The 56,067-nt window shown below is 70.1% G+C and carries 49 protein-coding genes and 1 pseudogene (2 of these 50 cut by a window edge); 23 read left to right on the forward strand and 27 right to left on the reverse strand.

Annotation, left to right across the window (positions count from 1 at the left end):
- The 5 genes from KYX17_RS24645 to KYX17_RS24665 form a co-directional block, all read right to left on the reverse strand.
- Nucleotides 1-648 carry the 5' portion of a DUF6882 domain-containing protein gene (locus KYX17_RS24645; RefSeq protein ID WP_243230738.1) on the reverse strand. 81 nt of this gene lie to the left of the window's left edge, so the window shows 648 of its 729 coding nt (coding positions 1-648); its start codon is at nt 646-648; its stop codon lies beyond the left edge, outside the window.
- Between the two features lie 22 nt (nt 649-670).
- A complete protein-coding gene (locus KYX17_RS24650; protein ID WP_243230739.1) occupies nt 671-1,909 on the reverse strand; it encodes an MFS transporter in 1,239 nt (412 codons plus the stop codon).
- A 58-nt stretch (nt 1,910-1,967) separates the two neighbouring features.
- Nucleotides 1,968-3,296: a xylulokinase gene (gene xylB, locus KYX17_RS24655; RefSeq protein ID WP_243230743.1), complete on the reverse strand. Its 1,329-nt coding sequence runs from the start codon at nt 3,294-3,296 to the stop codon at nt 1,968-1,970.
- A gap of 1 nt (nt 3,297) precedes the next feature.
- Complete coding sequence (gene xylA / locus KYX17_RS24660) at nt 3,298-4,488, reverse strand: xylose isomerase (RefSeq protein ID WP_243230745.1); 1,191 nt, start codon at nt 4,486-4,488, stop codon at nt 3,298-3,300.
- 107 nt (nt 4,489-4,595) lie between these two features.
- Nucleotides 4,596-5,594 (reverse strand): LacI family DNA-binding transcriptional regulator, encoded by a 999-nt coding sequence (locus KYX17_RS24665; RefSeq protein WP_243230747.1) that lies wholly within the window; start codon nt 5,592-5,594, stop codon nt 4,596-4,598.
- 148 nt (nt 5,595-5,742) lie between these two features.
- Between KYX17_RS24665 and KYX17_RS24670 the strand changes: the two genes are divergently transcribed.
- The 5 genes from KYX17_RS24670 to KYX17_RS24690 are packed head-to-tail and all read left to right on the forward strand — an operon-like array spanning nt 5,743 to nt 12,560.
- Nucleotides 5,743-7,035 carry an extracellular solute-binding protein gene (locus KYX17_RS24670; protein WP_243230748.1) on the forward strand — a complete coding sequence of 431 codons (1,293 nt, stop codon included), beginning with the start codon at nt 5,743-5,745 and terminating at the stop codon, nt 7,033-7,035.
- 7 nt (nt 7,036-7,042) lie between these two features.
- Nucleotides 7,043-8,053, forward strand: coding sequence for a carbohydrate ABC transporter permease (locus KYX17_RS24675; RefSeq protein WP_374208990.1), 1,011 nt, complete (start codon nt 7,043-7,045; stop codon nt 8,051-8,053).
- Nucleotides 8,050-8,937 (forward strand): carbohydrate ABC transporter permease, encoded by an 888-nt coding sequence (locus KYX17_RS24680; protein WP_243230750.1) that lies wholly within the window; start codon nt 8,050-8,052, stop codon nt 8,935-8,937. Before KYX17_RS24675 ends, KYX17_RS24680 begins: the two co-directional genes overlap by 4 nt.
- Nucleotides 8,938-8,954: 17 nt before the next feature.
- Nucleotides 8,955-11,384 (forward strand): glycoside hydrolase family 3 N-terminal domain-containing protein, encoded by a 2,430-nt coding sequence (locus KYX17_RS24685; RefSeq protein ID WP_243230753.1) that lies wholly within the window; start codon nt 8,955-8,957, stop codon nt 11,382-11,384.
- A gap of 9 nt (nt 11,385-11,393) precedes the next feature.
- Complete coding sequence (locus KYX17_RS24690; RefSeq protein ID WP_243230755.1) at nt 11,394-12,560, forward strand: ROK family transcriptional regulator; 1,167 nt, start codon at nt 11,394-11,396, stop codon at nt 12,558-12,560.
- A 162-nt stretch (nt 12,561-12,722) separates the two neighbouring features.
- Here the strand turns inward: KYX17_RS24690 and KYX17_RS24695 are convergent, their stop codons facing one another.
- The 6 genes from KYX17_RS24695 to KYX17_RS24720 are packed head-to-tail and all read right to left on the reverse strand — an operon-like array spanning nt 12,723 to nt 19,120.
- Nucleotides 12,723-13,505, reverse strand: a complete 783-nt coding sequence (locus tag KYX17_RS24695; protein ID WP_243230757.1) for an HpcH/HpaI aldolase/citrate lyase family protein — start codon at nt 13,503-13,505, stop codon at nt 12,723-12,725.
- Nucleotides 13,490-14,275 (reverse strand): 2-keto-4-pentenoate hydratase, encoded by a 786-nt coding sequence (locus tag KYX17_RS24700; protein WP_243230759.1) that lies wholly within the window; start codon nt 14,273-14,275, stop codon nt 13,490-13,492. Before KYX17_RS24700 ends, KYX17_RS24695 begins: the two co-directional genes overlap by 16 nt.
- 10 nt (nt 14,276-14,285) lie before the next feature.
- Nucleotides 14,286-15,452, reverse strand: a complete 1,167-nt coding sequence (gene hpaD, locus KYX17_RS24705; RefSeq protein WP_243230761.1) for a 3,4-dihydroxyphenylacetate 2,3-dioxygenase — start codon at nt 15,450-15,452, stop codon at nt 14,286-14,288.
- A 25-nt stretch (nt 15,453-15,477) separates the two neighbouring features.
- Entirely contained in the window at nt 15,478-16,974 is a 1,497-nt protein-coding gene (hpaE, locus tag KYX17_RS24710; RefSeq protein WP_243230763.1) for a 5-carboxymethyl-2-hydroxymuconate semialdehyde dehydrogenase, read from the reverse strand.
- Nucleotides 16,975-16,991: 17 nt separating this feature from the next.
- A complete protein-coding gene (locus tag KYX17_RS24715; RefSeq protein WP_243230764.1) occupies nt 16,992-17,669 on the reverse strand; it encodes a GntR family transcriptional regulator in 678 nt (225 codons plus the stop codon).
- The gene (locus tag KYX17_RS24720; protein ID WP_243230765.1) at nt 17,666-19,120 is read right to left on the reverse strand and encodes a fumarylacetoacetate hydrolase family protein; all 1,455 of its coding nucleotides are present in this window, start codon (nt 19,118-19,120) and stop codon (nt 17,666-17,668) included. Before KYX17_RS24720 ends, KYX17_RS24715 begins: the two co-directional genes overlap by 4 nt.
- A gap of 124 nt (nt 19,121-19,244) precedes the next feature.
- Here KYX17_RS24720 and KYX17_RS24725 point away from each other — a divergent pair, with 124 nt between their 5' ends.
- The 4 genes from KYX17_RS24725 (at nt 19,245) to KYX17_RS24740 (ending at nt 23,421) form a co-directional block, all read left to right on the forward strand.
- Complete coding sequence (locus KYX17_RS24725) at nt 19,245-20,618, forward strand: MFS transporter (protein ID WP_243230767.1); 1,374 nt, start codon at nt 19,245-19,247, stop codon at nt 20,616-20,618.
- A 51-nt stretch (nt 20,619-20,669) separates the two neighbouring features.
- The gene (locus KYX17_RS24730; protein WP_243230769.1) at nt 20,670-22,526 is read left to right on the forward strand and encodes an FAD-dependent monooxygenase; all 1,857 of its coding nucleotides are present in this window, start codon (nt 20,670-20,672) and stop codon (nt 22,524-22,526) included.
- A gap of 128 nt (nt 22,527-22,654) precedes the next feature.
- Entirely contained in the window at nt 22,655-23,041 is a 387-nt protein-coding gene (locus tag KYX17_RS24735) for a VOC family protein (RefSeq protein WP_243230770.1), read from the forward strand.
- A gap of 32 nt (nt 23,042-23,073) precedes the next feature.
- Nucleotides 23,074-23,421, forward strand: a complete 348-nt coding sequence (locus tag KYX17_RS24740) for a TfoX/Sxy family protein (RefSeq protein WP_243230904.1) — start codon at nt 23,074-23,076, stop codon at nt 23,419-23,421.
- Nucleotides 23,422-23,435: 14 nt separating this feature from the next.
- Here the strand turns inward: KYX17_RS24740 and KYX17_RS24745 are convergent, their stop codons facing one another.
- Nucleotides 23,436-24,665, reverse strand: a complete 1,230-nt coding sequence (locus KYX17_RS24745) for an HNH endonuclease signature motif containing protein (protein ID WP_243230771.1) — start codon at nt 24,663-24,665, stop codon at nt 23,436-23,438.
- Nucleotides 24,662-24,907, reverse strand: coding sequence for a hypothetical protein (locus KYX17_RS24750; RefSeq protein WP_243230773.1), 246 nt, complete (start codon nt 24,905-24,907; stop codon nt 24,662-24,664). Before KYX17_RS24750 ends, KYX17_RS24745 begins: the two co-directional genes overlap by 4 nt.
- 271 nt (nt 24,908-25,178) lie before the next feature.
- On the opposite strand from KYX17_RS24750, the gene KYX17_RS24755 reads away from it, so the two are divergent.
- The gene (locus KYX17_RS24755) at nt 25,179-26,357 is read left to right on the forward strand and encodes a Cmx/CmrA family chloramphenicol efflux MFS transporter (protein ID WP_243230774.1); all 1,179 of its coding nucleotides are present in this window, start codon (nt 25,179-25,181) and stop codon (nt 26,355-26,357) included.
- A gap of 39 nt (nt 26,358-26,396) precedes the next feature.
- On the opposite strand, the gene KYX17_RS24760 is transcribed toward KYX17_RS24755, so the two are convergent.
- Both KYX17_RS24760 and KYX17_RS24765 read right to left on the reverse strand, forming a co-directional pair.
- A complete protein-coding gene (locus tag KYX17_RS24760; RefSeq protein ID WP_243230775.1) occupies nt 26,397-27,197 on the reverse strand; it encodes an alpha/beta fold hydrolase in 801 nt (266 codons plus the stop codon).
- On the reverse strand, nt 27,194-27,646 hold the full coding sequence (locus KYX17_RS24765; protein WP_243230776.1) for an NUDIX hydrolase: 453 nt from the start codon (nt 27,644-27,646) through the stop codon (nt 27,194-27,196). The genes KYX17_RS24760 and KYX17_RS24765 overlap by 4 nt, the downstream gene beginning before the upstream one ends.
- Before the next feature lie 125 nt (nt 27,647-27,771).
- Here KYX17_RS24765 and KYX17_RS24770 point away from each other — a divergent pair, with 125 nt between their 5' ends.
- The 4 genes and pseudogenes from KYX17_RS24770 (at nt 27,772) to KYX17_RS24785 (ending at nt 31,224) form a co-directional block, all read left to right on the forward strand.
- Nucleotides 27,772-28,731 carry an ABC transporter ATP-binding protein gene (locus KYX17_RS24770; protein WP_243230778.1) on the forward strand — a complete coding sequence of 320 codons (960 nt, stop codon included), beginning with the start codon at nt 27,772-27,774 and terminating at the stop codon, nt 28,729-28,731.
- A gap of 3 nt (nt 28,732-28,734) precedes the next feature.
- Nucleotides 28,735-29,487: an ABC transporter permease gene (locus KYX17_RS24775; RefSeq protein ID WP_243230779.1), complete on the forward strand. Its 753-nt coding sequence runs from the start codon at nt 28,735-28,737 to the stop codon at nt 29,485-29,487.
- Between the two features lie 33 nt (nt 29,488-29,520).
- Complete coding sequence (locus KYX17_RS24780) at nt 29,521-30,615, forward strand: sensor histidine kinase (RefSeq protein ID WP_243230781.1); 1,095 nt, start codon at nt 29,521-29,523, stop codon at nt 30,613-30,615.
- A pseudogene (locus KYX17_RS24785) lies at nt 30,612-31,224 on the forward strand (response regulator). The gene KYX17_RS24780 and the pseudogene KYX17_RS24785 overlap by 4 nt, the downstream one beginning before the upstream one ends.
- A 15-nt stretch (nt 31,225-31,239) precedes the next feature.
- Here the strand turns inward: KYX17_RS24785 and KYX17_RS24790 are convergent.
- Nucleotides 31,240-32,994 (reverse strand): thiamine pyrophosphate-binding protein, encoded by a 1,755-nt coding sequence (locus KYX17_RS24790; RefSeq protein ID WP_243230785.1) that lies wholly within the window; start codon nt 32,992-32,994, stop codon nt 31,240-31,242.
- 103 nt (nt 32,995-33,097) lie between these two features.
- Between KYX17_RS24790 and KYX17_RS24795 the strand changes: the two genes are divergently transcribed.
- Together KYX17_RS24795 and KYX17_RS24800 are read left to right on the forward strand one after the other, a co-directional pair.
- Complete coding sequence (locus KYX17_RS24795; RefSeq protein ID WP_243230786.1) at nt 33,098-33,640, forward strand: phosphoribosyltransferase; 543 nt, start codon at nt 33,098-33,100, stop codon at nt 33,638-33,640.
- A 35-nt stretch (nt 33,641-33,675) separates the two neighbouring features.
- Nucleotides 33,676-34,782, forward strand: coding sequence for a DUF998 domain-containing protein (locus KYX17_RS24800; RefSeq protein ID WP_243230788.1), 1,107 nt, complete (start codon nt 33,676-33,678; stop codon nt 34,780-34,782).
- A gap of 4 nt (nt 34,783-34,786) precedes the next feature.
- On the opposite strand, the gene KYX17_RS24805 is transcribed toward KYX17_RS24800, so the two are convergent.
- Entirely contained in the window at nt 34,787-35,641 is an 855-nt protein-coding gene (locus KYX17_RS24805) for a MurR/RpiR family transcriptional regulator (RefSeq protein ID WP_243230789.1), read from the reverse strand.
- A 63-nt stretch (nt 35,642-35,704) separates the two neighbouring features.
- Between KYX17_RS24805 and KYX17_RS24810 the strand changes: the two genes are divergently transcribed.
- Both KYX17_RS24810 and murQ read left to right on the forward strand, forming a co-directional pair.
- Nucleotides 35,705-36,595: a BadF/BadG/BcrA/BcrD ATPase family protein gene (locus KYX17_RS24810; RefSeq protein ID WP_243230791.1), complete on the forward strand. Its 891-nt coding sequence runs from the start codon at nt 35,705-35,707 to the stop codon at nt 36,593-36,595.
- Complete coding sequence (gene murQ, locus KYX17_RS24815) at nt 36,576-37,520, forward strand: N-acetylmuramic acid 6-phosphate etherase (RefSeq protein ID WP_243230798.1); 945 nt, start codon at nt 36,576-36,578, stop codon at nt 37,518-37,520. The genes KYX17_RS24810 and murQ overlap by 20 nt, the downstream gene beginning before the upstream one ends.
- A gap of 12 nt (nt 37,521-37,532) precedes the next feature.
- On the opposite strand, the gene KYX17_RS24820 is transcribed toward murQ, so the two are convergent.
- The 3 genes from KYX17_RS24820 to KYX17_RS24830 are packed head-to-tail and all read right to left on the reverse strand — an operon-like array spanning nt 37,533 to nt 40,751.
- Nucleotides 37,533-38,888 carry a Gfo/Idh/MocA family protein gene (locus tag KYX17_RS24820; RefSeq protein ID WP_243230800.1) on the reverse strand — a complete coding sequence of 452 codons (1,356 nt, stop codon included), beginning with the start codon at nt 38,886-38,888 and terminating at the stop codon, nt 37,533-37,535.
- Between the two features lie 32 nt (nt 38,889-38,920).
- Nucleotides 38,921-39,823 (reverse strand): carbohydrate ABC transporter permease, encoded by a 903-nt coding sequence (locus KYX17_RS24825; protein ID WP_243230801.1) that lies wholly within the window; start codon nt 39,821-39,823, stop codon nt 38,921-38,923.
- Nucleotides 39,813-40,751: a carbohydrate ABC transporter permease gene (locus tag KYX17_RS24830; protein WP_243230803.1), complete on the reverse strand. Its 939-nt coding sequence runs from the start codon at nt 40,749-40,751 to the stop codon at nt 39,813-39,815. Before KYX17_RS24830 ends, KYX17_RS24825 begins: the two co-directional genes overlap by 11 nt.
- Before the next feature lie 279 nt (nt 40,752-41,030).
- On the opposite strand from KYX17_RS24830, the gene KYX17_RS24835 reads away from it, so the two are divergent.
- Both KYX17_RS24835 and KYX17_RS24840 read left to right on the forward strand, forming a co-directional pair.
- Nucleotides 41,031-42,347, forward strand: coding sequence for an ABC transporter substrate-binding protein (locus tag KYX17_RS24835; RefSeq protein ID WP_243230804.1), 1,317 nt, complete (start codon nt 41,031-41,033; stop codon nt 42,345-42,347).
- 5 nt (nt 42,348-42,352) lie between these two features.
- Nucleotides 42,353-44,002: a hypothetical protein gene (locus KYX17_RS24840; RefSeq protein ID WP_243230807.1), complete on the forward strand. Its 1,650-nt coding sequence runs from the start codon at nt 42,353-42,355 to the stop codon at nt 44,000-44,002.
- 6 nt (nt 44,003-44,008) lie between these two features.
- Here KYX17_RS24840 and KYX17_RS24845 read toward each other — a convergent pair whose 3' ends face one another.
- Nucleotides 44,009-44,878, reverse strand: coding sequence for a glycoside hydrolase family 43 protein (locus KYX17_RS24845; protein ID WP_243230809.1), 870 nt, complete (start codon nt 44,876-44,878; stop codon nt 44,009-44,011).
- Nucleotides 44,879-44,891: 13 nt separating this feature from the next.
- Nucleotides 44,892-45,893 carry a LacI family DNA-binding transcriptional regulator gene (locus tag KYX17_RS24850; RefSeq protein ID WP_243230811.1) on the reverse strand — a complete coding sequence of 334 codons (1,002 nt, stop codon included), beginning with the start codon at nt 45,891-45,893 and terminating at the stop codon, nt 44,892-44,894.
- A 149-nt stretch (nt 45,894-46,042) separates the two neighbouring features.
- Here KYX17_RS24850 and KYX17_RS24855 point away from each other — a divergent pair, with 149 nt between their 5' ends.
- Nucleotides 46,043-47,101, forward strand: a complete 1,059-nt coding sequence (locus tag KYX17_RS24855; RefSeq protein WP_243230812.1) for a winged helix DNA-binding domain-containing protein — start codon at nt 46,043-46,045, stop codon at nt 47,099-47,101.
- Nucleotides 47,102-47,113: 12 nt separating this feature from the next.
- On the opposite strand, the gene KYX17_RS24860 is transcribed toward KYX17_RS24855, so the two are convergent.
- Together KYX17_RS24860 and KYX17_RS24865 are read right to left on the reverse strand one after the other, a co-directional pair.
- Nucleotides 47,114-47,764 (reverse strand): HAD-IA family hydrolase, encoded by a 651-nt coding sequence (locus KYX17_RS24860; protein ID WP_243230813.1) that lies wholly within the window; start codon nt 47,762-47,764, stop codon nt 47,114-47,116.
- A 26-nt stretch (nt 47,765-47,790) separates the two neighbouring features.
- Nucleotides 47,791-49,233 carry an XRE family transcriptional regulator gene (locus KYX17_RS24865; RefSeq protein WP_243230814.1) on the reverse strand — a complete coding sequence of 481 codons (1,443 nt, stop codon included), beginning with the start codon at nt 49,231-49,233 and terminating at the stop codon, nt 47,791-47,793.
- A gap of 110 nt (nt 49,234-49,343) precedes the next feature.
- On the opposite strand from KYX17_RS24865, the gene KYX17_RS24870 reads away from it, so the two are divergent.
- On the forward strand, nt 49,344-51,209 hold the full coding sequence (locus KYX17_RS24870; protein ID WP_243230815.1) for a phosphoenolpyruvate carboxykinase (GTP): 1,866 nt from the start codon (nt 49,344-49,346) through the stop codon (nt 51,207-51,209).
- 269 nt (nt 51,210-51,478) lie between these two features.
- Here KYX17_RS24870 and KYX17_RS24875 read toward each other — a convergent pair whose 3' ends face one another.
- Nucleotides 51,479-53,371 carry an ABC transporter ATP-binding protein gene (locus KYX17_RS24875; protein ID WP_243230818.1) on the reverse strand — a complete coding sequence of 631 codons (1,893 nt, stop codon included), beginning with the start codon at nt 53,369-53,371 and terminating at the stop codon, nt 51,479-51,481.
- A gap of 27 nt (nt 53,372-53,398) precedes the next feature.
- Entirely contained in the window at nt 53,399-53,605 is a 207-nt protein-coding gene (locus tag KYX17_RS24880) for an AsnC family protein (RefSeq protein ID WP_243230820.1), read from the reverse strand.
- An 85-nt stretch (nt 53,606-53,690) separates the two neighbouring features.
- Here KYX17_RS24880 and KYX17_RS24885 point away from each other — a divergent pair, with 85 nt between their 5' ends.
- Nucleotides 53,691-54,722, forward strand: coding sequence for an LD-carboxypeptidase (locus KYX17_RS24885; protein WP_243230822.1), 1,032 nt, complete (start codon nt 53,691-53,693; stop codon nt 54,720-54,722).
- Nucleotides 54,723-54,724: 2 nt separating this feature from the next.
- On the opposite strand, the gene KYX17_RS24890 is transcribed toward KYX17_RS24885, so the two are convergent.
- Nucleotides 54,725-56,067: the 3' portion of an MFS transporter gene (locus tag KYX17_RS24890; protein ID WP_243230824.1), read on the reverse strand. 112 nt of this gene lie beyond the right edge of the window; 1,343 of the gene's 1,455 nt are visible here — the last part of the coding sequence; the start codon falls outside the window, past its right edge; its stop codon occupies nt 54,725-54,727.

Below are 56,067 nucleotides of genomic sequence, written 5' to 3' on the forward strand. Positions count from 1 at the left end.
CGCATCGCTGACGACCGCCCCGGAGAACGCCTCATCGGTCCATTCCAGGTTCCAGCCGGCCAGTCGCGCCGCGTCCCACACCGAGGAACGCGCGTCGGGCAGCGAGAGGGTCGAGAGCAGACGAGGAGCGGCGACGACGGCATCCGCGACGGTGAGCGCGTTCAGGGGTGCGTCGAGCAGGAAGACGGCTCGCGTCCCGCCGCCCACCGGTGCCGAATAGTAGGGAGAGCGGCCCGTGATCTCGACCGCGACCGAGCCGATCACGTGCGTCGCCTGGGCGATCCAGGCGTCGAGGTCGTCCCCGGCATCCTCCGGGAAGGGCAGCTCCACCTCGGTGAGCTCGGCGATGCCGTACTGCTGGCCGTACTCGCGCAGCTGGGCGGCGACGCCCTGAGCGTCGCCCTGGGGGTGCGCCCAGGCCCACAGCAGGGAACGCGGGCCGGGGGCGAGGGTCGCGATCAGGTGCGGGCGGGTCACGAGCTGTCGGGCCGGATCGTCGTTCGCCGTGAACGTCAGGGTGCCCGCGTTGAGATCGGCATCCCAGCGGTGCTCGCCGAGAGCGTCGGTAGCGCTGACGAGCGCGTCCTGGCGGAGGGCGGTGAACAGGGCGGCGCGGTCGGCGAGAGGCTGGAGTGCGGCGAAGCTCATGGCACCAGTCTGGCCTGGATGTCTATGAATCCGCCAGTTCCTCGGCCGTCGTCCGGGTCCGGCCCATCCGCCACACGCTCGGCACGACCAGGGTGGCCAGAGCGACGACCGCGTACACGACGGCGGATGCCACCAGCACGGTCGTCACGTCCGCATGCGTGATCAGCCAGCCGTAGACGAGCGTGCCGATGGGGATCGCCACGAAGCTGCCGAGCATGTCGTAGCTTGAGACGCGGGACAGCCGATCGACGGGGACGTTCTCCATCATGGCGACATTCCAGCCCGTGCTGAACACCTCCATGCCCGCCCCGGCGAGGAAGGCGGCGATCGCGAGCAGAACGGCTGCCGGATGCACACCGAGCATCGTGAGCGGGATGGCGAACGTCGCCATGCCGAGCATGCCGAAGCGCAGGGGGCGCTTCAGCGGCACCCACAGGAGCACGAGCGTCATGAGCAGCACGCCGACGCCCTCGGCGCTCACGACCCAGCCCCAGCCCGTGATGCCCAGGCGCTCGTCGTTCTTGGCGATGTAGGGGCCGGCGACGCTCCACGCGCCCACGTGGATCGCGTTCATGACCATGAAGGCGAGAACGATCGCCCAGAGCCAGGTCCGGCTCCAGAACTCGCTCCACCCGACGCGGAGGTCGCGGAACAGCGTCGCGCCGCCGGACGCGGCGGGCGGCGGCAGTCTGACCAGCGCGAGCACCGGGATCGCGACGATCCAGCCGAGCGCCTGGACGACCATGGCCCAGGCGGGCCCCGCCGTCGCCACGAGGACGCCGGCGACGACGGGCCCTCCGATCGTGACCGCCGAGCGGACGAAGGACAGCATCGCGTTGGCCTGCTGGAGATTCTCGGGCGTCGTGAGCTGCGGGATGATGCCCTGCATGGCGGGCATCACGAACGCCGTCGATGCCCCGTTGACCACGGACAGGATCGCCAGCAGGGGGACGGTCGCGGTTCCGGAGAACAGCAGGGCCGCCATCGTGCCGACCGAGAGGATGTCGATCACGTAGCAGCCCTGGATGATGAGCGCCCGGGGCAGCCGGTCCGCGACGACGCCGCCGAACAGGATGAACACGATGTTGCTGACCGTGAAGGCCGTCAGCACGAATGACAGCGATCGGGCGTCGTTGTCGATCTCGAGCACCGCGAAAGCGAGGGCGATCGACGACATCGACCCGGTGGTCAGCGTGATCGCCCTCGCGATGAAGAACCAGCGGAAACCGCGGTCCTGCATGGCCGCGAGGCCGCGGATCACGACGTGCTCTTCAGAGACGGCATCCGCCCATCCTGTCACGCCGCGCGGCGGCGTGGACTCACCAGGTGGGACGCTCGCCCGTCAGGGCCCACGCCGCCTGGACGGCGGCGCCGAGAGCGACGTACTCACCGGGGGCGGGGACGACGACCGGTGCGTCGAAGACCTCCGCGGCGATGGAGGCGACAGCGGGACTCTGCGCCGCACCGCCGATCAGAAGCACGCGCTCGGCACGGACCCCCTGCGCCCGGATGGCGTCCAGACCGTAGGCCAGCCCGCCGAGGACGCCCTCGATCGCCGCGCGGGCGAGGTTCTCGCGCGTCGTCGACGCCAGCGTCATCCCGGACAGCGTCGCGGTGGCGTCCGGACGATTCGGCGTCCGCTCGCCCTCGAACCACGGCTGCAGGCGGAGCCCGTCCGCCCCGGGCTCGGCCGCCAGGGCGAGACGCGAGAACTCGTCGAGGTCCACGCCCAGCAGCGCCGCCGTCGCGTCGAAGACCCGGGCGGCGTTCAGCGTCGTCACGATCGGCAGCCGTCCGCCGGCCGCGTCCGCGAACCCGGCGACGGTCCCGGACGGATCCACGATCGGCGCATCCGTCACGGCGAACACGGTTCCGCTCGTGCCGATGGAAACGCCCACATCGCCTGAGCGCGCTCCCATGCCCAGTGCGGCCGCCGCGTTGTCGCCGGCGCCGGCGGAGACGAGGATGCCTCCCCGGCCGGCCACGTGCTCGCTCGGACCCAGCACCCGCGGGAGGACGATGTCCGTGACATCCCGGCGCAGCGCGAGCGCGAGCAGGTCGCGGTCGTACGCGTCGCGCACGGGGTCGAAGTATCCCGTCCCGCTGGCATCCGACCGGTCGGTGACGAGCTCGGACAGCACCGGCCCGAGCTCGGATTCGCCGGCGGGACCGTATCCGCGCAGACGCCAGGTCAGCCAGTCGTGAGGCAGCGCGACGGCCGCGACGCGCGCGGCGTTGTCCGGTTCGACGTCGGCGAGCCAGCGCAGCTTCGTCACCGTGAACGACGCGACGGGCACGAGACCGGTCCGGCGGGCGTACTCCTCGGCGCCGACCTCGGAGGTCAGAGCCGCCGCGGCATCCGCCGAGCGCGTGTCGTTCCAGAGCAGGGCGTCCCGGATGACCCGGCCGTCGGCATCGAGGGCGACGAGCCCGTGCTGCTGGCCGCCGACGCCGATCGCTGCGACGTCGGCGAGGCCGCCGGCCCCCGCCAGCGCGGTCTGCAGAGCCTCCCACCAGGCGGAGGGGGCGACCGACGTGCCGTCGGGATGCGACGCACGGCCGGTGCGCACGACGGCGCCCGTGCCGGTGTCGCGGACGACGACCTTGCAGCTCTGCGTCGACGAGTCGACGCCGGCGACCAGCGGCATGTCAGCGTGCCCCGAGCAGGTGCTCGGTGGCGAGCTGCTGCAGGCGCACGAATCCGAAGCCCTTGCCGCCGAGGTAGGCATCGGCGTCGAAGTCCTCGTAGGCCGAGCGGTCGGCGAGGAAGTCGTCGTAGCTCTCGCCCGGGTTCAGCGTCGGGGTCGACAGCTCGTCGACCTTCGCGGCGGCCAGGGCCTCCTGCACCTCGGGGTCGGCGCGGAACGCCGCGGCGCGCTCCTTGAGCAGCAGGTAGGTGCGCATGTTGGCCGCGGCCGAGTCCCATACGCCGTTCTCGTCCTCGGTGCGGCTCGGCTTGTAGTCGAAGTGCCGGGGACCCTCGTAGGCCGGGACGCCGCCGGGGCCGCCGTTCTCGAGAAGGTCCACGAGGGCGAACGCGTTGTGCAGGTCGCCGTGGCCGAACACCAGGTCCTGGTCGTACTTGATGCCCCGCTGGCCGTTCAGGTCGATGTGGAAGAGCTTGCCGTGGTACAGCGCCTGCGCGATGCCGGCGGCGAAGTTCAGCCCCGCCATCTGCTCGTGGCCGACCTCGGGGTTGAGTCCGACGAGCTCCGGGCGCTCGAGCGAGTCGATGAACGCGATCGCGTGGCCGAGGGTCGGAAGCAGGATGTCGCCGCGCGGCTCGTTGGGCTTGGGCTCGATCGCGAAGCGGATGTCGTAGCCCTTGTCGGTGACGTAGTCGCCCAGCAGGTTCACGGCCTCGCGGTAGCGCTCGAGCGCGGCCCGGATGTCCTTGGCGGAGTCGTACTCGGCGCCCTCGCGGCCGCCCCACATGACGAACGTCTTCGCGCCCAGCTCGGCGCCGAGGTCGAGCTGGCGGAACACCTTGCGCAGGGCGTAGCGGCGTACGTCGCGGTCGTTCGAGGTGAAGCCGCCGTCCTTGAACACGGGGGCGCTGAAGAGGTTCGTGGTGACCATCGGGACGACGAGACCGGTGTCGGCCAGGGCGCCCTTCAGGCGGTCGATCTGCGTCTGACGCTCGGCATCCGAGGAGCCGAAGGCGAACAGGTCGTCGTCGTGGAACGTCAGGCCGTACGCGCCGAGTTCGGCGAGCTTCTCGACGGCGTGCACCACGTCGAGCGCGGGGCGGGTCGGACCGCCGAACGGGTCGGTGCCGTTGTACCCGATCGTCCAGAGACCGAAGGAGAACTTGTCATCGCGGGTGGGGGTGAGGGACATGACGCATCGCTTTCAACATCGGTGGTGAATTGTTGTGAGCTAGAACATATCAACCCCGAGCCCGGAAGGCAACGCCTGGGGCGGCCCGTCCGCCGCCCTTCCGCGGATCAGGCGGCGAACGTCGCCGTGGAGCCGCGGACGATCAGCTCGGCGGGCATGCGGACGTGCTCCGGTTCGCCGCCGTCGAGCATCCCCAGCAGGATCCTGACGGCGGCAGCCCCCATGGCGGGGAGCGGCTGACGCACGGTGGTCAGCTGCGGCGCGTGTGACGAGGCCTCCGGGATGTCGTCGAACCCCACGACGGACAGGTCCTCGGGCACTCGCAGTCCCCGCTCGGACGCCACACGGATCATCTCGATCGCCGACAGGTCGTTGGCGGCGAAGACCGCCGTCGGCCGGTCGGCGACGTCGAGCAGTGCGTGGGCTCCCGCAGTCGCTCCCGCTGTGCGGTACCCGCCGTCGGCGACGAGAGCGGGGTCGAACGGGATTCCCGCGCCGGCCAGCGCTTCCCGGTATCCGCGCTCGCGCTGCTGCGCCGACTCGAGATCCGTGCGTCCGCGCAGATGCCCGATGCGACGGTGGCCGAGCGACAGGAGGTACTCGGTCGCCGCGCGAGCTCCGTCGAGATTGACGACGGACACGGTCGCGGGGCCGTCCGGACCCGTGTGCGGGTCGATCGCGACGATGGGCACGGATGCCCGCGTGGGAGCCGTGGTGGGGGTGACGAGGATCGCACCGTCGATCAGCGTGCCGCCCAGACGCGACAGCGAACGATGCTCCCAGCCGAGGTGGTCGCCCGCGGACACCGTCCCTGCGTAGGCGAGCACGTCGTACGGGGTGTCCTGCAGGGCGGTGGACACGCCGCGCAGCAGTTCCAGGGCGAACGGCTCGAACTCGGCGACGAGGACGCCGATGACGTTCGTGCGCCCGCGCCGCATGGAGGTCGCGACCAGCGAGCTCTCGTACCCGAGCTCGGCCACGACGCCGAGGACGTGTTCGAGCGTCGCGGCGGACACGCCGTCGCGGCCGTTGATCGCCTTCGAGACGGTCGCCACGGAGACTCCCGCCGTGCGTGCGACGTCGGTGATGGTCGGCCGTCGGTTCATATCGCCAGCATAACGAAGAGAAAACGATATCGATAACGATTGACATCGCCGTGTCCCGAGTGTCAGAGTGGGCGCACAACCCATTGGTGTGGCTGGCAACAAATAGACGTCGCCCGGCTGCACGAACTCGATGAAGAGGAGACACAGCATGAAGATGCGCAGGACATGGGCCGCCGGTGCGGCCGTCGCGGCGCTGGGAATGCTCGGGCTGACGGCGTGCACGGGCGGCGGTGGTGAACAGGCCGACGGCGGCGAGACCACCCTCACGATGTGGCACAACTCGACCACCGGTGACGGCAAGCAGTACTGGGCGGACGCGGCGGCGGCCTTCCACGAGGAGAACCCCGACGTCACGATCGAGGTCACCTCGATCCAGAACGAGGACATGGACGGCAAGCTCCAGACCGCCGTCAACTCCGGGGACATGCCGGACATCTTCATGGCCCGAGGCGGAGGCAAGCTCGCCGACATCGTCAGCGCCGGCAAGGTCAAGGACCTCACCGACCTCGTCGACGAGGACGTCAAGACGGCCTTCGGCGACGCCCCGTTCGCGGCCTTCACCGTGGACGGCAAGATCTACGGCGTGCCGAGCGCCGTGCTGCCCGGCGGCGTCTTCTACAGCAAGGACCTGTTCGAGGCGGCGGGGATCACCGAGGAGCCGACCACGATCGACGAGCTGGCCGACGCCGTCGACAAGCTCAAGGCGTCCGGCGTCGCGCCGATCGCCCTCGGCGCGAAGGACGCCTGGCCCGCGGCGCACTGGTACTACTTCTTCGCGCTGCGCGCGTGCGGCCAGGAGGTCGTGCAGAACCTCGTCACCGACCCCGACTTCACCGACCAGTGCTGGCTGGATGCCGCCGAGAACCTCGACGAGTTCGCCTCGATCGAGCCGTTCAACGAGGGCTTCCTCACCACGTCCGCCCAGCAGGGCGCGAACTCGTCGGCCGGGCTCGTGGCCAACCACAAGGCGGCCATGGAGCTGATGGGCGCCTGGGACGTGGGCGTCATCGCGAGCCTGACCCCGGACCAGGAGCCGCTGGCGGACCTCGGCTGGTTCCCGTTCCCCGAAGTGGACGGCGGCGACGGCGCACCCGGCGCGATGATGGGCGGCGTCGACGGATACTCCTGCTCGGCGGACTCTCCCGCGGCCTGCGAGGAGTTCCTCAACTTCGTCTCCTCGACCGAGTGGCAGGAGAAGTACGCCGAGGCGTTCCAGACCATCCCGGCGTCCCAGGACGCCAAGGGGGCCGTCACCGACCCGTCGCTGATCCCGCTGCTCGAGGCGTACGGCAACGCGCCCTACGTGTCGCTGTGGCTGGACACCGCGCTCGGACAGAACGTCGGCAACGCTCTGAACACCGGGGTCGTCGAGATGCTGGCGGGTCAGGGCGACCCGCAGAAGCTCGTCGACGGCATCGCGAACGCGGCGGCGAGGGGCTGATCCGCCGATGACCGATTCTCAGGCGCTGATGGACACGCCGGCGCCTGCGAAGAGCACCCGTGCCGGGACCGACGAGGTCCCGGCACGGCGATCCCCGCGGCCTGACTGGCGCAAGCGCGGCGAGATCGCGCTCCTCGCGGGCCCCGCCCTGGTGGTCTTCCTCGGCTTCGTCATCGTCCCTGTGCTGATGGCCGGCTTCTACGGCTTCTTCCGGTGGAACGGCTTCGGCTGGCCGACCGAGTTCGTCGGGCTCGACAACTACGTGCTCATGCTGCAGGACGACACGTTCCGCCAGGCAGTGCTGCACAACTTCATCATCGTGGTCCTTTCGCTCGTGATGCAGGGACCGATCGCGATCCTGTTCGCGCTGCTGCTGAACCAGAGGATCCGCGGGCGATCGGTGATCCGCGTGCTGATCTTTGCTCCCTACGTGATCGCCGAGGTCGTGGTCGGCACGGGGTGGAGCCTGATGCTCCAGGATGCCGGGGCGCTGAACTCGCTCCTCGAGAAGGTCGGCCTCGGTGCGTTCCAGCAGTCCTGGATCGCGGACCCGTCCATCGCGATGTGGTCGCTGATGGTCATCATCACCTGGAAGTACATCGGCTTCGCCGTGATCCTCATGCTCGCCGGCATGCAGTCGATCCCCGAGGAACTGTACGAGGCCGCGGCGATCGACGGCGCCGGATTCTGGCGCGCGCAGTGGAGCATCACGCTGCCGCTGCTCGGTCCGACGATCCGGATCTGGGCGTTCCTGTCGATCATCGGCTCGCTCCAGCTGTTCGATCTCGTGAACATCATCTGGGGGCAGTACATCGCCGCCACCGCCGGAACGTCGACCATGGCCACGTACATGTACCAGAACGGCCACCTGGCCGGGAACTACGGCTTCGGCAACGCGGTCGCCGTGATGCTGTTCCTCATCTCGCTCGTGGTCGCGCTCATCTATCAGCGGTTCGTGCTGCGGCGCGACACCGAGGGCGCGCTGACCGGAGACAGCCGAAAGGGGCGCAGGCGATGACCGACGCACTCAAGACCTCCGTGGCGATCCAGGCGGTCGGCTCCCGCCGCAGGCGGGCCGAATCGGGAGTGCGCTGGGGGAGCCCCGGCGTGTACCTGCTCGCCCTCGTGCTCATCACGATCTGCGTGACGCCCCTGTTGTACATCATCGTCGGCGGGTTCCGGACGAACTCCCAGATCACGAACGACCCGTCCGCCTGGCCAGACCCGTGGGAGATCGCGAACTACACGGACGTGCTCGCCAGCAGCGAGTTCTGGACTGCGATGCTGAACTCCACGCTCTCGGCCGTCGGCACGACGCTGGGAGCGGTCGTCCTGGGCGTCATGGCGAGCTATGTGATCGCGCGCTACGACTTCTCGGGCAAGGCGGTGATGTACTCGCTGTTCGCCGCCGGGCTGATGTTCCCGGTGACGGTCGCGATCACACCGCTGTACCTGATGATCCGCAACCTCGGTCTCGTCAACAGCCTGGGCGGCATCATCCTGCCGCAGATCGCCTTCGCGCTGCCGACCACGATCATCATCCTGGTCCCGTTCCTGCGCGCGATCCCGCGCGAGCTGGAGGAGGCCGCCTCGATCGACGGCGCGTCGCGACTCGGCTTCTTCTGGCGGATGGTGATCCCGCTGAGCCTGCCGGGTGTCATCACGGTCGGCATCCTCGCGTTCATCGGCGCCTGGAACGGCTACATGCTGCCGCTGTTCATCCTGAACGATCCGGCTCTGTTCACCCTGCCGCTCGGCGTGCAGAACTTCGCCTCGCAGTACTCCGTCGACACGGCCAGAGTGCTGGCGTACACATCGCTGTCGATGCTGCCGGCGCTGATCTTCTTCAGCATGTTCGAACGGCGCATCGTGGGCGGGCTGACCGGCGCGGTCAAGGGCTGAGACAGGACGAGGGACAGATGGAGAACGAGATGACGGCGGACGTGCCCGCATTCCCGACGGCGTCCGACCGCGTGGCGGACCTGCTCGCGCGCATGACGCTCGAGGAGAAGGCCGCACAGCTGGTCGGCTACTGGCTCGACCAGGGCGGCGAGGTCGTCGCCCCGATGCAGGACGAGATGGCACGCGGCGCGATCTCCGGCGCACTCGCCGAGATCACACGCGACGGCATCGGCCACTACACGAGGGTGTACGGCACCCGGCCGGTGGATGCCGCGCAGCGCGCGCAGTGGCTCTGGGCGGAGCAGCGTCGGCTGAAGCGCGAGACGCGACTCGGCATCCCCGCCCTCGTCCACGAGGAGTGCCTGACAGGACTGGCGGCCTGGAAGGCGGCGACGTTCCCGACGCCGCTCGCGTGGGGCGCCGCCTTCGATCCGGACCTCGTGGCGGAGATGGCGGGACTGATCGGGGAGTCCATGCGGGGTCTCGGCATCCACCAGGGGCTCGCGCCCGTGCTGGACGTCGTGCGGGATCCGCGATGGGGACGCGTCGACGAGTGCATCGGCGAGGATCCCTACCTCGTGGGGACGGTGGGAACCGCGTTCGTGCGCGGGCTGCAGTCCTCCGGAGTCCACGCCACGCTGAAGCATTTCCTCGGGTACTCCGGGTCCGCCGCGGGCCGCAATCACGCTCCGGTGTCGGCAGGACCCCGGGAGGTGGCCGACGTGTTCCTCCCGCCGTTCGAGATGGCGATCCGGGACGGCGGCGTGCGCGGCGTCATGAACAGCTACGCCGAGATCGACGGGGCGCCGGTGGCGGCGGACCCGGATCTGCTCACGGGGCTGCTCCGCGAACGTCTGGGCTTCGACGGAGTCGTGGTCGCGGACTACTTCGCCGTGGCCTTCCTCGAGGTCATGCACGCCGTCGCCGCGGACCGGGGCGAGGCGGCGGCGCTCGCGCTGACGGCGGGCATCGACGTCGAACTGCCCTCCGGCGACGCCTTCCTCGCGCCGCTCGTCGACAAGGTGCGGTCGGGGGCGCTCGACGAGCGCTACCTCGACCGCGCGGTGATCCGCGTGCTCACCCAGAAGGAGCAGCTCGGGCTGCTCGATCCGGCGGCCTTCGAGGACGAGGCGCCCGCGATCGTCGACCTCGACACTCCGCGTCACCGCGCCGTCGCGCGCCGGCTCGCGGCGGAGTCGCTCGTGCTGCTGTCGAACGACGGCGTGCTCCCGCTGGCTCGCAGCGCCCGCCGGATCGCGCTGATCGGTCCCAATGCCGACCGCGCGGATGCGCTGCAGGGCTGCTATTCGTTCGCCAATCACGTGCTGGCTCATCATCCCGGCACGGAGATCGGGTTCGAGATCCCCACGGTGCACGACGCTCTCCGGCGCGCGCTGCCCGACGCGGACATCGTCCCCGTGCGCGGGGCCGAGGTCGAGGGCGATGACCGTTCCGGCTTCGAGGACGCGGCGCGGGCCGCGGCGTCCGCCGACGTGGCCGTCGTGGTGGTCGGCGACCAGGCGGGGCTCTTCGGGCGGGGCACCGTGGGGGAGGGAAACGACGTGGACTCCCTCGAACTCCCCGGCGTCCAGCGCGAGCTCGTGGAGCGCGTCGCCGCCACGGGCACGCCGGTCGTCCTCGTCCTCGTCACCGGGCGGCCCTACGCGATCTCCTGGGCGCTCGACGGCGACGGGGCGCGTCCTGCGGCCGTGCTGCAGGCGTTCTTCCCCGGCGAGGAGGGCGGCACGGCGATAGCCGACGTGCTGACCGGGGCGGTCACTCCGTCGGGGCGGATGCCGCTGAGCCTGCCGCGCTCCGCCGGGGCCCAGCCGTACGGCTATCGGCATCCCCTCCTGGGCGGGCCGAGCGCGGTGACGGCCGCGGACCCGACGCCGCTTCGCCCCTTCGGATTCGGGCTGAGCTACACGACGTTCGCCTACGAGGACCTGGTGGTCTCCGAGGATGCGGCGACCGACGGTGCGTTCACGGCAACCGTCACCGTGGTGAACACGGGGGAGCGGGACGGGGCGGAGGTCGTCCAGCTCTACGGACGGGATGTCGTGGCATCCGTGACGCGCCCCGTCGCGCAGCTGCTCGCCTACGCGCGGGTGGAGCTGGCGGCCGGGGAACGCCGCAGGGTGCGCTTCGACGTTCCGGCCGCGCGCTTCGCCTTCACGGACCGGCGGATGCGACGCGTCGTCGAGCCGGGAGACGTCCTGGTCTGGGTCGCCTCCCATGCCGAGGCGTCCGCAGACGAGGATCACGAGGATGCGACCGGCGGAGCGATCTCGAACGAGCGGACGCAGGCCCGGCGGCGGCTTCCGGGCACGGCGACGCCGCCGCACACCGTGCGGCTGGCGGGCGGCGTGCACGAGGTCGGTCCGGGCGACGCGAGGATCGCAGACGTACGTGTGGAGGAGCCCGGCATGGCGGCCGCTCATCGATAGCCTGGGCGGATGAACGAACGAGCGACGACGGTCGAGGGCGTACGCCGGACGAATCTCGGCGAGGTGCTGCGACTGGTGCACCATCGCGGCGCGCGTTCGCGAGCCGCGCTCACCGCCGACACGGGGCTGAACCGCTCGACCGTCGCCGACCTGGTCGCCGAGCTCGCCTCGCGCGGTCTCGTCGTCGAGCAGGAGCCGGACGCGACCCGACGGGTCGGACGCCCCTCTCCGATCGTCGCGCCCAGTCCGGACGTGGTCGCGATCGCGGTGAATCCCGAGGTCGACGCGATCGAGCTCGGGGCGATCTCGCTCGGCGGCGGCGTGCGCGAGCGGACTCGCGTGGCGTTCTCTCAGTCACCGCAGCCCGAGGTCGTCGTCGACGCCGTCGCGCGGTTCGTGCGGGAGTGGCGCGCGCGGTTCCCCGACGCGCGCATCATCGGCGTCGGACTCGCCGTGCCGGGCCTGGTACGTGCCGAGGACGGCATCGTGCGCCTCGCGCCGCACCTCGACTGGCGCGACGAGCCGATCGCGGACCGACTCGCCTCGACGCTCGATCTGCCCGTGTCCGTCGGCAACGACGCCTCTCTCGGAGCGCGGGCAGAGCGGCTCTTCGGAGCGGCGCGCGAGCACCGCGACGTCGTCTATCTCAACGGCGGTGCGAGCGGCATCGGCGGCGGTCTCATCCTCGACGGTCGGCTGATCGCCGGGGCCGGGGGCTACGCGGGCGAGTGGGGCCAGACCAGGCCGGGCATCCTCTCCGACGCCGACCGTCGCACGGACGGCGGCGTCCTCGAGGACGAGGTGAACAGAGCGCGGCTGCTGCAGGCCGCTCGGCTCGGGGCCGTCGACGACGCAGCCCTCGCCGCCGTGCTGGCAGCCACGAGCGATGCGGGCGTCGTCGCGGAGATCGGCCGGCAGCGGCGCATCCTCACCGCGACACTCGCCAACGCCGTCAACGTGCTCAACCCCTCGGTCGTCGTCCTGGGGGGCTTCCTCGCGATGCTGCGGGACCGGGACCCGGAGGGGTTCGACGCGGACGTGCGCGCGGGGGCGCTGCAGGCACCCGCCGAGCAGGTCGAGCTGCGCGCGGCGGCATTGGGGGCGGACCGCCTCCTGATCGGCGCCGCCGAGGCCGCGTTCGCTCCGCTGCTCGCGGATCCTCTGGCGGCCCGCTGACGCGCGCGCTCTCCGTTCGTCGAGCGCCCCTCATCTCGTTCGTTGAGCGAGCGGTTGTCCGGATCCCTCCCTCCGTTCGTTGAGCGAGCGGAGCGAGTCGAAACGCGGTTGATGCCGAACGGCAACCCTCCGCTTCGTCTCGCTCGCCTCCACCGTCCTCGCTCAGCCGGGAGTGCGTGCGAACCGCTCCGCGAGGGCTTCCGAGCTCCGCGCGAGCATCGCGACGTCCGCGCCCACGGCGACGAAGTCCGCGCCCTGTGCGATGTAGGCGTCGGCGGCGGCCGGGTCGAACGCGTTCACCCCGACGGCCGTGCCGGTGGCCGTCACCGCCGTGAACGTGCGCGTCACGGCATCCACCACCTCGGGGTGCGTCTGCTGGCCGAGGTGCCCCAGAGATGCCGCGAGATCCGACGGTCCGACGAAGACGGCGTCGACCCCGTCGACAGCGGCGATCTCGGCTGCGTGCTCGACTCCGGCCGCCGTCTCGATCTGCACGATGAGCGACAGGTGCGAGGCGGCGTCCTGGAGATAGCCGTCCACACGGTTCCAGCGCGCGCTGCGCGACAGGGCGCTCCCGACACCGCGGATCCCGTGCGGCGGGTACCGCGTCGCCGCGACCGCGGCTTCGGCTTCCGCGGCCGACGACACCATCGGAACGATGATGTTCTGCGCACCGAGGTCGAGCACCTGCTTGATGATCACCGGATCGTTCCACGGCACGCGCACGAGCGGGGCGACGCCGTACGCGGCGACGGCCTGCAGCTGGTGCAGCACGGACTCGAGCGAGTTCGCGGAGTGCTCCATGTCGATGAGGAGCCAGTCGACCCCGGACCCTGCGGCGATCTCGGCGATGACCGGGCTGCCCGAGCACACCCACATGCCGATCTGCGGTCGATCGGCGGACGCGAGGCGCTCGCGGAAGGACGGGGCTAGAGGAAGCTGCATTCGATCGTTCCCATCTCGCGGTAGTCGCACACGACGGTGTCGCCCTTCGACACCCACATCGGACGCGTGAACGATCCTGCCAGGATGATCTCTCCCGCCTCCAGACGCGCGCCGTGCTGGTGGAACTTGTTCGCCAGCCACGCCACCCCTGTCGCCGGGTGGCCGAGGACGCCGGCGGCGACGCCGGTCTCCTCGATCTCGCCGTTGCGACACAGGACTCCCGGCACCCAGCGCAGATCGATCTCGTCGGGTCTCCGGTGAACGTCGCCGAGCACCATCGCGCCGTAGGCGGCGTTGTCGCTGATCGTGTCGACGATCGTGCGCCCTTCCAGCTCGATGTGCGAGTTCAGCACTTCGAGGGCGGGCACGGCGTAGTCGATCGCCGCCAGGGCGTCCTCGAGCGTGCAGTCCGGCCCCTCGAGCGGGCGCGCCAGCACGAACGCCAGCTCGACCTCGACGCGCACGTTCGAGAATTCGTCGAACGCGATCTCGGCTCCTGATGCGTGCACCGTGTCGTCGAACATCACGCCGTAGTCCGGCTCGGTGATCCCCGTGGCCTGCTGCATCGCCTTCGAGGTCAGTCCGATCTTGCGACCGACCAGACGTCGCCCCGCGGCGATCTGGGCGTCGCGCCAGACTCCCTGGATCGCGTAGGAATCCTCGATCGTCGCCTCGGGGAAGCGTGCCGTGATGCGCGGGATCACCCCGTGCGTCCGGTGGGCCTCGGCGAGCTCGGAGGCGATCTCGGCGATCTGCGTCGGAGTCAGCATCCGTCGCCCCTCACAGCTGGTGTCCGAGCTTGTACTCGCCCTGCTTCCATTCGGGCATCGACTCCTCGCCCTCGCGGGAGCGGGTGTAGCTGAATCCGTCCGCGCCGATCGTCACGGCCATCTCGCTGCTGTCCGTGCGGGCGCGCACCGGCTGAGGGTCGCCGTCGAGATCGAGCACGAGCGAGGCATCCGTGTACCAGGACGGGACGACCGGATTGCCCCACCAGTCGCGGCGCTGGTTGTCGTGCACGTCCCAGGTGACGACGGGATTGTCCGGGTCGCCGGTGTAGTAGTCCTGCGTGTACACCTCGACGCGATGGCCGTCGGGATCGCGCAGATACAGGTAGAACGCGTTGCTCACGCCGTGCCGGCCGGGTCCGCGCTCGATCGCGTCGGAGCGGCGGAGCGCACCGAGCTTGTCGCAGATCGCGAGGATGTTGTGCTTCTCGTGCGTGGCGAAGCACACGTGGTGCATGCGCGGCCCGTCGCCTCCGGTCATGGCGGTGTCGTGCACGGTGGGCTTGCGACGCATCCACGCGGCGTACACCGTGCCCTCCTCGTCCTGGATGTCCTCCGTGACGCGGAAGCCGAGGTCCTGCATGAACTTCACGGCGCGCGGGACGTCCGGGGTGACCTGATTGAAGTGGTCCAGGCGCACGAGCTCGCCGGGGACGTGCAGGTCGTATCGCCAGGACATCCGCTCCTGGTGCTCGGTCTGGTGGAAGAACTCGTAGGGGAAGCCCAGCGGATCGACCACGCGCACCGAGTCGCCGATGCCCTTCACGAAGCCGTCGGGGTTGCGGCGCACGTCGCAGCCGAGCTCGGTGTAGAAGTCCACGGCGCGGTCGAGGTCCGCGGGCTCGCGCACGCGGTACGAGAACACGGCGACGGCGGCCACCGGCCCCTTGCGCAGCACGAGGTTGTGGTGGATGAACTCCTCGGTGGAGCGCAGGTAGATCGCCTCGTCGTCCTCCTCGGTCACATACAGCCCCAGGATGTCGACGTAGAAAGTGCGGGAGGCCGCGAGATCGGTCACGACGAGCTCCATGTAGGCGCAGCGCAGCACGTCCGGGGGAGTGCTGGTCGGCGTCGGGGTCGGGTCGTCGGTCTGGATCGGCGCCTCCTGGCTCACGTAGAAGCCAGAGGAGGTCAGCGTCATGTCTTCGCGATTGGTCATGTCAGCGTCCTTGCCGGTACTGGGTTCAGTTCTTGCCGAACGTGGGATTGTGGACCGCGCCCAGCGTGATGTGCACGGCCTGCTGATCGGTGTAGAAGTCGATCGAACGGTATCCGCCCTCGTGGCCCAGTCCGGAGGCCTTCACTCCGCCGAAGGGCGTGCGCAGATCGCGCACATTGTTGCTGTTCAGCCACACCATGCCGGCCTCGACGGAGCCGGCGAAGTTGTGGGCGCGCTTGAGGTCGTTGGTCCAGATATAGGCGGCCAGGCCGTACTTCACGCCGTTCGCGAGCGTCAGCGCCTCCTCGTCCGAGTCGAACGGGGTGATCGCGACGACGGGACCGAAGATCTCCTCCTGGAAGATCCGGGCTTCGGGGGCCACATCGGCGAACACCGTGGGGGCGACGAAGTTGCCGGTGTCGAACCCGTCGGGGCGACCGCCTCCGGCGACGAGCCTGCCCTCCGTCTTGCCGATCTCCACGTACGACATCACCTTGTCGTAGTGCTCCGGGTGCACGAGTGCGCCGACCTCGGTCGCCGGGTCGTGCGGGTATCCAACCTTCACGCGCTTCGCCTGCGCCGCATAGCGCTCGACGAACTCGTCGTAGACGCTGCGCTCCACGAGGATGCGGCTGCCGGCCGTGCAGCGCTCGCCGTTGAGGGAGAACACCCCGAAGATCGTGGCGTCGATCGCGGCATCCAGATCGGCGTCGGCGAAGACGACGGCCGGGGACTTGCCGCCCAGCTCCATCGACAGGCCCTTCAGGTGCGGTGCGGCGTTGCCGAAGATGATCTGCCCTGTGCGGCTCTCTCCCGTGAAGGAGATGAGCGGGACGTCCGGATGCTTCACGAGGGCGTCCCCGGCATCCTCTCCGAGCCCGTTCACGAGGTTGAAGACGCCCTGCGGGAGCCCCGCCTCCTCGAAGATCCCGGCCCACAACGAGGCCGACAGCGGCGTGAACTCGGCGGGCTTGAGGACGACCGTGTTGCCGGTCGCGAGCGCGGGGCCGAGCTTCCACGACTCCAGCATGAACGGCGTGTTCCACGGCGTGATGAGGCCCGCGACGCCGATCGGCTTGCGGTTGACGTAGTTGATCTGGCGGCCGGGGACCTTGAACGTGTCGTCGGACTGGGCGACGATGAGGTCCGCGAAGAAGCGGAAGTTCTCGGCGGCGCGGCGGGCCTGACCGAGGGCCTGGGCGATCGGAAGGCCCGAGTCGAAGCTCTCCAGCTCTGCGAGGCGCTGATCGCGTGACTCGACGATGTCGGCGATGCGGTGCAGGACGCGGCTGCGCTCGCGGGGGAGCATGCGCGGCCAGGGGCCGTCGTCGAACGCGCGCTTGGCGGCAGCGACGGCGAGATCGATGTCGGCCTTCCCTCCGGCCGCAGCGGTCGTGTAGGTCTCGTTCGTCACGGGATCCAGCACGTCGAAGGTGCTGCCGTCGACCGAGTCGGCGAACGCGCCGTCGATGTAGTGCCGGATGCGGTCGGGGAGGTCTGCGGGGATGCGGGAGCCGGTCATGTCTTCTCCTGGTGTGTTCAGAGGATGTGCATTCCGACGGCCTCGTCGGGATGCTCGTGGTCGAGGTAGGCGTCCAGCGTCGCGGCGTGATGCCGGCGGGCGGCGTGCTCGATCTCGTTCAGCGCGGCGCCGCGTTCGATGAGCGCGACGATCTCCTCGTGCTCGCGCACGGATTCGTGGGCGCGGCCGGGGACGAAGCTGAATGTGGAGTCGCGCAGGCGGCTCAGCCGCGCCCACTCAGCCGTGACGAGCTCATGCAGGCGGGGATTGGGGCACGGGGCGATGAGCGTCGCGTGGAAGCGGTGGTTCAGCGCGGTGAACGCGGAGGGATCGAAGTGGTCCAGGGTCTGGATCATCTCGTCGTTGATGGCGCGCGCGGCGCGCAGGTCCTCGACGGTGAGCGCGGGGGCGGCGAGGGCGGTCGCGGTGCCCTCCAGGATGCTGAGGGCCTCCATGCTGTGCCGGTACTGCGCGTCGTCGACCATGGCGACGCGCGCGCCGACGTTGTGCTCGAACTCGACGAGCCCCTCGGCCTCGAGCTGGCGGATCGCCTCGCGGACGGGGACCACGCTCATGTCGAGCTCGCCCGCGATCGCACCGAGCACCAGGCGATAGCCGGGCGTGTAGGTCTGCGCCGCGATGCGCTCCTTGATCCAGTGGTACGCACGCTGCGACTTGCTGAGGGTCTTCGTCATGATCGGCCCTTGTCGGTCTCGTAGCGGGCGCGCCAGTGCGCGTTCATCGGGAACAGTCCGTCCACGGCGTGACCGGCGGCGACCTGCTCGGCGATCCAGGCGTCCTCGTCCTCCTGCGCCAGGGCCGCGTCGGCGACCTCCTCGGCGATTCCGGGCGGGATGACGAGCACGCCGTCTCCGTCGCCGACGATGATGTCTCCGGGAAGGACGGTCGCTCCGCCGCACGCGATCGCGACGTCGGACTCCCACGGCACATGCCTGCGGCCGAGCACGGACGGATGCGCTCCCTGCGAGAACACCGGCAGGCCGATCTCGGCGACCGCGTCGAAATCGCGGACGCCCCCGTCGGTGACGACGCCGGCTGCGCCGCGCGTTTGGGCGCGCAGCGCGAGGATGTCCCCGAGTGTGCCGGTGGCGGCGTCGCCGCGGGCCTCGATGACGATGACCTCGCCCTCGCCGACGGCGTCGAAGACGCGCTTCTGCGCGTTGTACCCGCCGCCGTGCGAGGCGAACAGGTCCTCACGGAAGGGCACGAAGCGCAGCGTCCGCGCGGTGCCGACGATCTTCGCCCCCGCGATGTTCGCCGAGACCCCGTCGATGAAGCAGGCGGTGATGCCGCGCCCCCGCAGCTGGCTGGACAGCCCGGCGGTGGGGGCGGCTTCCAGTTTCTCCCGCAGCGCAGCGCTGATCGTCGTGCCGGTTGCCGGTGCCCCCTCGCCCGACGGGCCCGGCGCGGGCGTTCCCCACGCCTCCGCGCGCTGCAGGTCGTCGACGGCGGGAAGCGAACCCAGTGCCGGATCGAAGGGCACGTCTCCCTGAACCACTGTCGTCGTCAGCCGTCCGGTTGTGAGCTCACCGGCATCCACCTCGATCTCGACCACGTCTCCGGGGACGATGACCGACGAACCGGCCGGTGTGCCGGTGAGGATCACGTCTCCGGTCTCCAGCGTGAAGTGCTGGGAGAGGTCGGCGACGAGCTGGGGGAGCGGGAAGATCAGACCGGCGGTCGTGTCGTCCTGGCGGAGCTCGCCGTTGACCCAGGCGCGCACACGCAGGGAGCCGGGATCGACCGCGCGAGCGTCGATGAGTCCGGGGCCGAGCGGCGTGTACCCGTCGCCGCCCTTGGAGCGGACGTTGGAGCCCTTGTCGTTCGCGCGCAGGTCGTACAGTCCCAGATCGTTCGCGGCGGTCACCGATGCGACGTGGGACCAGGCGTCCTCGAGGCGCACCCGGCGGGCCGGTGCCCCGATGATCAGCGCGATCTCGCCCTCGAAGGCGAGCAGCTCGGTGCCGGCTGGTCGTTCGACGACGCCGCCGGATGCCGCGACGGAGCTGGCGGGCTTGAAGAAGTAGGAGGGGTGGGCGGGCCGGCGTCCGCGCTGCGCGGCACGGGAGGCATAGCTGAGGTGGATCGCGATGATCTTGCCCGGTCGGGCGATCGGGTCGGTCACGGGTGCGCCTCCTTGCGTCGTGCTGCCGCTTGTGCGGAATATTCGAAATCGTATATCATCGCCGCATCGGGTGGCAAGCATCGTTCCCGCCCCCGAAGACAGCGACGTCGTCCAAGGAGCATCAATGACTGATCACCCCGGCTTCACACCGACCGGCACCATCGCCACCGCCGCCGACCGGCGGCGCGTCGTCTTCGCGACGGTGGTCGGTACCACCGTCGAGTGGTACGACTTCTTCATCTACGCGTCGGCCGCGGGGCTCGTCTTCGCGCAGCTCTTCTTCGCCCCGGCGGGTGAGGGGTTCGCGCAGATCCTCGCCTTCATCACCGTCGGCATCAGCTTCCTGTTCCGTCCGCTCGGCGCGTTCCTGGCCGGCCACCTCGGCGACAAGTACGGCCGGCGACTGGTGCTCATGCTGACCCTGATCCTCATGGGCGTCGCGACCACCCTGGTAGGCCTTCTGCCGACGTTCGAGATGATCGGCATGGCCGCGCCCGTCCTGCTGATCCTGCTGCGGATCCTCCAGGGCATCTCGGCCGGCGGTGAGTGGGGCGGTGCGGTGCTGATGGCCGTCGAGCACGCCCCGCGGGCCCGGCGAGGGATCTTCGGCGCTTCCCCGCAGATGGGCGTTCCGCTCGGCCTCCTGCTCGCCTCGGCGGTGCTGGCGATCGTCGCCCTTCCCGGGCAGGAGTGGTTCCTGGCGTGGGGCTGGCGCATCCCGTTCCTGCTCAGCGTCGTCCTGATCCTGATCGGCTACTACGTGCGGCGCCGTGTCGAGGAGAGCCCGGTCTTCACGGAGCTGGCCGAGCGCAAGGAGCAGACCCGGATGCCCATCGTGCAGCTGTTCCGCAAGCACACGCCGCTGGTGATCATCGCGGCCCTCGTCTTCGCGGGCAACAACGCGGTCGGCTACATGACGACGGGCGGCTACGTGCAGCGGTACGCGACCGATCCGGCCGGTCCGGTCGGGCTGCAGACCTCTGACGTGCTGTGGGCGGTGACCGTCTCGGCGGTGTCCTGGCTCCTGTTCACGGCGGTGGGCGGCTGGATGGCCGATCGGCTCGGACGACGCAACACGTACATCGTGGGCTGGATCCTGCAGCTCGTCGGCGTCGTCGCCCTCTTCCCGCTGGTGAACACGGGCAACGTCGTGATGCTCGGCCTCGGGCTCGTCATCCTCACGATCGGCCTCGGGCTGACCTACGGCCCGCAGGCGGCGCTGTACACCGAGCTGTTCCCGGCATCCATCCGCTTCTCCGGCGTCTCGATCTCGTACGCGATCGGCGCGATCGCGGGCGGCGCGTTCGCCCCGACGATCGCGCAGTGGATCGTCCAGGTGACCGGGTCCACCGCCGGGGTGACCTGGTACCTCGCCGGCATGACCCTGATCGGCCTCGCCGCCACTCTGCTGCTGCGCGACCGCAGCGGCATCCCGCTCGGTCCTGACCACGAGCAGGAGCAGGCGGTCAGCCCGATCTACGGCCTCGCCAAGGCCTGAACCGTTTCCCGGGGCGGATGCTGCGGCATCCGCCCCGCAGAAGGAGATCCCATGCAGTTCCACCACCACGGCTACGTCTCGCAGGACCCCCGGGTGCTGCCGGCCTCCGGGACGGGCGTCGACCGCCCGACCGATCTGCCGGACGAGGTCGACGTGCTGATCGTCGGGTCGGGGCCTGCCGGCATGCTGCTGGCCGCGCAGATGTCCCAGTTCCCGGAGGTCACGACGCGCATCATCGAGAAGCGCGAAGGGCGCCTCGAGCTCGGCCAGGCTGATGGCATCCAGCCGCGCAGCGTCGAGACGTTCCAGGCGTTCGGGTTCGCCGAGCGCATCATCGCCGAGGCGTACAACATCGGGTGGATGAACTTCTGGGGACCGGACCCGGAGAACCCGCGGAACATCCGGCGCACCTCGCGCACGGCCGACTACGCCTACGACATCTGCGAGTTCCCGCACCTGATCGTGAATCAGGCGCGGGTGCTGGACTACTTCGCCGAGGCGGCCGCGCATGGGCCGGCACGGATCGTGCCCGACTACGGCGTCGAGTTCGCGGGCCTCGTCGTCCACGAGGACGGGGACTTCCCGGTCGAGGTGAACCTGAAGGACGCCGAGGGCGAGCGCACGGTGCGGGCGAAGTTCGTGGTCGGCTGCGACGGGGCGCGCAGCGGGGTGCGCGATGCGATCGGCCGAAAGCACGTCGGGGGTGTCTCGGCGCATGCCTGGGGCGTCATGGACGTGCTGGTGAACACGGACTTCCCGGACTGGCGCACCAAGTGCGCGATCAACGCCGAGGCCGGGAACATCCTGCACATCCCGCGTGAGGGCGGGTACCTCAGCCGGATGTACATCGACCTGGGCGAAGTGCCGGAGGACGATCAGCACCGCGTGCGCCAGACCCCGATCGAGACGATCATCGCCAAGGCCAACGAGATCCTGCATCCCTACACGCTCGACGTGAGGGAGGTCGCATGGCACAGCGTCTACGAGGTCGGCCATCGCGTCACGGACGGTTTCGACGACGTGATCGACGGATCCGGACGGACGCCGAGGGTCTTCCTGACCGGAGACGCGTGCCACACCCACAGCGCGAAGGCCGGGCAGGGGATGAACGTGTCGATGCAGGACGGGTTCAACCTGGGCTGGAAGCTGGGCGCGGTGCTGACGGGGCGCTCGCCCGAGTCGCTGCTGGCCACTTACGGCGCCGAGCGGCGACCGGTGGCGCAGCAGCTGATCGACTTCGACCGGGAATGGTCGTCGCTGATGGCGCGCAAGCCGGAGGAGATCTCCGACCCGAACGACCTCGCCACGTATTACCTCGCGACCGCGGAGTTCCCGTCGGGGTTCATGACGCAGTACACCGAATCGATGATCACCGGCTCCGATGCGCACCAGACGCTCGCAGCCGGGTTCCCTCTGGGCAAGCGCTTCACGTCGGCAGAGGTGGTCCGGGTCGCGGACGGCAACGTGGTCCATCTGGGCCACCACGCGAGGGCCGACGGCCGGTGGCGGGTCTACGCGTTCGGCGACCGGGATGGGACGGCGCTGTCGGCCTGGGCGCTGTCGGCGGCGGAGGTCTTCGCCCGCTTCACCCCGTCGGATGCCGACGTCGACGCGGTCTTCGACGTGAAGGCCGTGCATCAGCAGCCCTTCGAAGAGCTCGAGGTCACGACGATGCCCGAGCTGTTCCGGCCCCGGACCGGGCCGCTGGGACTGGCGGACTGGGAGAAGGCCTATGCCGCAGGGCCGTCGAAGTGGACGCAGACGGACATCTTCGAGGCGCGCGAGCTTTCTCGGGACGGGGTCGTCGTCGTGGTACGGCCGGATCAGTATGTGGCCGCGATCCTGCCTCTGGAGGGCGTGGACGAGTTGGCCGCGTTCCTGGAGGGGGCTTTCCTGCCCGCGTCCTGATCGCGCCGGCGGATCCGGGCTGATCGTGCAGGTACCCTCTGCCGGCCGGGTCGAAAGGGGTGGTGCGTGTCGTCGGGCCGCTCTAGCTTGGACTCGGGCGGGAGACTCCCGCCGTGGAGGTGTGGGCGATGGACTGGAAGATCGAGCTGATCTTCGTGCCGGTGAGCGACGTCGACCGGGCGAAGGACTTCTATGTCAGGATCGGCTTCAACGCCGATCACGATCAGACGCCGTACGAGGGCCTGCGGTTCGTGCAGATGACTCCGCCGGGGTCGGCCTGCTCGATCGCCTTCGGCACGGGCCTCGGCGAGGGGATGGAGCCGGGACAGCAGAACTCGATCCAGGTCGTCGTGCCGGATGCGGACGCGGCTCTCGCTCAGCTGCGCGAGGTCGGCGTCGAGGCGCAGGGCGTCGATGAGCAGGCCTGGGGACGTTTCGTCACGTTCGACGATCCCGACGGGAACACCTGGACCCTCCAGGAGCTGCCGGACTACTCGGCCGCGAACCAGGCCTGAGGCGTGCGGGTGGCAGGCCGGCGGCCGGCGTGATGTCTCCGGAGCAGGCGGAGCTCGTCGCTCGGCTGCGAGCGGTGTTCGGTGATGAGCCGGTCGTCCGAGAGGTGTCGATGTTCGGCGGCCGCGCGTTCATGGTGAACGAGAAGATGGCGGTGGGGGCTCTCAAGAGGGGTGATCTCCTCGTGCGGGTCACAGCCGACCGGCACGAGGAGCTGCTCCGGATTCCCGGAGCGACGCAGGCGGAGATGGGCGCAGGACGCGACATGGGGCCGGGGTGGATCGAGGTCGCGGCGTCCGCCGTCGCCGAGGATGCCGGTCTGCGTTTCTGGACAGGCGTCGCGATGGAGCACAACCGGACGGTGACGGGCGGCGCGGTCTAGCGAATCCGGCGACCTCACCCGCCCACCCAGGCCGGCAGCGAGGCTCGGGGCGTTCGCCACTCTTGATGCGGATCCCACCATGCCGGACCGCGGATCTGGGGCGTGCCTCCCACCATGCGGATGCTCCATCCGGAGTGGTCGATCGTGCGGTGATGCCACCAGCAGAGCGGCACCCCGTTGTCGGTGTGGGTGGGTCCGCCGCGTGCATGCTCGACGACATGGTGGATCTCGCACCAGGAAGCGGGAACGTGACACCCCGGGATGAGGCATTCCTTGTCGCGGAGCACGATCGCGCGGCGCTGGTGGACGGTGAAGACCCGATCCGTCGTGCTGATTCCGACGATGCGGCCCTCGTGGAACAGGACGCGCTGGATCGTCGCCGAACACGCGGCATGGGCGGCGACCGACACCGGCACCGGCTCGTCGACGCCGGCGACGTGCGCCCACCCGGTGCCGCGGACGAAGTCCTCGGCATCCACCTGCACGACGAGCGTGGGCGCGGCCCCGCCGAGCGAGGGCATCTCGTCATGACGGGCGGCGATCCCGAGAGCGAAGGCGAGCGCGTCGTGCTGCTTCTGAGCGAGCGTGCGCGGATCGATCACGTTGCGCGGGTCCGAATTGAACTCGTCGTCCGCGAGGAGCTCGCCGTCGGAGTGCGCGCTGTCGTGGAAGGCCACGCCCAGATCGGGCGCGCCGTCGACCCTGGGGTTGTTCAGCGCGTCCAGGATAATTCTGAGCTGCCCGTAGACCTCTGGCATCAGCGCGCCGCGAAGCGTATAGACCCCGTCGCGCAGGCGCCCGATCGTGAGCGAGCGGTTCTGCGCCGCCTGCGCCTCGGTCGGAGCGGACCCGTCCGGATCCAGATAGGTTGCGATCAGGTGCGCGAACTGACGTAGATCGTCCGGCGTCGCGGGCGGCGCCGGGTTCGGGAACTCCCCGTCGTCCGACACCTCCTCCGCGGCGGCGTCGAGGCCCCGCGCGCAGGCGGCGAGCTCTGCGTCGGCACGCAGCCGGTCTCCGCCGCTGATGCGATCGCGAGTCCGATCGATCGGATCGATCGCCGCGATCAGCCCGGCGATTCCGATGACTCCGTCCAAGAGAGCCTCGCGCAGCGCAGGCCAGCGCGGTTCCAGCGGCGCGCCTGTGGTGAGCTCCACATCCCGATGCACGGCACCGGCCGACTTCACGATCCGGGCCGCGCCGGACGCGTCCACCCGCAGCACGCGCTGGAGCAGCTCGTTCATGTTCCGGCATCCGAACACCGCAGGGAACGTCGGAGCACCGGAACCGGCGGGCGACCGTCGACCGATGCGACCGTCTCGACCACCAGCGCCTCCACGCGGCGCTGAGCCTCGCCGGCCAGCCGGAGAACATCCATCTTCTCCGCATCCGACATCGCGTCCAGACCAGAGGAGCGCACGGCTTCCGCGATGGTGAGATCGAGGTCGGAGACGACCCGATCGAGAACTGCCGCGGTGCTGTTCATACCCCCATTCAACGCCGGGCCACCGACATTCGACCCGGCCGAGACCGGAGTTGTCCACAGCCTCCGGGCAGAAGGACGAAGACGGAGCCGTGTACAGTTCTGTGCCATGTCGAGTCCGGAATCAGACAGGTCAGGGGCTGCCGGTCGCACCGCCAGCCCCGTGAACCGCTGACACGACGCCCGCCCTCTGCGCGGGCGTGATCCGGCGACTCCCGCTGCAGGCGTGGTGACGAGAAGAACCTGTTCCCGATCTCTCACCTCGGAGTACTCGATGCCTTTCTCCCTCTACCTGCTCGCCCTGGCGGTCTTCGTCATGGGCACCTCGGAATTCATGCTCGCGGGGCTGATCTCCGCGATGGCGACCGATCTCGATGTGACCATCGGTGTCGCCGGATTGCTGGCCTCCGCCTTCGCCGTCGGGATGGTCGCCGGCGCCCCGCTGATGGCGGCGTTCGCCCGACGCTGGCCACCGCGGGTCGCGCTGCTCGTGTTCCTGTGCGCGTTCGCGGGCTGCCATGCGATCGGCGCGATGACGTCCGCGTTTCCCGTCCTGCTCGTCACCCGCACCGTCAGCGCGCTGGCGAGCGCCGGCTTCCTCGCTGTTGCGCTGAGCACCGCCACCAGCCTGGTGCCCGGTGACAGGAAAGGACGTGCTCTGTCGGTCCTGCTCTCGGGCACGACGATAGCCACTGTCGCCGGCGTCCCCGCCGGTGCCCTGCTGGGCGACATGGCGGGCTGGCGGGCGACGTTCTGGGTGATCGCGATCCTGTGCGTTCCCGCCGCTCTCGGCGTCGTCAGTAGCATCCCGAGTCGCCCGCTCGGATCTGCGCCGGGTGCCCGCCCACCGGCTCTTCGCGACGAACTCCGCCTGTTGCTGGTGTCACCGCAGCTCATCCTCATGATGACGCTCGGCGCACTGATCAACGGCGGCACCTTCACGGCCCTGACGTTCCTGGCTCCACTCGTGACGGAGAACGCGGGACTCGCCGACGCATGGGTTCCGGTCGTGCTCGTGATGTTCGGCATCGGGTCATTCCTCGGTGTCACGATCGCGGGTCGGCTGTCGGACCGCCGTCCAGGACTCGTGCTCGCTGTCGGCGGCCCCCTGCTGCTGTCGGGCTGGTGCGTTCTGGCGCTCACGTCGGCACATCCCGGCATCCTGATCGCCATGGTGCTCGTCCAAGGTCTTCTGTCCTTCGGCGTCGGGAGCACCGTCATCGCCCGAGTGCTGTACGCGGCCTCGGGTGCGCCGACGATGGGCGGCTCCTATGCCACGGCCGCGCTGAACCTCGGTGCCGCCGTCGGCCCTGCGCTCGGAGCGATCGCGCTCGCCATCGGAGGGGAACCGATCGCGCCCGTCTGGGTCGCGTGCGCCCTCGTCGCGATCGCCCTCGCGATCATGGCGCTGTCGCGGGCCGTGCTGACCGCCGTCGTCACGGCGACCGGATGAAGTCGTGATGCCCGTACGTCGCCGATCGCCGTGCGGGCATCACCTCCAGCCGTCCAGGGTGCTCAGCAGAACGCGCGACGCCTCCTCGGGGGCGTCCCACGTCACGATGTGACCGGCATCCGGGATCACGTGCTCGTCGATCCCTTCGGCCAGTGCCCAGCGCGGCATGGCAGTGGCGATGTTGCCGGTGCGGTCCGCGGCTCCCCGGACGAGAGCGAGTGGAACCGGACAGTGGTAGGCGGGATCCGGCTCGACGAACGAGACCGTCGCACGCCAGACGTCGAGGAACAGGCGCTTCGGCATCCGCGCGAAGGTCGCCTCGGTGCGGGCGATCGCGGAGGGGGAGACGGCCGAAGCCCGGGCCATGATCCCGGGTAGGGAACGCGCGGGCACCAGCGCGAGCGACGGCGCCGCGAGCCGAAGACCCCACCGCTCCCACCGGGTCAGAGGCCCCGCGTTCCACGTCGAGTCCAGGACGACCAGGCCCGCGGTCCGTTCCGTCCGCGTGCGCGCGAACGCCTGCACGAGGTTCCCTCCGAGCGAGTGCCCGACGAGGACGGCGCGCTCGACGCCGCATCGATCCAGCAGCGCCGTCAGATCGCCGAGGATGTCCGCAGCCGTGAACCGGGATGCCGCGGCGAGCGTCGATCGCCCGTGTCCCCGCAGATCCCAGGAGACGACACGGTAGCCGGCATCCACCAGCGCGGCAGCAGGTGCCTCGAACATCGTCCGGTCCATGCCGGCGCCGTGGCAGAGGACGACCGCCGGGCCGCCACCGCCCGAGTCCCAGAACGCGATGTGCGCGTCCGGGCGGGTCAGCCGGGACAGCGACGCGCTCATGCGTCAGCGATCACGGGCTCGTCCGCGAGTGCGAACAGCGCGTGCGGGGCGCCGGAGGGGAACAGCGGGCGGACTCCGTCGCGGAGCTCGGCGACCGGCACCCAGCGCACCGGGGAGCCCTCGTCCAGCACCTCCAGTTCGGCGTCCAGCGGCAGGGCATCCAAGTCGGCAGAGGCGACCGCGAAGATGTGTGCGATCTCGTGGCCGGGCTCGCCCTCGTAGGTGAAGAGGTTCTCGGACACGGCGAGCAGGGTCGAACCGTCGAGGGTCACGTCCAGCTCCTCCCTGAACTCGCGGTGCAGGGCTTCCTCCGCCCGTTCGCCGAACTCGATCCCTCCGCCGATCGCGCGATAGAAGTCCTGCCCGAGCGACCGGTCGCGACCGCACAGCACCAGGACGTGACCGTCCTTCACGGGCAGGCCGACACTGATGTTGCGGATCGCGGGCATCTGAGAACTCTAGGGTACGAGACGGCCTCGACGCCTCGATCCGCGCCCGCCTCGTGACACGCGTCACGTCCGATCGATGACATCTCCCTCCGGCGGTCCGCTCATCTCCTGGCCAGGCTGGAAGCATGCACACACTCAGTCCGGCGCCCGTCGCGTCCACCGGAACGTCGTCCCAACCGGCGATCGAGTTCACCGGCGTGCGCCGCCACTTCGGTCACGGCGATCGCCGTGTCCAGGCGGTCGACGATGTCACCCTCGCCATCGCGCGCGGTGAGGTCGTCGCTCTGCTCGGTCCGAACGGCGCGGGCAAGACCACGACGCTCGACATCCTGCTCGGCCTCTCCGAACCCAGCGAAGGGAGAGTCCGCGTGCTGGGGGAGCGTCCCCAGCATGCGGCATCGCGCGGCGCGATCGGGGCGGTCCTGCAGACCGGAGGACTGCTCTCGGACCTGACCGTGCGCGAGACCGTGAGCCTCATCGCCTCGCTGCACGGACCCGCGTCTCTCGCGCGGGTTCCCGAGGTGCTCGAGCGCGCTGACCTCGACGGGATCGCGCGGCGCCGGGTCGCGAAGTGCTCGGGAGGTGAGCAGCAGCGCATCCGATTCGCTCTCGCGCTGGTCGCCGACCCCGACATCCTCGTCCTGGACGAACCCACCGCCGGGATGGATGTGACCGCGCGGCGACACTTCTGGGACGTCATGCGCACGGATGCCGCAGCCGGCCGCACCATCCTCTTCGCCACGCACTACCTCGAAGAGGCCGAGCAGTTCGCGCACCGCACGGTAGTCATGCATCGCGGCCGGGTGGTCGCCGACGCACCGACCGCGCAGCTGCGCGCGGGTCTGGGTGCCCGACGCGTCTCGGCGACCCTGCCGACCGGAGCGGCGGATGCCGCAGACGATCTCCTCGCGATGCTGAACGCGCACGAAGGAGTCACTGACCTGCGCCGGGAGGCCGATCGCGTGAGCCTGCTCGCCGTGGACTCCGACAGCGTGGCCTCCGCCCTGCTGGATGCCGGTGCCCGCGACCTGGAGATCGCCGCTCCGACCCTGGAAACCGCCTTCACCGCTCTGACGGAGGACTGAACGATGATCTCGTCGACCATGCTGCGCATCGAGGCCGTCCGCCAACTGCGCAATCCGTACACGCTCGCCTTCACCCTGACGATGCCGGTCGTCATGTACCTGCTGTTCGGGGCGAGCGCCGCCTACGGCGGCCAGCCCGCCGGGCACGGCAACGTCTCGTTCTACGTCATGGTGTCCATGGCGGCGTATGGCACCGCCGTGGCGATGAGCTCGCTGACCTCGCTCGCCGCGGTCGAGGCGAAGCAGGGCTGGGGGCGTCAGCTCGCCATGACCCCGCTCAGCACGGCCGGATACGCCGCGACCAAGCTGGTCACGGCCGTGGGGTTCGCCGCGCTGGCCCTGATCGCCGTGTTCACTGCCGGCCTGATCACCGGAGCCGAAGCCGAGGACGCCTGGCGCTGGGTCGCGTCGGCGGGGATCATCCTCGGAGCGGGGCTCATGTATGGCCTGTACGGGCTGGGCGTCGGCCTGTTCTTCACCTCCGACACGGCCGCGGCGCTGGCCTCGATCTCGCTGACCTTCTTCGCGTTCTTCGGGAACGTGTTCATGCCGCTGGACGGGGTGATGCTCGACATCGCCCGGTTCACGCCGCTGTACGGCTACGTCGCACTGTGCCGGTGGCCGCTCACGGACGGCATGCTGACCACGGGGCAGACCGACCCCCTGTGGGCGGTGCTGCTGAACATCGCCGTGTGGCTGGTCGTGTTCTCGCTGCTGGTGTTCGCCGGGGCGCGGCGGGCGCGTTCGCGCCGGTAGTCCGGGCGGGCCGGGCGTGGCAAGGTGGGGGAGATGAGGACGCACACCCGGCGCACCGCGCAGAAGCCGTGGGAGCGGTTCGCGTCGGTGATGGCCCTCATCTGGCTGGTCTTCCTCATCTATCCGATGGTGGGCCTGGTGCGCTCGGAGGCCGCGACGGCGTGGGTCGTCCTCGGGTGGACCGCGCTCGTCCTGTTCGTCGTGCTGTACGTGGTCGGGGCGATCCGCGGCATGCGCAGCGATGCGCCGATCGGGTCGCCGCGCGGACCGGGTCCCTGGCTGTTCTTCGCCGGGCTGATCTGCTGCGCACTGCTCTGCGCTCCGGCGGTGGGGGGAACGGCGCTGAGCTTCCTGCCGTTCATCATGTCCTTCGCCTCGTACGGCCTCACCCGTGCGTGGCACTGGATCGCGATCGCCGCAGCGCTGATCATCGCTGCTCTGTTCGTCCTGCTCGCCCCCGGCGGTGTCGGATACGTCACGCTGCTCATCATCATCGCGCTGCTCGCGGTGGTGAACACGGTGTCGACGACGCTGATCACCCGGTCGGCCGAGGCCGAACGGCTGGGCCTCGAACTGGCCACGAGCACGGGGCGCGAAGCCGTGGCGCGCGACGTGCACGATCTGATCGGACATTCGCTGACGGTCGTGCGACTCAAGGCGCAGCTCGCCCGCCGGCTGATCGACTCCGACCCGGAGCGCGCCAGAGCCGAGCTTGCCGACATCGAGTCCCTCACAGCCGAGGCGATCGCCGGGGTGCGCGCGACCGTGTCCGGTGCACGGACGGTCACGCTCGACGAGCAGCTGGCGGCCAGCGGCGACGCGCTGCGGGCCGCGGGGGTCGAGCTCGCGGTCGACGGCGACCCCGCAGCCCTGTCGCCGGCGCAGGCGCTGACCGCCACCTGGATTCTGCGCGAGGCGACGACGAACGTGCTGCGCCACGCCGAGGCATCCCTGGTGCGCGTGCAGGTCGGGCCGGGACGGCTGTCCATCGCGGACGACGGCCGCGGGCGGAGCGATCAGGAGGGCAACGGCGTGCGTGGCATGCGCGAGCGCGCGGCCGCCGCCGGTGCGCGCTTCCGGATCGACGACGAGGACTCCGGCGGAACCCTCGTGGAGGTGATGTGGTGAGCGAAAGCATCCGCGTGGTGATCGCCGACGATCAGGCGCTCGTACGAGGCGCGCTCGCCGCGCTGCTGGAGCTCGAAGGCGACCTCGAGGTGGTCGGCTCCGCGGCGGACGGCGAAGCGGCGGTGAGCCTGGTGCGCGAGACGGCACCCGATGTCTGCCTGATGGACATCCAGATGCCGGGGACGGACGGCATCGACGCGACCCGGCGGATCCGCGCGGCGAGCGAGGCGACGAAGGTGCTCATCGTCACGACTTTCGCGCCCCGGCTATCTGCGTCAGGCTCTGGATGCCGGAGCCAGCGGCTTCGTCGTGAAGGACACTCCGGCGGAGCAGCTCGCCGACGCGGTGCGCCGCGTCCACGCAGGGAACCGCGTCGTCGATCCGGCGCTGGCCGAGGAGAGCCTGTTCAGCGGAGCGAATCCGCTCAGCGAGCGGGAGCGCCAGGTGCTGAGACTCGCCGCCGACGGCCGGTCTGCGGCCGCCGTGGCATCCGAGGTGTTCCTCTCCGCGGGGACCGTGCGCAACCACCTGTCGTCCGCGATCGGCAAGACCGGAGCCGCGAATCGCGCTCAGGCCGTGCGCATCGCGCAGGACAAGGGGTGGATCTGACGGGGAGCACCCCGGTCAGGAGTTCACACGGATGATCTCCTCCTGGTACGGCGCGATCACGTCGCCCGAGATGCGCAGATCCAGGAGGAGGAAACGGCGTGCGGAGGAATCCTCTGCGGCCCAGGATCCGAGCCTGTCCAGATCGGCGAGGGTGCGGACGACGACGCCCTCGGCCCCCACCGCGGAGGCGAACGCGGCGAAGTCGACCTCGGGGATGCGCATCGGCTCCTCGGCCAGCCCCTTCAGACCGTACAGATTGACCTCCGCACCGTAGGCCGCGTCGTTCCAGACCACGGCGCATCCGCGCCCGCCGGCCGTCCGGACGGCGGATTCGAGGTCGGCGACGGCCATGAGCCCGCCGCCGTCCCCCGTGGTCAGGACGATCGTCGCCTCCGGACGGGCGCGTGCCGCGCCGACGACGCTGGGCCAGCCCTGGCCGATGGCCTGGAAGGCCGTGCCGACCATCATCATGCGATCGGGAGACGCCACCGGCCAGTACATGTTCGCCCAGCCGATGAAGTGACCGCCGTCGGACACCACGATCCGGTCCGCGGGCAGCAGCTCGGCGATCCGGCGGGCGGCCGAACGGGGGTCGAGGCGTCCGTCCGGCGCCTGTTCATCGCCAGGAGCATAGGCGCGCGCGGCCGCGACGTCGACCGACTCCCGCCACGGCGTGCGTCGAACTCCTGCAGAATCGCGTCTCGCGGCATCCGCGGAGCCGGAAGTGTCGGAATCGCCGGAGTCCGGCACGGCCCCGGCCCCGGCCCCGGCCCCGGAATCCGACGCCGCGGTCACCCGCGTCACGAGCTCCTCGGCGACGAGTCGCGCGTCGCCGCGGACGAAACCTCCGACATGAGCGTGCGTCGCCGACGCGGACACGTCCACCTGGTACACCCGCGTCCCGGGAGCGAACAGGGCACCGAAGCGCATCGTGAACTGGTTCAGCGATGCGCCGAAGACCACCGCGACGTCGGCACGGCGAACGAGCTCCATCGCGCCCTCCGCCCCGAAACCCCCGGTGACTCCGAGGTCGTACTCCGCGCGCAGGAAGACGCCGCGACCGAGCGCCGTGGATGCTGTGAGAGCGCCTGCCGCGTCGGCCAGGCGTCCCAGGGCGTCTCCGGCACCGGCCAGCCACGCGCCGCGTCCGGCGAGCAGGAACGGGCGCTCGGCGCACGCCAGGGCCGACGCGATCTCGTCCAGCATCCCTTCGGCGAACGGCCCGGCCGGCGCCATCGGTGCCGGCAGTCGCAGCGTCGCCGCGCGCTCGGCCGTGTCCTCGTCGGCCTCCAGCGCCGCCACATCGTACGGGATCGCCAGGACGACCGGCACCCGATAGGTGAGGGCGTGCTCGATCGCGATGATCGTGGTCGCCGAGGCATCCGCTCTTCCGACCGTGTAGGTCCGCGCGCCGACCGCGGAGGCGAGCGCGATCTGGTCCACGTCCCACGGACGCGGGCCTGAGGTCGGCTCGTCACCGACCACGAGCACCAGCGGGATGCGCGCCTGCACCGATTCGGCCAGGGCCGTCAGGGTGTTCGTGAAGCCCGCGCCGTAGGTCGCCGTCCCGGCCGCGATCCGCCCGGATGCGCGGTAGTGCGCGTCGGCGGCGACCACGGCGCCCTGCTCGTGCCGGACCGCCGTGAACGACGCGGCGGTCTGCGTCTCGATGGCATCCAGGAAGTAGGCGTTGCCGTTGCCCATCACGCCGAACACGGCATCGACGTGCTGGGCGAGGGTGCGGGCGACATGGGCGGACACGGTGGGCATGCGAGAGCCTTTCGACACGGACGGAGGAGGGTTTCCGTATGTGTCTCGCCCCGCCGCGTCGTCGCCGCGGGCTTCGTGCCCCTTTTTCGGGCACCGGCGTCGGATGCCGGACAGGACACATTCTAGAGTGGATGCCGTGACTGATGCAGCGAACGAGCGCGAGACCCTCACCTGGGACGGATTCGGCGAGGCGACGCGGGATCTCGCGCGCCGGATCCTCGACAGCGGGTTCGTCCCCGAGGTCGTCGTCGCGATCGCCCGCGGCGGACTGCTGCCCGCCGGCGCCATCGCTTACGGACTCGGCGCGAAGAACTGCGGGGCGATCAACGTGGAGTTCTACACCGGGGTCGGCACCGTCCTCGAAAATCCCGAGGTGCTGCCGCCCGAGCTGGACATGGCCTACCTCGACGGGCGGCGCGTCCTGCTCGTGGACGACGTCGCGGACTCGGGGCGGACGCTGGCGCTCGCCGCGCATCTGCTGGAGGACATCGGCGCCGAGGTGCGCTCGGTCACGATCTACACCAAGCCCTCGACGATCATCCAGCCGGACTACGCCTGGAAGGACACCGACCTCTGGATCGACTTCCCGTGGTCGTACAAGGGCACCGTGCGCGAAGAGGACCAGGGACTTCCGCCGACCGCCTGACGTCACCGGGGCCCGGCAGGCTCTATCGTGAGGGCATGCAGACTGCGGAGACCTCGCGCGTGAACGACTGGCTGGGCCGTTTCGTCCGGCGCCCCGGAGAGACGACGATCTCGATCGAGGCCGTCGCGCTGCTCATCGGAGCGGCGTTCTTCGTACTGGCATTCCTCATCTCGTTCGTCGTCTTCTGGGGGCGCACGCTCGAGATCACCGGGCCGGGATCGATCGGAAACTACGCCTCGATCGGCGGCGCCGTCGTCGCGGTTCTCGCCGTCGCGCTCGCGCGGCTGGGCGTGCGCGAACGAGGGGAGCGTCCGGTGCTGCGCCCGGACGGGCTCGCCCTGCCGGACGCCCACGTGCGGTGGTATGAGAGCGCGGCGATCGCGCTCGCGTTCGCGGCGACCGCTCTGCTGGGCTGGGAGGGGATCGCCGTGCTCCTGTCGCAGAGCTTCACGGGGGCGCCCGTGTTCGCCTTCCCCGGGGCGATCCTCGTCGCCGTGGCGTTCGCCCTGACCGCTTACATCTGCTACCTCAGCGCGGCGACCCTGACGCCGTTGTCGCTCTCGCTCGTGCTCGCGGTGTTCCTCGTCGTCGGTGCGTTCGCCAGCATGCTGACGGCGACGGATCCGCTGTGGTGGCAGGACAACCTTTCGGCGCTCGGCATGGCCAGCAACGCCTCGGCCTGGATCTTCAACGGGACGCTCATCATCGCCGGGATCATCGTCACGACGATCGCCCGCTACGCGACGGCGGGTCTGCCGGTCGACACGGAGAAGGCTCGCCGCGGTCGGCGCTTCGTGCGCATCGGGCTGGTGCTGATCGGGCTGTTCCTGGCGTGTGTCGGCATCTTCCCCGTCGACGCGTTCTTCCTGCTGCACAACACCGTCGCCACGGGCATGGCGGTCGCGTTCGCGGCGCTCGTGATCGGACTGCCCTGGCTGCTGCCGACCATCTCCCGCGTGTTCGTGGTCCTCGGGTACGTGTACGTCGGTGTGATCGTGCTGCTCGGCGTGTTCTTCGCGACCGGCTACTACAACCTCACCGCGGTCGAGCTGATCGCGGCGGTGCTCATCTTCAGCTGGATCATCGTGTTCCTGCGCACGGCGAGCGTCGGCGTGCCCGTGGTCGCTTCCGGCGAGGCGTGACGGTTCAGCGCAGCTGCCTGGTGGCCTCGTGCGTGCGTCGCAGGGCGTCGACGGTGTCCCCGTAGCGGCGCTGTGCGACGCCGAGGAAGAGGCAGTCGACCACAGCGAGCTGAGCGATCCTGCTCACCATCGCGCCGGCACGGAAAGCGGGTTCGCGCACCGCGGTGTACAGGACGTGCTCGACGGCTCCCGCGAAGCGCGAGTCCCGGGCGGATGTGACGCCGATGGTCGTGGCGCCGGCGGCGCGGGCGGTCTCGATGAAGCGCAGCGTCTCGACGGTCGAGCCCAGGTGCGAGAAGCCCATCGCCACTGTCGCGGCGTTCGAGAGCGCGGCGGAGCTGACGGCCTCGTGCGCGTCGGAGAGGACGAGGGCATTGCGCCCGACGCGCAGCAGCTTGTGTCCGAGGTCGGCCGCGGTGAAGTGGCTGGCTCCGATCCCGAACAGCAGGATGCGGTCGGCGGCGTCGATCGCGCCGACGGCGGCGGCGAGGGCGTCGAAGTCCAGCGCGGCGATGGTCTCCTCGATCGCCAGCACCTCGAGCGATGCCATGGTGGCGGCGATCTCGGGCAGCGAGTCGTCCGCACCGATCTCGGAGCCGAAGCCGTTGCGCTGTCCGAACTGCGCCGACTCCCGGCCGATCTCCGAAGCGAGCGAGATGCGCAGCTCGGCGTAGCCGGTCACCCCGACGGCGCGACAGAACCTCACGACGGAGGCGACGGACGTGCCGCAGCGCTCGGCGAGCTCGGTGATCGACAGGCGCGTGATGAGCGCCGGGTCCCGGCGGATCTCCTCTGCGATGCGCTGAAGGGCGGGGGACAGCGCGGGCGCCGTCGCGTCGATGCGCGTCTGGATGCTCATGCGTCTCCTCGGAAGAGCCGAAAGTTCATTACACCTCGTTGTTCGGAACTGTAGACTATTTTCATGCGTGCAGCGGCCATCGATCTCGGAAAGACCCGGTGCCGGTTCGTCGTCTCCGACGCCGCGGCTCCGGTCCGACGCGACGGCCCGGGGGCTCCCGGACTGGCGGCTCCCGGGGGAGTGGATGCCGCCCTGGAAGCCATTGTGCCCCTGCTGGACGCCGCAGCGCACGCGATCGACGTGCTGGGCGTCGGCGCGGCGGGCGCGTGGGCAGCTCCGGAGGCCGCCCGGCAGTTCGCGGGCGAGCTCGCCGTGCGCACCTCGGCGCGGGTCGCGGTGGCATCCGACGTCGTGACGGCCCATGCCGGTGCGCTGGTCGGATCGCCCGGAGTTCTCCTCATCGCCGGCACCGGTGCGGCCGCGCTCGGGGTGGATGCCCGGGGCGTCCGACTCGTGGACGGCTGGGGCCCTGAGCTGGGCGACCTCGGCAGCGGCTCGTGGCTGGGGCGGGAGGGGATCCGTGCGGTCCTGCGCGCCGGCGCCGGACTCGGCCCCGCCACCGCGTTGTCCGCCGCGCTCGATGCGCACATTGCCCCGTCACCTGACGTGCACGCGTGGCTCGCCGGTGGCGGGCCGGCCGCGCGGCACCTCGCGACCTTCGCGCCCGTCGTGCTGGACGCCGCTGCCGACGGCGACGACGCAGCGGCAGGGATCGCCGCCGAGGCCGTGCGGCTGCTCACGGCCTCCGCCGCGGCGGCGGCCGGCGCCGATTCCCGCGTCGCCCTGCACGGCGGCCTGACGGACCATGTCTGGTTCCGGACCGCCCTCGAAACCGCCCTCGTCTCCGCGAGCCGCACGGTCGTGCCGGCGCGCGGAGACGCCCTCGACGGCGCGCTGCTGCTGGCCGCGCGCACCGACCTGCCCCACGAAAGGTATGTGCATCGTGCAGGATGACTCCTCCCGCTTCGCCGAACTGCTCGCCGAGCTGTCCGGACTCACGACCGAGGCGCAGACCGCGGAGCGCGGCGATCTCGATCTGCTCAGCACGATCGAGCTCGTCCGCGCCATGAACGCCGAGGACCGTCGCGTCCCGGAGGCCGTCGCCGCGCAGGCTGAGCCGATCGCTGCAGCGGTCGACGGCATCACAGAGCGCTTTCGCCGCGGCGGGCGCCTGATCTACATCGGCGCGGGCACGGCGGGGCGCATCGGCGTGCTGGACGCCAGCGAATGCCCGCCGACGTTCGGCACCGACCCCGCCATGGTGGTCGGCGTGATCGCCGGCGGCGAGAAGGCGATCCGCTCGGCCGTGGAGGATGCCGAGGACGACGAGGACGCCGCGATCGCCGACCTCGACCGGCTGTCGCTGTCCGCGGACGACACGGTCGTCGGCATCTCGGCATCCGGGCGCACGCCGTACGTGGTCAGCGGGCTCGTGCACGCGCGGGAGACCGGAGCGCTCACGGTCGCGATCGCCGCGAACGCGGGCTCCGCGATCGGATCGGCCGCCGAGATCGCGATCGAGGTCGTCACCGGGCCGGAATTCATCTCGGGATCGACGCGGTTGAAGTCCGGCACGGCGCAGAAGCTGGTCGTCAACATGCTGACGACGCTGTCGATGATCAAGCTCGGCAAGACCTACCGAGGCGTCATGGTGGACCTGGTCGCCACGAACGAGAAGCTGCGCGTGCGCAGCGTCCGCACCGTGTCACAGCTGGCCGGCGCGAGTGTGGAGGAGGCCTCCGCGGCGCTGCGCGCCGCCGACGGCTCCGTCAAGCTCGCGCTGCTGATGCTGGCGACCGGGGCGGATGCCGCGTCCGGCGCCGCCGCGCTGGAGGCGTCCGGCGGTTGCCTGCGGGACGCGATCAGCGCGCTGAGCTGAGGCGGCGGCGGCTCAGGACGCCGGTGCGCGTCGCTCGAGCACCGCGTGAGCGGCGCCCAGATCGAGATCCGCGATCCGCACCGCCTGCCCGGTGGCCAGCGAACGGTTCCCGGCGAGGCCGACGGCCATGCTGCGCACGCCGTCCGTCCAGTCCGCCGTGCGTCCGAGCGGATCGTCCTCGACTCCGACGAAGACATCCCGCAGCAGCATGGCGTCGCCCCCGCCGTGCCCGCCTTCGCCGTCCGGGATCGCGACTTCGCGCGCCGGCGCGAAGTGCTGCTGCACGACGAGCCGCTCCGACACCGGGCGCGCGGTGTCGTCGACGACGAGGTCGGGGCGAGCGCTCGGGTCGACGACGGTCCGGCCCTCCTCGTCGACGAGCACCGATCCGCGTTCGACGACCGTGAGCTCAGCCCGTCCCCGCGTCCCGTTGACCGCGACGGTGTACCCCTCCCAGGGTGCATGCGCGTTCAGGGAGTACGACAGCGTGCTGCCACGGGCGTAGTCAACGACGAGGGACAGGTTGTCCTCGATCGTGATGCCCTCGTCGAACACGTCGCGATCGCGCAGGTAGCCGTCGAATTCCTCCTGTTCGAGATACAGGCCGCGCCAGACCGGATCGGTGCGCAGGTCCAGGCTGAACCGGTCGCGCAGCGGGGAGTCGGTGGTGCCGCGCTCCGGGCGGGGGCCGAGGCCCCGCCACCGGGCGTTCTCGGCTCCGTAGAACCGCAGTCCTCCCGAGGCGAAGACGCGCGTCGGGGTGTCGTCGATCCACCAGTTCACGAGGTCGAAGTGGTGGCTCGCCTTGTGGATCAGCAGCCCTCCCGACCGGTCCTTGTGGCGGTGCCAGCGTCGGAAGTAGTCCGCGCCGTGACCGGTGTCGAGCACCCATTCGAAGTGCACGCTCGTCACCTCGCCGATCTCGCCGGACGAGATCACCTGCTTCAGGGCGCTGTTGCGCGGAGAGTAGCGGTAGTTGAACGTCAGGGTGACACCGCGACCGGTGCGCCGGACCGCGTCGGTGATCCGGCGCACGCCCTCTTCGGTGGTCGTCAGCGGCTTCTCGACGACGACGTCGGCACCGGCGTCGACCGCCTCGACGATCAGATCCGCATGCGTCGAGTCCGGCGTCGTGATGATGACGCGCTGGACGTCCTGCTCGGCGACGACCGACGCGAGCCGCGACGGCGCGAAGCGTGCGGGATCGCCGAGCTCGGGATGCCGGGCCAGCGACCATTCGACACGGCCGGGGTTCGTGTCCGCCACGGCGACGAGCTCGGCCGCGTCCGCGTGCGGTCCCGCGATGGCCTCCAGATACATCTGGGCTCGGGAACCGGTGCCGACCAGGCCGTATCGATCCTTCTGCATGCGGGGTCCTTTCGACGGCGTCTCTGCGCCGGTCACTTGATGCCGCTGGTCGCGGCGCCTTTGATGAGGAATCGCTGTCCGAACAGGAACACGAGGAACAGCGGGACCAGCGACACGACGCTCATCGCGAACATCGAGCCGTAGTCCGAGCTGGACTGCGCGTCCAGGAAGCCCTTCAAGGCGAGGGATGCGGGGAACAGCTCCGGCAGCCGGAGGTAGATGAGCGGGCCGAAGAAGTCGCCCCAGGTCCAGATGAAGGTGAAGATCGCCGTGGTCGCCAGAGCGGGCACGATGAGCGGCAGCGTGATCTGGAAGTAGCTGCGGGCGTGCCCGGCTCCGTCGATGCGGGCCGCCTCGAACAGCTCCTTCGGAAGGCCCCGGATGAACTGCACCATGAGGAACACGAAGAAGGCCTCGGTCGCGAGGAACTTCGGCACGACCAGCGGAAGGAAGGTGTTCAGCCAGTCGAGTTCCTTGTAGATGATGAACTGCGGCACCAGCAGCACCTGGAACGGGAGCATGATCGACCCGAGCATCAGCGCGAACGCGAGGTTGCGGAATCGGAACTTCATGCGCGCGAAGGCGTAGGCGGCCATCGAGCAGGACACCAGGTTCCCGAGGATCGCGCCGAACGCGATGATCGCCGAGTTGAGCAGGAACAGCCCGAACGGATGCTGGAGGTCCTTCCAGCCGTTGACGTAGTTCTCGGTCGTGAGGTTCGTCGTGAAGATGCTGAGATCCCGGAAGATCTCGTCGTTCGGCTTGAGGCTGGAGGCGACGAGCCAGATCAGCGGGTACACCATCACGACGCACAGGACGATCAGCACGACGTGCTTCAGCATGGAGCGCCAACGGGCGTGACGCTGCCCCGGCCGACGGCGGGACACGGGCGCGGCGCCGGAAGGACGGACGAGGGTCTCGGTTTCAGTCGTCATAGAACACCCAGTACTTGGAGAGCCAGAAGTTGAAGGCGGTGAACGCGGCGATCACCACGAGCAGGAACCAGGCCATGGCCGAGGCATAGCCCATGTCCAGGTCGGTGAACGCCTCCTTGTACAGCAGGAGGGTGAAGAACATCGTCGAGTCGCTCGGTCCGCCCGTTCCGCCGGAGACGACGTATGCCTGGGTGAACGACTGGAACGCGAAGATGATCTGCAGCACGAGGTTGAAGAAGATCACCGGCGTCAGCAGCGGGAACGTGATCGACAGGAACTGACGGAGCCGGCCGGCGCCGTCCATGGATGCGGCTTCGTAGTACATCGCCGGGATCTGCCGGAGGCCCGCGAGGAAGATGACCAGCGGTGAGCCGAACGTCCAGACGTTCAGGACGATGAGGGTTCCGAGCGCGAAGTCCGGATGTCCGATCCACCCTGGGCCGTCGATTCCGAACCAGGCGAGGACGCCGTTGACGAGTCCGTCCTTGCCGAACACCTGACGCCACAGGATCGCGATGGCGACGGAGCCGCCCAGCAGAGAGGGGAGATAGAAGACCGAGCGATAGAACGACAGGCCCCGCAGGCCCTTGTCGAGGAGCACTGCCAGCGCCAGCGCCAGTGCAAGCTGCAACGGCACGCCGATCAGGACGTATTCGACGGTGACGCGGAACGAGTTCCAGAAGCGGGCGTCCGAGAACATCCGCACGAAGTTCTCGATGCCCGACCACGTCGGCGGCTGGAGCAGGTTGTAGTCGGTGAAGGACAGGTACAGGGATGCCACGATGGGGCCGATCGTGAGGCCCAGCATCCCGATCAGCCACGGCAGCAGGAATGCCACGGCGGCCTTGTTGTCGGGGAACTTCTCTCGGACGCGCGCGCCCGGCCCGCGTGTGCGGGTGAGGGTGCGCAGCTCGCCAAGACTGCTCATGCGACCTCCTTGTCAGCTTTCGCGATGCTTCTCCGCGTCATCCGGCTCGGATGCGATGCGAGAAAGCGGTTTCACGGTCAGGACGATTATTGGTGTCCAGGAATCCATCCGTCAAGTCCGTCATTCCGGCGTGTCGCCCGATCGCCGTCGGCGGTGGTGAAAGGTCTTCGTTGACAGGGTTCCGGTCCGATGCTAACTTTCGAGAAAGCGGTTTCACCGTTTTCTGATATCCATCCCTCCTGGCGGACATCGATGCCGCCCACAGCGAAAAGAGGCGCAATGACGCGTATCACCCGTACCCGCGTGATGACGTTCGGATCCATCGCCGCCGTGTCCGCCCTGGCGCTGAGCGGATGCTCCGGCGACGCGGGCTCCGCCGACGGCTTCGACCCGGACGAGGAGATCGAGCTCGAGATGTCCTGGTGGGGCGACGACGCGCGCGCCGCCCTGTTCGACGAGGTCATCGGCCTGTTCGAGGACGAGCACCCCAACATCACCGTCACCCAGACTCCGGTGGGATCGCCGGATGACCTCTTCAACCGCCTGGCCACGGACTTCGCCGGCGGAGGGGACACCGCGCCCGACGTGTTCGCGCTCGGGGGAGCGAAGCCGCAGGAGTACGGCGAACTCGGCGCGCTGCTGGACTTCGAGACGGTCGGGGAGTACGTGGACTCCTCGCAGTACCCGGACTTCTCGCTGACGAACTCGATCGTCGACGACACGCTGTACGGCCTGCCGACCGGGGGCAATGCGACCGCCGCGTTCGTCAACGCGGACATCTTCGAGGCGGCCGGAGTGGCCGTGCCGCAGGACGGCTGGACGTGGGACGATCTCATCGCCGCCGCCAACGAGATCGGCAGTGCCGGTCTGACCAACGAGGCGGGCCAGCCGGTCTACGGGATCGACATGAGGATCGCCGACATCATCGGCACCTATGCCGCGCAGGTCAGCGAGCTCGGCATGTACGACTGGGACGGTCAGCTCGGGGTCGATGCCGAGCAGATCGCAGGCATCTTCGAGATCGAGAAGGAGCTGTCGGACGGAGGCGGCATGCCGGATCCCTCCGTGGTCGCGTCCGGGGTCGCGCTTCCGCCGGACCAGCAGCTGTTCACGCTCGGGCAGGCGGGCATCACCTTCGGCTACAGCAATCTCATGAACGTCTACGGCGCCGCAGGAGACGTGCGGATCATGCTTCCGCCGACGTCGACGGACACGACCGGCGTCGCCCTGCTCCCGTCGGCGTTCTGGGCGATCAACGCCGCGACGCCCCACCCGGAGGCCGCGGCCATGCTCGTGGACTGGTTCCTCAACGAGCCCGCCGCCGCCGAGCTGATCCTCGACACCCGCGGAGTCCCGTTCAACCCGGAGACGCTGGCCGTGGTGACCCCGCTCCTCGAGGGGCCGAGCCAGGTCGCGGCCGAGTACGTCGACGTCGTGCTCGAAAGCGGGGTCGTCGCTCCGCCGCAGCCGTCCGGCGGCTCGATCATGAACGAGCTGTCGCAGCGCATGGAGGCCGATGTGCTCTTCGGTCGCGCGACACCAGCGCAGGCCGGCGAGCAGTGGGTCGCCGAACTCGGTGCGGCACTGGAGCAGTAACGGCGATGCAGACGATGACGGCCCGGGACGACGCCCTGCAGCGACTGCGAGAGGCGGACCCGATCGCCCGGGCCGGCATCGCCGGCTCTCCGCTCGCGGACGGCATCCGCACCGCCGAGGTCCGCTTCGCGGCCGTCGGCGGACCCCTCGAGGAGCGCTGGCACCGCGCGCTCGCCGAGCTGAGCGCCAGTATCGGCTCGACATCAGGGACCGAGCCCGTGCTCCTCGAGGGCGGTGTGTATCCCGGGACGTGGCTGGAGAGCACGGGGTCGATCAGCGCCGACGTGCTCCGGCACTGGGCCCCGGAGGTCGCCAGGGAGACGCTCCTGCAGTTCGCGGAGCACCAGCGCGACGACGGGCTCCTGCCCTACAAGGTGACCGCCGACGGCCCGGCGTTCAGCCAGATCCAGATCGTGACACCGCTCGCCCGCGTGGTGTGGCGTCACTATCTGGCCTCGGGGCGCGACCGTGGGTTCCTCCGGAGGATGTACGACGCCATGGTCCGGGGCGACCAGTGGCTGGCTCGCCATCGCGACACCCGCGGCACCGGCGCGGTCGAGGCGTTCTGCACGTTCGACACCGGACACGACCTCTCGCCCCGGTTCTGGTTCGCACCGGATCGCTGCCACCACGGCGATGCGCAGCAGTACGATCCCGATTCTGCGCTCCTGCCGTACATCGCGCCCGATCTCACCGCGAACGTCGCCTGTCAGCGCGCCTACCTCGGTCGCATCGCCGACGAGCTCGGCGAGGACGGGGAACGCTGGCGAGCGGCCGCACGCGAGAGCACGGCGGCTCTGTGGGAGCAGTGCTTTCACGCCGAGGACGGCCTGTTCTACGACCGCGACCGGAACGGGCGCAGCGTGCGGATCGCCTCGGACGTGCTGCTGCGGGTGCTGGCATGCGAGATCGGTGACGAGGCGTTCTTCGCGGAGAGCCTGGAGCGCTATCTGCTGAACACGCGGAAGTTCCTCGCACACTACGGCTTCACCTCGATCGCGATGGATGATCCGCGTTTCGACCGGGATGCGTCGCGCAATTCGTGGGGAGGGCCGGTCAACTTCCTGAGTCTGCTTCGCGCCCCCGACGCATTCGAGCACCATGGCCACGCGGCCGAGCTGGCGGCCGCGTCCGCCCCGGTACTGGCCGCCCTGGCCGCGGCGGACCGGTTCCCGCAGTGCCTGGACCCGTTCACCGGGGAGGCCGGGTTCACCACGCAGTACTCGCCGTCGATCCTCTGGTTCCTCGATGCGCTGGAGCGCTGGTCCGGGATCCGTGAAGCGGACGACGGCGACCTGTGGTTCTCCGGCGCCTCTCCGACGCGGCTCGGCCTCGGCGCCGCGGCCTCGGCGGTCGCGACAGCCCGTCGCACGGCAGGGGGATTCTGGGAGCTCGCCGCCGATGACGACCGGGTGGACGTGCATCGAGACGGCGAGCTCGCGTTCTCGTTCCCGCGCGGGTGGCGCGTCATCACCGATCCGTCCGGGGTGCCGTGGCGGATCGTCGGCCTCGGCTCCGCCCGCGTCGGCGGGGACCTCGTCATCGACGGCAGACGGACGCATCTCGACGCGGCGCCCGATGAGATCCTCGAGCTCCGGGACGGGCGGCTCGACGGTCGGCATGGCGTCGCGAGCATAGCGCCCGTCTTCGACTGATCGCACTCAGCCGCGCAGGCGGAGTCCGTCCGGCGTCTCGTCGAGAGGGAAGAACCGGGCGCGCTCATGCGGAGTCCGGTTGGGAGTGTGCAAGGCGAGGAGCAGTGTGCCCTCGGCATCACGGAAGATCATGCCGTGTCCTCCATCGGCCGGCCACAGGGCCGTCTCCGCCTGCATCCACGGGCCTCGGATGCCGCCGGAAGAGGACGTCGCGACTCCCAGCGCGTATCCGGACTCCCCGAAGCTGGACCACAGCATGAGCAACCGCCCGTCGGCCGTGCGATGCAGGGACGGGCCGTCCGTCACGTACACGAGCGGGAACTCCGGTCTCGGGATCGGCCGTGCCCACGCGGCGGCGGACGCGCGGAAGAGCAACTCGGGTTCGGAAGCGGGAGTCCGCAGATCCTCGCTCAACCGTACGGCGAGGATCTCGCCGTCGCCGACGTCCTTCCATTCGTGACAGAAGACGAGGTAGGGGACGCCGTCCTCGACGTGCAGGGTGCCGTCGAGGCATTCCCAGTCGTGCGGCGTGAGCGGCCCGTCGGACCAGGGCGTGTAGGGACCCTGTGGCGAGGAGGCGCGCAGGACCTGCGTGCCCCGGTGCCGGCCGGGTGCGGTGAAGGTCGCGAACAGGTAGTACGCGTCCTGGTATCGGTGGACCTCCGGCGCCCAGTACTGCGTCCGGGACCAGAAATCCGGGTCGGGGCGGAACGCGGGAAAGGGACCGGACCAGGTCTCCAGGTCCGCGCTCCAGTAGGCGTCGAAGCCGGTCGCCGGACCGTCCCAGATGTTCGGGTCGGTGCTGCCGAACAGCCAATGGCCGTCCCCCTCGCGCAGGACGAAGGGGTCGCGGATCTGGATGTCGTCGAGTCTCATCGGCGTCGTCCTCTCAGCGCCGGACGGGGCCGGTCGACTCGCGCAGTTCGAGCCGCGGCTGGAACATCACGTCGTGGTCCGGTGTCTCGCCGTCGATGAGCGAGCGCATGCGGTTCCACGCCAGAGCGCCGAGCGCCTCGTGCGGCACGGATGCCGTGGTGAGCGCCGGAGACATGAAGCGGGCGAAGGGGATGTCGTCGAATCCGGTGATGGAGATGTCCTCCGGTACGCGGATCCCCTTCTTCGTGAGTCCGTGCAGCAGTCCGATCGCGACGAGGTCGTTGAAGGCGAGCACGGCGGTCGCGCCGGTGCGCGTCACCGCGTCCACGGCATCGAGCCCGCTCTGGCTGTTGGCACCACCCGGTATGCGGTCGACCGTGAGGTCTCCGACGGAATTCCGGACGTCGTCGATGCCGCGCAGGCGATTCTCGTTAGCGGGACCCTCCGGACCTTCGACGTAGGCGAGGTGGCGGTGCCCCAGAGCGTGGAGATGGTGCGCGAGGCGTTCGAAGCCGGCCCGCGAGTCGACGGCCAGCGTCGGCGCGGAGGAAGCGGGGCTCGCGCGGTTGAGGACGACGACGGGGCCGAGCGTCGACGTCGCGGTGCCGAGGGCATCATCCGTCATCCGGGGTGCGCACAGCACCAGGGCGTCGCAGCGGTGGCGTATCTCCGCGGCCAGCACGGGTTCGTCCTCGGCGGACTCGGCCGAGTCGGCGACGAGCACCCGGTATCCGTCCTCGGCCGCGGCCTTGCTGAGACTCGTGAGCACGGCTTGGAACGTGGGGTTCGACAGGTCCGGCACGAGGAAGGCGATGGCGTTCGTCTGGCCCATGGCGAAGCTGCGCGCGAGGTGATTGGGGGAGTAGTCGAGTTCCCGAGCAGCGGCCCGCACGCGCTCCGCGATCTGCGGTTCGCCGAAGAACCGTCCGTTCATCACGCGGGAGACCGTCGCCGGCGACACCCCCGCCGCCTGCGCGACCGAGCTGATCGTCGTCGCACTCGATCGTCGAGCCACTGCGCCCGCCCCCTTCCCGCCGGCCGTCCGCCGGCCGCGTGCTTCCGGGGATCAGTGTAGCGCTGAAACCGCTTTCTCCGGCGCGAGGACGCGCCCAGGACCCCCTGCGCGCCTGCGATGTCCCCGGCATCCGCCATGATGGTGCCGTGATGACGCCAGCGAAGCTCCGCGCGGAGCGCCTGCGATCCCATCGACTGACTGCTCCCGCTCCGACCGTCGCCGACGCGGCTTCGCACCTGCTCGCCGTTCAGAGTCAGGAGTTCTGGGGCGGGCGCTGGGCGCTGGCCACGCGGACCGCGGGCGCTCCGACCATGCGCGCGGTCGACGCGCTGTTCGACGACGGCACCCTGATCCGCGCCTGGACGCAGCGCGGCACGCTGCACATCGTCCCGGCCCGTGACTTCGCCTGGATGCTGCGGGTGACCGGCGAACGCCAGCAGCGCGCGCAGGCGCCGCGTCTGCGCGAACTCGGACTCGATGCCGACGTGCTCGCACGGATCGAACGCGCCGCGCGAGCCGCCCTGCGCGGCGGGAACGCCCTGACGCGGGCGGAGTTCTTCGACGTGCTCTCCGGCATCGGGGTCGACCCGACGGGGCAGCGCGGCGCGCACGCCATCGGCGACCTCGCCATCCGCGGGATCATCTGCCAGGGCCCGGTCGTCCCTCGCCCCGACGGCGTGAGCCGCGAGCAGTACTTCGTGCTCGTCGAGGAGCACATCACCGACGCGCACGTGCCCGACGATCCGGCGGCCGAGATGTTCGTCCGCTACATCGACGGTCACGGCCCCGCGACGGCCGAGGATTTCGCGTGGTGGTCCGGTCTCACGCTCACGGCGGCACGAGCGGCGGCGGCCTCGGCGGCCGCACGGCTGGATGAGGTGGACGACGGCGTGTACGTCGCACGGGCGCGTCCTCGTCGCCGCGCGACCGGCGAGGTCCTCGCTCTCGCGTCCTTCGAGGAGTACTACATCTCCTATGCCGATCGGTCGCACGCCGGAACGCCGGAGGCGTTCGCGGCGGTCGGACCGGGCAAGAACGGGATGGTCCGACCCATCCTGCTCGCCGACGGGCTGATCGTCGGCACCTGGCGGCAGTCGACGGCTCTGGGCCGGCACATGGAGCATCCGACGGCCGAGCTGCTCGCCGACGTCCGCGACGAGGGCGTCGCAGCCGCCCTCGCTCGCTACGCCGCGTTCGTCACGGGATGACGCACGCGCCCGTCAACCGAGGAGGACGTCGAAGCCGTCGCCGGAGGCGACGATCCGCACGGAAGTGAGGTCGTCGACGTGGTGGGCCGGGCCGAACGACGGCGCGTGCGGACCGACGCCGATCACGGTCATCCCGGCATCCTGCCCCGCGCGGATCCCGGCCGCGGAATCCTCGAACACGACGCAGTCCGAGGCTTCGATCCCCAACTCCGCCGCGGCGCGGAGGAAGCCTTCGGGGTCCGGCTTGCTGCGCGACACGCTCTCCGCGGTCACGGCGAGCCGGGGAACGGTCAGCGACGCCGCCCCCATCCGCGCCGTCATGAGGCGGACGTCGGCGGAGGTCACGATCGCGTGGGGGAAGGACGCGAGTGCGCTGAGGAACGCCGCGGCTCCCGCGATCTCGACGACGCCGTCCACGTCCTCGCTCTCGCGGCGCAGCATCTGCTGGTTCTCGTCCAGGTTCACGGCGTGGTCTCGGTCGGGGAGCAGCAGCGCCATGCTCTGGTGCCCCTGCCTGCCATGCACGGTCCGCAGCACCGTCTCGGGATCGAGGCCGTGCGGTCGCGCCCACTCCAGCCAGAGTCGTTCGACCACCGCCGTCGAGTCGACCAGCGTGCCGTCCATGTCGAGCAGGGCGGCGCGGGCGTGCAGGGTGATCGTCATCCCTCCAGCGTACGGGGAGGTCCTGATCACTCCTGAGCGTGCCGTGCGAGGAAGTCGTAGACCTCGCTGTCGTCGACACCCGGGAACGCGCCGCGGGGGAGCGGGGAGAACATGTGGGTGTGCACGCGGGCGCTCGGCCAGGCCTTGCCGCTCCATCGCTCGGCGACCTCGGTCGGAGGCCGGCGGCAGCACGCCTCGTCCGGGCAGGTCGATGCCGCGCGGTCCGGCGTCTCGCGTCCCCGCCACCACCGAGCGTCGTCGAACGGCACGCCGACCGTGATCGAGAACTCCCCGTCGGTGGAGGATCCGGTCTGCGTCGAGCACCAGAACGTCCCGGACGGCGTGTCGGTGTACTGGTGATGCTCCGTGGTGCGGTTCTGCTGCGCGAATGCGGCCCGCGCCTGGAACTTGCGGCACACGCGCTGCCCCTCGACCGCGCCCGTCACGTCCATCGGCAGGGGGAGGCCGTCGTTCTCGTAGACCCTGGTGATCGCCCCGGTCTCGTCGACGCGGAGGAAGTGCAGGGCCATGCCCAGGTGCTCGGTCATCAGGTTCGTCATGCGCATGCCCGCCGCCTCATGCGTGACGCCGAACGCGTCGCGGAAGTCCTCGACGGCGAGGTTGCGGTCCTTGCGCGCCTGCTGGAGGAAGGCCACGCCGGCGGTCTCGGGGATCAGGCAGCACGCCGCGAAGTAGTTGATCTCCAGCCGCTGCTGCAGGAAGTCGGCGTAGTCGGTCGGCGGAGTGTGGCCGAGGAGGCGGTGCGCCATCGCCTGCAGGGCCATCGACCGCAGGCCGTGGCCGCCGGGGATCGACGCCGGGGGGAGATAGATCCGCCCGTTCTCCAGATCGGTCACCGAGCGGGTCGAATGCGGCAGGTCGCCGACGTAGATCAGCTCGAATCCCAGCTTCTCCGCCATGATGCTCACGGTGCGGTGGGTCAGGGCGCCGCCCACATGACCGGCCGAGCGCAGCTGCTTCTCGGCGAGCTTCTCGATGTCGCCGATGTAGTTGTTCTGCGCGCGCATCCGAAGCCGCAGCTCCGTGTTCGCGCGGCGAGCCTCCTCCGGTGTGGCGATGGCCTCGCGTTCGCGACGCTGCAGTTCGCGGTGCAGGCCGAGCACGGACTCGATCGTCTCGTCGGTCAGGCCCTTCGTGACGCGCACGGGGGCGATGCCGAGCTGGCGGAACACGGGGCTGGCCTGCGCGTTCTCCAGTTCGATCTCCAGCGCCGCCCTGCGGTTCGGCGGCTCGCCGGAGATGAGGTCGGCGACCTCGGTGTCCGTCGCCTGGGCGATCGCCTGCAGGAGCGAGAGCTTGGGCTCGCGCTTGCCGTTCTCGATGAGGCTGAGCTGGGAGCCCGCGACCCCGACCAGCGCGCCGAGCTCGTCGAGCGTGTAGCCGCGGGCGGTGCGGTGGTGACGGATGCGATGACCCAGGGTGGTGAGGTGGATGCCGGAGCCGCTCATTCCTTGATCATACTGAAAGAATCATTGTTCTTACGCTCCGAATCGTCGAAAAATCCTCGCGTGTCTGGCGCAGGATGGTCACAACGACCTGATTCTTCGAGGGAGCAGACATGGCCATCGCTGAGACGTTCACCTTCCGCACCGCACCGGCCGGGCCGGCGCGGACGCTGGGGCAGGCGCCGACGTACGACACCCCGGCGATGGCGGATCTGCGCGCCTGGGTGGAGGAGATCCGCGCACTGACGCAGCCGGACGCCGTGCACTGGGTCGACGGCTCGCGTGCCGAGAACGACGCTCTTCTGCGCGGGCTCGTCGACGAGGGCAAGCTCATCAAGCTCAACCCGGAGTGGCGCCCGGGCTCCTACCTCGCACGCTCCCATCCGAGCGATGTCGCCCGGACGGAGGGACGCACGTTCATCGCCTCCGAGCGCGAGGAGGACGCCGGCCCCACCAACAACTGGGCCGAGCCCGGGGCCATGCGCACCAAGATGGACGTCCTCTTCGCCGGCTCCATGCGGGGGCGCACGATGTACGTGGTCCCGTTCTCGATGGGCGCCGTCGGCGGCCCGCTCTCGCACATCGGGGTGCAGATCACCGACAGCGCATACGCCGTGGCATCCATCGGCATCATGACCAGGGTCGGCGACGCCGTGACCCGTGAGATCGCCGGCGGAGCCCCGTGGGTGCGCACCGTGCACACCGTGGGGGCGCCGCTGGCACCAGGCGAGCAGGACACCGCGTGGCCCTGCAACGACGAGAAGTACATCGTGCACTTCCCGGACACGCTCGAGGTGTACTCCTACGGTTCGGGATACGGCGGGAACGCCATCCTCGCGAAGAAGTGCTTCGCCCTGCGCATCGCATCCGTCATCGCTCGCGATGAGGGCTGGCTGGCCGAGCACATGCTGCTGATCCGCATCATCGACCCGAACGGGCGGGCGTACCACGTCGCAGCGGCCTTCCCCTCGGCGTGCGGCAAGACCAATCTCGCGATGCTGCGCCCGACGATCCCGGGATGGCGCGTCGAGACGATCGGCGACGACATCGCATGGATCCGCCCGGGGGAGGACGGCCGGCTCTGGGCGATCAACCCCGAGGCCGGGTTCTTCGGGGTCGCTCCGGGGACCGGGGAGGCGACGAACGTCACCGCGGTGGAGACGCTGTGGGGCAACACGATCTTCACGAACGTCGCCCTGCGCCCGGACGGGGACGTGTGGTGGGAGGGGCTGACCGACACGCCGCCGAGCGACCTCATCGACTGGGAGGGCAAGGCCTGGACGCCCGGATCCGGGCGTCCGGCCGCGCACCCCAACTCCCGCTTCACCGTCGCCGCGGCCCAGTGCCCGCAGATCTCCGACGACTGGGAGGAGGCCGTGCCGCTGGACGTGATCCTGTTCGGAGGGCGCCGCGCGACGAACGTGCCGCTGGTCGTCGAGGCCACCGACTGGGCGCACGGGGTCTTCCTCGGGTCCACGATATCGTCGGAGCGCACCGCCGCCGCGGAGGGCACGGTCGGCGAACTTCGTCGCGATCCCTTCGCCATGCTGCCCTTCTGCGGGTACAACATGGGCGACTACTTCGCCCACTGGCTCGACGTCGGGCGCCGGCTGCGGTTCGATCGCGCACCGCGCATCTTCCAGGTCAACTGGTTCCGCCGCGGTGACGACGGCCGTTTCCTGTGGCCGGGGTTCGGCGACAACGCGCGTGTGATCGACTGGATCATTCGCCGCATCGACGGGCAGGTGGCCGCCGTCGACAGCCCGCTGGGCCGGCTTCCGCTCGCCGGAGATCTCGACCTCGACGGCCTCGACATCCCGGATGCCGACATCGAAGAGCTGTTCCGGGTGGACCCGGACGCCTGGCGGAGCGAGGCGGAGGGCATCGAGCGCTTCTACGACATGTTCGGCGACCGGCTGCCGGCGGCCCTGCGCGCCGAGCTCGCTTCGTTGCGCTACCGGCTCGACCGCGCGAGCTGAGCGCACCGCAGACCCGCGACGGCGGGATGACGGGGACGAACCCATGGCTGAGTGGTTCCCGGCATCCCGCCGTCGCGTCCTTCCGCCCCCCGACTGCCTCACGCCCCTGGCCGTCTGCACGAGACTTCTCCCTAGCCCCGTGAGACCTCTCCGCAGTGACGAGACCTCTCGGTATTCACGCGTATAACGAGAGGTCTCGTAAACACGACGGGGTCTGTCCGGTTTGGGAGGGGATGGATTGCCTGGGAAAACGGGACGACGCCGCGGCGTCAGGCGAGAAGCTGGTGGCGGGCGAGGTCCCGGTACAGCGGCGTCGACTCGATCAGCTCGGCGTGCGTCCCCTGGCCCACGACCTCGCCGTCCTCGAGGACGATGATGAGGTCGCTGTCCACGACGGTCGACAGCCGATGCGCGATCACGACGAGCGTCCGGTCGGTGGCGACGGCGTCGATGGCCTCGCGCATGCGCTGTTCGTTGACGCCGTCCAGCGATGAGGTCGACTCGTCCAGCAGCAGGATCGGCGCCTCCGTGAGCAGGGCACGGGCGATCGCGAGACGCTGACGCTCGCCTCCCGAGAGCATGACGCCGTCCTCGCCGACCGGGGTGTGAAGGCCCAGCGGGCCGCGTTCCAGTACGTCGCCCAGGTTCACGGCGCGCAGCACGCGTTCGCAGTCCGCATCGGATGCCGCGGGCGAGGCCAGCCGGAGGTTGTCGGCGAGCGTGCCGGCGAGCGTCGGGGCATCCTGCTCGACGTAGCCGAAGCGCGCCCGCAGGTCAGCACGCGCGTACGTGCGGATGTCATGACCGTCCAGCCGGATCGAGCCTCCGGTCGGATCGTAGAAGCGCTCGATGAGGGCCAGCACCGTGCTCTTGCCGGCGCCGCTCGGGCCGACCAGGGCGACGCGGGCGCCGCGCGGGACGGCGAAGGAGACCCCGCGCAGCACCTCACGGTCCGAGCCCGCATCGAGATCGGTCTCGTCGAGGTCGCGCTCCAGATGCGCGTCGACGAGCAGGCCGTGGACCTCGGTCGCAGCGGCCCGTCGTGCCGCCACGACGGCATCCGGATACCGGAAGCGCACGTCGCGGAACTCCAGCGCCGGTGCATCGCCGACGACGGCCTCGCGACCGATCGCGGCGGCGGTCTCGACGTCGGCATCCGATTCCCGGGGCAGGTCGAGCACCTCCTGGATGCGTCCGAGGGCGCCGAGAGCCTGGTTGACCGAGGTGATCGCGCCGAACGTCGACGCCAGCGGCATCACGAGCATGAACAGGAACATGATGAACGTGATGAGCGCGGCGATCGAGATCGTACCCGCCGCGACCCGGAATCCGCCGACGCCCAGCACGACCAGCAGCGAAAGCTGAAGGGCGATCCCGGCGATCGGGACGACCAGTGCCGACACCTTCGCGATGCGCACGCCGAGGCCGTAGGCCTGGCTCGCGAGCTGCGACACGGAGTCCGTCTCGCGCTCGGTGGCGCCCGACGCGCGCACGGTGCGGATCGAGCCGACCGCCCGCTCGACACCGGAGGCGAGCTCTCCGACCTTCACCTGCTGCGCCATGGATGCCTCGCGGATCCGTCCGCTGAGCGCGACGACCACGACCACGGACGCTCCGATCACGACGACGATGAGCAGCAGCAGGACGGGATCGATGACGAGCATCGCGATCAGGGCGCCGACGAACAGGACCGCGTTGCCCACGGCATCCGCCAGACCCTGAGTCAGCACGGCGTACAGCAGCGTGGTGTCCGTCCCCACGCGCGACACGAGGTCTCCCGTCCGGCGCGCGTCGAATTCGCTGATCGGCAGATGCAGGATGCGGGCGATGAGCTTGCGCCTCGAGGAGTACACCACAGCGGTGCCGGTGCGCTGCAGCAGGTAGTGCTGGTAGCCGGAGATGATCGAGGACACGATCACGAAGCCGACGAGCAGCCACACGAGCACGCCGATGGTGCCGTCGGACTGCACGGCTTCGATCACCTGGCCGACCAGCAGCGGCTGCACGAGCGAGGTGGCGGCGCCGAAGACGCTGAGCACGGCGACGACGACGAGCGTGCGCTTGTGCTCGAAGAGGAAGGGGAGCAGCTGGCGGAACGTGGCGCGCGGACCATCCTGCGGCGCGCCACGGCCGCGTCGGCGTGCGGGCGCCGTGCGGGACATGCGTGACCTCGAGTTCGGGAGAAGGGTTTACCTACGACCGTACTTCCTGTGCGCGGCCTGTTTGGTCACTCCGAGCGCTCCGGCGATCGCCTGCCACGAGTATCCGCCCAGGCGCGCGCGGCGGACCTGAGCCTCCTCGGCGCGGGCGATCTCGCGGCGGATGCCGGCGAGGCGGTGCAGTTCGGCGATCGGCTCGCCTTCGGGATCGGTGGCGACAGCGGTTCGGATGCTCATGGGGACCTCCGCAAGTCAACATATGTTGACCCGCGGTCGCGCGTCAAGTCCTGTTGACGATGTTCGCCGCTGGCAGACTGGACGGATGCTGCAGCTCTCCCCGCTCTCACCGGGCGACCGCGTCGCCGTCCTGTCGCCCGCCTTCGCCGCGCCGGCGGTCGCTCCCGTGCTGCACGAGCAGGCGCTGCGGCGCCTGCAGGCGCTGACCGGCCTGATCCCGGTGGAGTATCCGACCACCCGGCTGCTCGACGCGAGCCCCGAGGCACGGGCCGCCGACGTCGACGCGGCCTTCGCGGACCCGTCGATCCGGGCCATCCTCGCGACCATCGGCGGGGACGACCAGATGCTCGTGGTGCCGCATCTGACTCCGGAGCTGGCTCAGGCGGACCCGAAGCCGTTCGTCGGCTACAGCGACAACACCAACATCCTCAACTGGCTGTGGGGTCTCGGCGTCCCCGGCTACCACGGCGGCTCGACGGCCGTGCACCTCGGCCCCGGACCCGACGTGGACGACATCCACCTGCGCTCCCTGCGGGCCGCGCTGCTGGACGGCGGGGAGCTCGAGATCACCGAGCCGGGGGAGTCCGAGGACGTCGGACGCCGCTGGGAGGACCCGCGCGCCCTCACCCAATACGGCGACCGCACGCCGACCGAACCCTGGACGTGGGCGGGACCCGAGCGTCGCGTCGAAGGACGGACGTGGGGCGGATGCCTGGAGGTGCTCGACGGCCTGGCCTGGGTCGACCGACTGCCGCCGGCGTCGGACCTGGAGGGGGCGATCCTGCTCCTTGAGACGAGCGAGGAGCGGCCGAGTGCCGGGTGGGTCGCGCGGTGGCTGCGCGGGCTCGGTGAGCGCGGCATCCTGGCGGCCGTCGCGGGCGTCGTCGTGGCGCGGCCGCCGGTCAGCGACTTCGAGTTCCAGCCTTCCGCTGCGGAGGCCCTGGCGCTGCGCGAGGCGCAGCGGGATGCCGTGATCGAGACCGTCTCGCGCTACAACCGCGATGCCGTCGTCTGCGTGGGCGTCCCGTTCGGGCACACCCGGCCGCAGTGGATCCTGCCGTACGGCGGCACGATGGTGCTGGACGGAGCCGCGCGCCGCGTGTTCGCCAGGTACTGAAGCTACAGCGTCGCTCCCACGCCGAGATCGGCCTCGTAGTCGTGATCCTTCGTCTCCGGTGTGAAGATCAGCGCGACGAAGGTCAGCACCCCCATCGCCGAGAGGTAGACGCCGACGAGCCACGGCTCGCCGCCCACGGCGGCCCACAAGGCGACCGCGATGAACGGCGCGACCGCGGCCCCGAGGATGGACGACACGTTGTACGCGATCGCCGAGCCCGAGTAGCGGACGTTCGTCGGGAACAGCTCCGGCAGGAGCGCCCCCATCGGACCGAACGTGATGCCCATGAGCATGAACCCGAAGACCAGGAACGCCTGCGTGAGGGCCCCGGTGAACTTCGGATCGGCCTGCGGGAGAAGGAACGTGTTGAACAGCAGGCCGAACACGATGATCGCGCCGGTGACCCACAGCAGGAGCTTGCGACGCCCGACCGCGTCGGCGATCGGCCCGGACAGCAGCGTGAAGATCCCGAAGAACACGACGCCGATGATCTGCATGAGCACGAAGTCGGTGTAGCCGAAGCCGAGACCCGGATAGAACTGGGCCGCGAAGGCGACGGGATCGAAGGCCTTTCCGGTCGCCTCGGCGGCGGACTGCGCCGCGGCGGACGCGGTCTCGAGATCCGCGGCCTTGGTGCCGTAGGTGAGCGTGAAGTTCGTCATCAGGTAGAACAGCACGTAGGTCGCGAGCATGATGAACGTGCCCAGGATCAGCTGCTTCCAGTGGTGACGGAACACGGTCGCGAGCGGAAGCTTGCGGATCGTGCCCTTCTGCTCGGCTCTCTTGAAGGTGTCCGATTCGACCAGCCGCAGGCGCACCCACAGACCGATGATCACCATGACGGCCGAGAACAGGAACGGGATGCGCCAGCCCCAGGCGAGGAACGCCTCGGACTTCAGTGCGGGGTCCTCGGGGTGCGGCAGGAGCCAGTTGATCGCGAGGAACAGCACGTTCGCGATGATGAAGCCGAGCGGGGCGCCCAGCTGCGGGAAGGAGCCGTACCAGGCCCGCTTGCCGGCCGGGGCGTTCTCGGTCGCGACCAGTGCGGCGCCGGACCATTCGCCGCCGAGCGCGAAGCCCTGGGCCAGGCGCAGGATGAGCAGCAGCAGCGGGGCGACCCAGTTGATCACCTGGAAGGTGGGCAGCAGGCCGATCGCGAAGGTCGCGATGCCCATCGTGAGCAGGGACGCCACCAGGGTCGCCTTGCGGCCGAACCGGTCGCCGAAGTGGCCGAACACGACGGCGCCGATCGGCCGGGCGACCATGGCGGCGCCGAACACGGCGAACGACGCGAGCAGGGACGCGGTGTCGTTGTCGCTCGGGAAGAAAAGCACAGGGAACACGA

The organism is Microbacterium sp. CIAB417, from assembly GCF_022788845.1.

Excerpts from the sequence above, each read along its gene's own strand:
- KYX17_RS24685 (WP_243230753.1), top strand. The coding sequence starts at position 8,955 with ATGGAGAACGAGATGACGGCGGACGTGCCCGCATTCCCGACGGCGTCC.
- KYX17_RS24780 (WP_243230781.1), top strand. The coding sequence starts at position 29,521 with ATGAGGACGCACACCCGGCGCACCGCGCAGAAGCCGTGGGAGCGGTTC.
- KYX17_RS24770 (WP_243230778.1), top strand. The coding sequence starts at position 27,772 with ATGCACACACTCAGTCCGGCGCCCGTCGCGTCCACCGGAACGTCGTCC.
- xylA (WP_243230745.1), bottom strand. The coding sequence starts at position 4,488 with ATGTCCCTCACCCCCACCCGCGATGACAAGTTCTCCTTCGGTCTCTGG.
- KYX17_RS24675 (WP_374208990.1), top strand. The coding sequence starts at position 7,043 with ATGACCGATTCTCAGGCGCTGATGGACACGCCGGCGCCTGCGAAGAGC.
- murQ (WP_243230798.1), top strand. The coding sequence starts at position 36,576 with ATGTGCATCGTGCAGGATGACTCCTCCCGCTTCGCCGAACTGCTCGCC.
- KYX17_RS24810 (WP_243230791.1), top strand. The coding sequence starts at position 35,705 with ATGCGTGCAGCGGCCATCGATCTCGGAAAGACCCGGTGCCGGTTCGTC.
- hpaD (WP_243230761.1), bottom strand. The coding sequence starts at position 15,452 with ATGACCAATCGCGAAGACATGACGCTGACCTCCTCTGGCTTCTACGTG.
- xylB (WP_243230743.1), bottom strand. The coding sequence starts at position 3,296 with ATGCCGCTGGTCGCCGGCGTCGACTCGTCGACGCAGAGCTGCAAGGTC.
- KYX17_RS24845 (WP_243230809.1), bottom strand. The coding sequence starts at position 44,878 with ATGAGACTCGACGACATCCAGATCCGCGACCCCTTCGTCCTGCGCGAG.
- KYX17_RS24870 (WP_243230815.1), top strand. The coding sequence starts at position 49,344 with ATGGCCATCGCTGAGACGTTCACCTTCCGCACCGCACCGGCCGGGCCG.
- KYX17_RS24855 (WP_243230812.1), top strand. The coding sequence starts at position 46,043 with ATGACGCCAGCGAAGCTCCGCGCGGAGCGCCTGCGATCCCATCGACTG.
- KYX17_RS24800 (WP_243230788.1), top strand. The coding sequence starts at position 33,676 with ATGCAGACTGCGGAGACCTCGCGCGTGAACGACTGGCTGGGCCGTTTC.
- KYX17_RS24765 (WP_243230776.1), bottom strand. The coding sequence starts at position 27,646 with ATGCCCGCGATCCGCAACATCAGTGTCGGCCTGCCCGTGAAGGACGGT.
- KYX17_RS24835 (WP_243230804.1), top strand. The coding sequence starts at position 41,031 with ATGACGCGTATCACCCGTACCCGCGTGATGACGTTCGGATCCATCGCC.
- KYX17_RS24755 (WP_243230774.1), top strand. The coding sequence starts at position 25,179 with ATGCCTTTCTCCCTCTACCTGCTCGCCCTGGCGGTCTTCGTCATGGGC.
- KYX17_RS24690 (WP_243230755.1), top strand. The coding sequence starts at position 11,394 with ATGAACGAACGAGCGACGACGGTCGAGGGCGTACGCCGGACGAATCTC.
- KYX17_RS24760 (WP_243230775.1), bottom strand. The coding sequence starts at position 27,197 with ATGAGCGCGTCGCTGTCCCGGCTGACCCGCCCGGACGCGCACATCGCG.
- KYX17_RS24885 (WP_243230822.1), top strand. The coding sequence starts at position 53,691 with ATGCTGCAGCTCTCCCCGCTCTCACCGGGCGACCGCGTCGCCGTCCTG.
- KYX17_RS24750 (WP_243230773.1), bottom strand. The coding sequence starts at position 24,907 with ATGAACAGCACCGCGGCAGTTCTCGATCGGGTCGTCTCCGACCTCGAT.
- KYX17_RS24665 (WP_243230747.1), bottom strand. The coding sequence starts at position 5,594 with ATGAACCGACGGCCGACCATCACCGACGTCGCACGCACGGCGGGAGTC.
- KYX17_RS24880 (WP_243230820.1), bottom strand. The coding sequence starts at position 53,605 with ATGAGCATCCGAACCGCTGTCGCCACCGATCCCGAAGGCGAGCCGATC.
- KYX17_RS24875 (WP_243230818.1), bottom strand. The coding sequence starts at position 53,371 with ATGTCCCGCACGGCGCCCGCACGCCGACGCGGCCGTGGCGCGCCGCAG.
- KYX17_RS24735 (WP_243230770.1), top strand. The coding sequence starts at position 22,655 with ATGGACTGGAAGATCGAGCTGATCTTCGTGCCGGTGAGCGACGTCGAC.
- KYX17_RS24670 (WP_243230748.1), top strand. The coding sequence starts at position 5,743 with ATGAAGATGCGCAGGACATGGGCCGCCGGTGCGGCCGTCGCGGCGCTG.
- KYX17_RS24805 (WP_243230789.1), bottom strand. The coding sequence starts at position 35,641 with ATGAGCATCCAGACGCGCATCGACGCGACGGCGCCCGCGCTGTCCCCC.
- KYX17_RS24700 (WP_243230759.1), bottom strand. The coding sequence starts at position 14,275 with ATGCTGACTCCGACGCAGATCGCCGAGATCGCCTCCGAGCTCGCCGAG.
- KYX17_RS24695 (WP_243230757.1), bottom strand. The coding sequence starts at position 13,505 with ATGCAGCTTCCTCTAGCCCCGTCCTTCCGCGAGCGCCTCGCGTCCGCC.
- KYX17_RS24825 (WP_243230801.1), bottom strand. The coding sequence starts at position 39,823 with ATGACGACTGAAACCGAGACCCTCGTCCGTCCTTCCGGCGCCGCGCCC.
- KYX17_RS24795 (WP_243230786.1), top strand. The coding sequence starts at position 33,098 with ATGCCGGACAGGACACATTCTAGAGTGGATGCCGTGACTGATGCAGCG.
- KYX17_RS24680 (WP_243230750.1), top strand. The coding sequence starts at position 8,050 with ATGACCGACGCACTCAAGACCTCCGTGGCGATCCAGGCGGTCGGCTCC.
- KYX17_RS24745 (WP_243230771.1), bottom strand. The coding sequence starts at position 24,665 with ATGAACGAGCTGCTCCAGCGCGTGCTGCGGGTGGACGCGTCCGGCGCG.
- KYX17_RS24860 (WP_243230813.1), bottom strand. The coding sequence starts at position 47,764 with ATGACGATCACCCTGCACGCCCGCGCCGCCCTGCTCGACATGGACGGC.
- KYX17_RS24820 (WP_243230800.1), bottom strand. The coding sequence starts at position 38,888 with ATGCAGAAGGATCGATACGGCCTGGTCGGCACCGGTTCCCGAGCCCAG.
- KYX17_RS24830 (WP_243230803.1), bottom strand. The coding sequence starts at position 40,751 with ATGAGCAGTCTTGGCGAGCTGCGCACCCTCACCCGCACACGCGGGCCG.
- hpaE (WP_243230763.1), bottom strand. The coding sequence starts at position 16,974 with ATGACCGGCTCCCGCATCCCCGCAGACCTCCCCGACCGCATCCGGCAC.
- KYX17_RS24730 (WP_243230769.1), top strand. The coding sequence starts at position 20,670 with ATGCAGTTCCACCACCACGGCTACGTCTCGCAGGACCCCCGGGTGCTG.
- KYX17_RS24715 (WP_243230764.1), bottom strand. The coding sequence starts at position 17,669 with ATGACGAAGACCCTCAGCAAGTCGCAGCGTGCGTACCACTGGATCAAG.
- KYX17_RS24790 (WP_243230785.1), bottom strand. The coding sequence starts at position 32,994 with ATGCCCACCGTGTCCGCCCATGTCGCCCGCACCCTCGCCCAGCACGTC.
- KYX17_RS24840 (WP_243230807.1), top strand. The coding sequence starts at position 42,353 with ATGCAGACGATGACGGCCCGGGACGACGCCCTGCAGCGACTGCGAGAG.
- KYX17_RS24865 (WP_243230814.1), bottom strand. The coding sequence starts at position 49,233 with ATGAGCGGCTCCGGCATCCACCTCACCACCCTGGGTCATCGCATCCGT.
- KYX17_RS24775 (WP_243230779.1), top strand. The coding sequence starts at position 28,735 with ATGATCTCGTCGACCATGCTGCGCATCGAGGCCGTCCGCCAACTGCGC.
- KYX17_RS24740 (WP_243230904.1), top strand. The coding sequence starts at position 23,074 with ATGTCTCCGGAGCAGGCGGAGCTCGTCGCTCGGCTGCGAGCGGTGTTC.
- KYX17_RS24725 (WP_243230767.1), top strand. The coding sequence starts at position 19,245 with ATGACTGATCACCCCGGCTTCACACCGACCGGCACCATCGCCACCGCC.